Here is a 57,459-nt window from a genome sequence, read left to right as displayed (position 1 = left end):
ACATTCGGCACGTTCGGGCTGTCGTTGGGCGGCTGGGTGGAGATCGACCAGCCCCATTTCTTGGTGGGTTCGAGCTGATTCTGGATGTTGATCAGCTCGGTGCCCTGCGTCTGATTACGATAATAGGCGACAAAAACGTCGACCGGCTGGCCCTGATACGTGTAGGTCGCCTGATGGACCACCCGCGCACCCGGGAAATGGGGGCGAATCGCGTCGTCGGCCGACTCGCCCTGGGGCAGGCTTGCCAGGGATTCAAGCCGCAACGACGGCGTGTCGGACGAATCCGGCGCCTGGAGGACCTGCACGACCATATGCCAGCCGAAGGGAATCGCCGCGGCAAGCAGGGTCGCGCCCATCAGGACCGGCATTGGCGCCTGGACGCCATGGCTCGACGGGGCGTGCTCGGGCACCGGGTCGCGCCAGCGGGCCCCGATGGCGAAGCTCGCGAAGATCGAGACGCCGAAGATCACCCAGCCCAAGGCAATGTGGCTCAGGCCGAGGCCCCACTCGTTGGCGGTCTTGTGGGCCACCATCACGATGACGTAGGCGCGGATCCAGTTGGCGATCAGCGGCATCACGATGGCCCAAAGCATGAACAGGATGCGCTTGCGCCACTGGGTGTAGGTGAGATACGCGAAGACCGCGCCGATGAACACCGAGGTGAGCAGGTAGCGGATACCGCCACAGGCTTCCACCACCGACCACTGGCCGCTCGGAATGACGAAGTTGCGGCCTTCCTGATAGACCGGCACGCCGCTGTGACGCAGGGCCACGACGGTGGCGTCGGCCGTCCAGTTCATCAGCACCGGCAGGATCTCCTGGCCGAAGGGCACCGCAAACAGCAGGAAGAACAGCGGGCCGAGCACGCGGCGGAAGATCTCGTCGCCCGTCACCGCCCAGACTGCGCTGATCATCATCAGCACGATGGCGAACTGCACCACCGCCGCCACAGACACCAGCTCGCCCAGCATGGCGAGGAAGCCGGTCAGGACGAGCGCCGCAAAGCCCTTCCAGGACGGACAGCAGTATTCTCCGCGCAGCACCGGCAGCTTGCTCCACAGCAGGTAGGCCACCACCACCAGCACCACGTAGCCGTGCTCGTGGCTGGGCAGCGTGTCCCAGGCGTCGAGCACCATCCGCACCTGGGTGCGGAAGCTGAAGAGGATCGCGCCCCAGGCGATGAGCACGACGACCAGCCCAAGGAGGCCGCTACCCCGCCGGGTGCCGGAAAGCACCTTGCTGTCGATCAGCTGATCAGGCATGGCAGTCGATTTATGGTCAAGAGAAGTCATCAATGTGTCTCGTCAGCTGGAAGTTGCCTGCAGGCGGCCGACTCCGGCCTGCGCCGGGGACTGTCCGGCGGGCGTCGCGCCTGCAGTGGCCGACTCCTCGGCCAGTCGTTTCTTGATCCACTTTTCGGTCATCACGACCATCGCCATGAAATAGAACGGCATGTCCCAATAGGCCAGGCTCAGGAAGGCGCCGCCCACCGCAAAGCCGATCAGGCTCACCTTGACCATCGAACCGAGCTGGCCGGCCCATTCGAAATCCGGGCGATCCACCGCATACTTCATCAGGCGCCCGGCGGTCCGGTAGGTCAGCCCCCAGAACAGCAGGTAGAGGATCAGCCCGATGTAACCGTGCTGGCCCAGCACCTGGAAGTAGATACTGTGCGCCACCAGGATGAAGTTCGAGTTGGGTGCGTACATCTGGTAGATGATCGGCGTGTTGGTGAGGAAGCCCGCGCCGAGCACGCGGCTGTTGGCGATGTTGATCGCCATCATCCAGGCGTTGAGACGCCCCAGCGCGGATTCATCCTGATCGTAGGTCTTGATGGTCTCCATCCGCGAGGTCCACTCTTCAGGCATGAAGTAGACCATCGCCGGAGAGAGGATCAGGAGCACGAGGCCGATCGAGAGCTTCGACTTGCTGCGCCACCAGAACACCGAGAACATCGCCGCGATCGACAGCAGCGCGCCCCGGGAGTGGCTGCCGATGGCCGCCACCGCGCACAGGAACATGGTGACGTAAATGCCGCGCCGCACCCAGGTCTTGCCGATGGGCCGCAGCACCGGCAGCGTCACGACTTTTTCCACCTGCAGGGACAGGAAATACAGCAGCGGAATGGTGATCACGAGGGCGACGGCGAGCTCATTGTTGCCCTCCACCACGCTCTGCGGCGGCCCCCACACCCGGAACGAACCACCGGTCATCAGGGTGAACAGGCCGCCCTTCGCCCCGAAGTAGGCAATCGACATCGCGGTGACGCCCACGAAGCCGGTAATCTGTTCCCGCGTCTGCATGGTCGAGGCCACCACCAGCACCATCATCAGCACCTTGATGACGTCGAGGTAGATCGAGAGGCTCTCGGGCTGGTGGATCGCGGTGAGCGTGGTGATGCCCATCCACGCCACGAAGATCGCCAGCACGGTCACGGGTGGCGCCGTCGGGGCGCTCACATGCTTGGGATGGGCGGCCATCGCGATGACGATCAGCACGGCCGAGATCATCGCCAGCGGCATGGTGTAGGCAAAACCCCAGCCCAGCCGGTGGGGGTTCATCAGGCCGATCCACACCCACAGCAGCGCGCCGTTGTACGGCGACTTCAGTGCCCTCAGGGCGCCGTACGAGAAGAGTAATAAGACCAGTATGTCACGCACTGCATTTGCCCCAATCGGTCAGCAAGACCGTCAACCACCCAAACCCTGTCAGGCCGCGACGCGGCTGATCACGTAGCGGAACTTGCCGGACTTCTCGGCCGGAATCTCGTCCACCAGCTTGACGTCGATGGCGACCGACTCTCCCAGGCGACGCTTCAGGCCGCTCTCGATGCGCCCCACGTCGCCGGGTTCGAAAGCCGCGCCGGGAATCACGAAGACCGTCGTCAGGGCCTTGGTTTCCTGGACGATCTTGAACGATGCCACCCCGGGAATATCCCGGAGCACATAGATCAGCGACAGGCCGTGCATCACGGTTCCGTCGGCAGCGATCACGAAATCGGTGCTGCGCCCCTGGATCTCGCTCAGAATGGGCAGTCCCCGACCACATGGACAGGCATGATCGCTCAGGACACCGACATCGCCCGTGCGGTAGCGCACGAATGGGTAATCTCTTGTTGCGAGGTGTGTCACGACGATCTCGCCCGACTGCCCCGGGGGCAGCACATTGCCATCGCTGTCGATGATCTCGACGACGATGTCCTCGGCGGTGATGTGCATCGAGCCCGACGGGCAGGCGTGGGCGATGAAGCCCGCGTCGCGGCCGCCGTAGCCGTTGGCGACCGGCGCCTTGAACAGCCGGCTGATGACTTCGCGCTGGTGGTCGTAGAGTCGCTCCGACGTGACGAACACCACCTTGATGCCCAGATCGTCCAGACGGATGCCCTTCTTCTCGGCGTGGGCGGCGATGTGGCTGATGGCCGACGGATAGCCGAAGAGCATCTTCGGGCGCATCTCGCGGATGCGGGCGATGAAACCCTCGACCTTGGCGTCGGACATCTCGAAGGCCGGCAGCAGCTCGGTGCGCATCAGCTTGTCGCGGATCAGGCGCACGCGGTCCTGGGTCCCCAGTTCGATGGGCGAACCCCAGATGACGATCTCCGGATCGCCGATGTCCACGTCCCACCAGCGGGTGGCGCGCCACTTGGCGGCCACATCGTGGGTGACGCGCTCGGTGCCGATGAAGAAGATCAGCGGCTCGCCGCTCGATCCGCCGGTATTGAAGCGCGCCAGGCCCTTGGCGTCGTCGGCGCGCAGGCCGTCGCTGTTCTGCTTGATCACCGCCTTGGTGAGAAAGGGCAGCTTCTGCAGGTCGGCCGGGCCGGTCACCTTGTTCGGATCGAAACCGGTGCGGGCGAAGAGTTCGCGGTAGTACGGCGTGTGGGCGCCGATGTCGGCCAGAAAAGCCTTCAGGCGCTGGGCCTGTTTTTCGAGGATGCGCTCCCGGGGCCACCACTGGACGTCTTCCATTTCCTGGCGGATCGCCACGGTGTCGTGGTGCTTCAGGCGTTCCTGGACGGGAAAGAGGACGTTGGCGACGAAGCGGGTGTACAGGTCAGACATGTGGGCTCCTACGTCCGGCGGGCCGCGCCCGAGGCACGGCAGGCGTCGGCGTACGCGGCAAGCAGTTCATTCTTGACGGCCGACCAGGCGTAGCGCCGGACGTCGTCCTGGCCCGCGGCGCGGATTCGCGCCGCCAGGGCCGCATCGTTGAGGAAGCGCAGCGCGGCATCGGCCATCGCCTGCGGGTCGTCGGCAGGCACCAGCAGCGCGGTGACTTCGTGCTCGACGATGAACGGAATCCCGCCCACGTTGGTGGTGACCACCGGCACACCACTCGCCAGCGCTTCGAGCACCGAGTTGGGCATGTTGTCCACCCGGCTCGGGTTGAAGGTCAGATCGGAATCCCGGTACAGCGCGGCCATCTGGTCGCGGTCGAGGCGGCCGGTAAAGACGACCTTGTCGGCAATCCCGAGGCTGGCGGCCAGGGCCTGCAGCTCGGCGGCCTGGGGGCCGGTGCCGGCCACCGACAGGCGGGCGTCGCGGCGCGCCTTGGCCACCCGCGCGAAGGCCTTCAGCGCGGTGTCGATGCCGTAGATGGGCTCCAGGTTGCGGGCCACCACGATGTGGGCCGCCGGCGTGCGGGTCGCGTCCGCCGGGCGGAAACGCGCCAGATCGATGATGTTGGAGACGATCCGCCCCTCCATCCCGAAGCGGTCGAAGACCTCTTTCAGGAAGCCGGACGGCAGCACCAGCATCGCCGCACGCCGCATGCTCGCGCGTACGGAGTCGGCAGAACGATTGAGGAAAGGTTCGGCCTCGCCACCCCGATAATTGACCACCACCGGCTTGCCGCGCAGGCTGCCGATCCAGATCGCCGGCGCGGCAAACAGATGCCACGACCAGCCGGAGTTGGCCATCACGTGGAGCAGATCCGCCTTGCCGGCGGCGCGCCACAGGTGCAGCAGATACGGCACCAACCGGAACAGCGCGCGGACGCCCTTGAGCTTTTCGGCCCAGGCCGGGCGGTACGGAGCATTCACCTGCACCACCTCGACTTCGGCGCCCTCCCCGCGCAGCAGCTCCCCGAGCTGCCGGGTCTGGTTGGCCATGCCACCGGCAGGCGGCGGCAGCGGACCAACCAGCGCAATCTTCAGATCAGCGAATTTCATGCCGCCGATCTCGGCGCGAGCCGACCGTACACCGCCTTGTAGTTGGCGACGCTGTTCTTCCAGTTGCGCACGTCTTCGACGAAGTGGCGGCCGGCGGTGCGCATGGCAGCCCAGCGGTCGCGGTGGGCCAGCATGTCGTTGAGGGTGGCGACCAACGCGGGCACCTGGCCGGCGGCGAACAGGCGACCGGTCTCCCCGTCGCGGATGAGTTCCTTGTGGCCGCCCACATCCGAGGCCACGAAGATGCGGCCCTGGGCCATCGCCTCCAGCGGCTTGAGCGGCGTGACCAGCTCGGTCAGGCGCATCGAGTGGCGCGGATAGGCCAGCAGGTCGATCAGGTCGTAGTAACGGCTGACTTCGGAATGGGGCACGCGGCCGGTGAACACCACCTTGTCGGCGATGCCGAGGCGCTGGGCCTGGGCCTTGAGGTTGGCGTCCTGGGGGCCACCGCCAACCAGCAGCACGCGCAGATCCGGCTGGCCAGCGTGCATCGCGGCGAAGGCGTCAAGGAGCAGATCGAGGCCTTCGTAGGCGTAGAACGAACCCACGAAGCCCAGCACCGTCTTGCCCTGCAGGCCCAGCTTGGCCTTGAGGGTTTCGTCCGCGGCGCCGGAAAGCTGGAAACCTTCCACGTCCACGGCGTTGGGGATGACCGTCACCTTGGTTTCGGGAACGCCCCGGGCGACGATGTCGCGGCGCAGGCCTTCGCAGATGGTGAACACGTGATCGACGCGCTTGATGGCCCAGGTTTCGAGGGCGCGGGTGGCACGGTAGCGCAGGCTGCCTTCGGAGGTGGTGCCGTGGTCCACCGCGGCGTCTTCCCAGAAGGCGCGGATTTCATAGACGACGGGAATCCCCAGCCGACGGCCGACGCGGATCGCCGGGATGGCGTTGAGCACCGGCGAGTGGGCGTGGATGACATCCGGACGCAGTTCGCGGGCGAGCTGTTCGAGGCGGGCTTCGGTGGCGCGGATCAGGCGCCATTCGTTGATCCCGGCCGGGCCAGCGGGCGGCACCTCGGAACGGTAGAAGCGCAGGCCGTCCACGTCTTCCATGGCCGCGGCGGTCTTGCCCTGCTTGGGCGAGGTGACGTGGAAGGTCTCCCAGCCCAGGGCGCGCTGTTCGCGCAGGATGGCCGCGGTGCGGAAGGTGTAGCCGCTGTGCAGCGGGATCGAGTGATCGAGAACGTGGAGGACGCGCATTTACTGACTCATCACGGCCACGGCGGGTTTCGGGGCCGCGGCTTGGCTGTTACGCAGGAAGGCTTCGAACATCATGGTGGTCCACAGGGGCGCGCTGTAGTCGCGGGCGCCGGACTGGTGGGCATCGACCAGATGCTCGAGATATTCGCGGTTGAAGATGCCGGTTTCGGCGAGCGTGGAACCCAGGATGGCCTCGCGCACGCGCTCCTTGAGCGGGCCGCGGAACCAGCGGGCCAGCGGCACCGCAAAGCCCATCTTGGGGCGATACAGGACGTCGCGGGGCAGCATCGGCTCCATCGCCTTCTTGAAGACGTACTTGCCTTCCTGGCCCTTGATCTTGAGGCCGGACGGCAGCGTGGCCAGCCATTCGACCAGCTTGTGGTCCATCAGCGGCTCGCGCACTTCGAGGGAGTGGGCCATGCTGGCGCGGTCGACCTTGGTGTTGATGTCGCCCACGAGGTAGGTCTTGGTGTCGAGGTACTGGATGAGGGCCAGCGGGTCGTCTGTCTGCGCGGCGTTGCCGTGACGGCGGAAGACCTCAAGCGCGTTGTAGCCGGAGAGCTCCGCGCGGAACTTGCTGGAGAACAGGCTGCGCCGCATGTCGTCGCGCAGGATCGACACGGAGTGGAAATACGCCTGCACCGAATCCCGGGCCAGGGCCTGGAAGGTGGTCTTGGCGCGGAACATCCGCGGCGCCCAGTCGGCCTTGGGATACATCCGGCCGAGCAGCCCGAACACCGGACGGCGGATGCCGGCGGGCATCGAGCCGCGCATCTTTTCTTCCATCAGATGCATGCGGTAGCGGCGATAGCCGCCCATGCTCTCGTCGCCGCCATCGCCCGACAAGGCCACGGTGACGTGCTTGCGGGCGAGCTGACAGACCCGATAGGTCGGGATCGCCGAGCTGTCGGCGTAGGGCTCGTCGTAGAGCGCCGCCAGGGTGTCGATGAGGTCGAAGTCGTCGGACTTGACGGTCTCGACGTAGTGCCGGGTCTGGTAGCGGTCGGCCACCATCTTGGCGAACTCGGATTCGTTGAAGGCCGGATCGTCGAAGGCGATCGAGCAGGTGTTGACCGGATCGGACGACAGGCCGGCCATGGTCGCCACCACGGCGCTGGAATCCACGCCACCGGACAGGAAGGCGCCCAGCGGTACGTCGGAGATCATGCGCAGGCGGACGGATTCGCGCAGGCGTTCGGTGAGCTCGGCGGTGGCATCTTCGAGGGACAACGGGTTGTCCAGCGTGAAGCGCACGTCCCAGTAGAGCTTGGGCGCCGGGATCGGCTGGCCGCGGCGGATGCACAGGCTCTCGCCCGGCTGGAGCTTCTTCGCGCCCTTGAAGATGGTGCGCGGCTCGGCCACGTAGCCAAGGGCGAAATATTCTTCGACCGCGTGGGGGTCGATGCGGCGGTCGAGGCCCGGGTGCTGCATCAGCACCTTGAGTTCGGAACCGAAGACCAGCGTGCCGTCGTCAAGGATCGCGTAGTAGAACGGCTTCACGCCCAGGCGGTCGCGGGCGATGAAGAAGGTCTGCTTGTTGCGATCCCACAGGGCGAAGGCGAACATCCCGCGGAAACGCTGAACGCACTCCTCACCCCAGGATTCCCAGGCGTGGACGATGACTTCGGTGTCGCTGCGGGTGTGGAAACGGTGGCCGAGGGCTTCGAGCTCGGGCACGAGTTCCTGGAAGTTGTAGATCTCGCCGTTGAACACCACGGCCACGGTGCCGTCTTCGTTGAACAGCGGCTGCTGCCCGGTGGAGAGATCGATGATCGACAGGCGGCGATGGCCCAGGGCCACGCCGGGCTCGAAGTGAAGATCACCCTCATCCGGCCCACGATGGAACTGGATGTCGTTCATCCGCTTCATCAGGTCGCGATCGAAGTCACGACTGCCGCGGGTATCAAAAAGGCCAGCAATGCCGCACATGGAATCTGTTTTCTTTCAGTGAAGGGCGTTTCTGGATTGGATGGCAGCCGCGTAACCGGGCTGGGCCGCGCAGAGGCGCGTTTCGTAAAGCGAAAGATAGCTGCCAACCATTGCATCAAGACTGAACTGGGCGCACACCCGCGCCCTGCCCGCCGCGCCAAAGGCCGCAGCGCGGGCCGGATCGGCGAGCAGCGCCGCCATCGCGCCGGCCAGCGCGGCGGGATCGGCGGACGGCACCAGCAGGCCGGTTTCGCCATCAACGACCAGCTCGGCGTTGCCGCCCACCCGGGTTGCAACCACCGGCAGGCCGGAGGCCATCGCCTCGAGCAGGGTGTTGGAGATGCCCTCGGCCAGCGAAGGCAGCACGAAGACGCTCATGCCGCTGTTCATGAGCGGAATGTTGGACTGCTCGCCGGCCATCCAGACATGCTGTTCGAGCTGCTCGGACTTGAGCAGCTCGGCGAGCTCGGCCTGCAGCGGGCCGCCACCCACGATCATCAGCCGCGCACGACGGGCGGCATCCGGATTGCCACGCACCAGCAGCCCAAAGGCGCGGATCAGATTGGCGTGATCCTTGACGGCCTGCAGGCGCCCCACCGCCCCAAAAACCACCAGGCCAGGGTCGTTGAACGGCGAGCCCGGAATCTCGCCACGGGCGGCGACGGGCACGAAGCGATCGGTATCGACGCCGTTGCAGATGCGCCGGACGCGATCGGCGCGCACGCACACCTTGTCAGTGAGGTAGGACTCGATCCGCTTCGACAGCGCCACGTAACCCGACACGAAGGGCGAATAGGCCTTGCGGAGCAACTGGAACTTGCGGCTGACGCCTTCGAGATCCGACGCATCCCAGCCGTGTTCGCCGTGGATGCGCACCGGCACCCCGGCCGCCCACGCCGGCACCACCATCTCGAGGGCAGCGAGGTTGCGGGTATGGACAATGGCCGGGCGATGCTCGCGGAACAGCCGGTACAGCGTGGGGTACAGCTTGATCCCGTGGCCCTCGCCTTTTTCGATGGACATGAAGGTCACGTCGCTGCGCTTGATACGTTCGCAGAAGCTCGGCACGCAGCGGGTGAGCGCGACGATCATGTGCCGGAAGCGCTCGGGCGGCATCCGGTTGATGAGGTTAACGATCCCGTTCTCCAGCCCGCCAACGTCGAAGCTGTAGACCACGTGAATCACCAGGGGACGGGGATCGTTCATGAAATCCAAACAGTCATTGCGCACCATGCGCAACGTCAGAACAATGGGTGGATGCACCCAGCAGCTTCTCGAGCGCCGCCAGGTGGGCCGACCAGCTGTAGGAACGCAGGACCGCCTCCCGGGCAGCCAGGCCCATGGTGCGGCGCAATGTTACATCAGCAAGTAATGTGACAGTACGCGAAACGAATTCCTCGCCACTGTGGGCAATCTCACAGTCATGCCCCGAGCGGGCCTCGAGTCCGGTGGCCGGTGCCGAGGAAATCACGACCGGACGCGCCATGGCCATCGCTTCGAGCACCTTGTTCTGGATGCCACGGGCAATGCGCAGGGGCGCGACGATCACATCAGAATGGGCGAGATACGGGCGCACGTCGGGCACCGTGCCGGTGACGACGACGCCCTCCCCCGCCAGCGCCTGGACAGCGGGCGCGGGGTTCATGCCGACGATCCAGAAGCGGGCGTCAGGCACCTGCGCGCGCACCTTGGGCAGTAGCTCGGTAGCAAACCACACGACCGCATCCACGTTGGGCCAGTAATCCATGGCACCAGTGAAGACGATCACCGGGCCGCCGGCCGGATAGGGGCTGGCGCCACCGTTGGCGGGCGAGAAGTAGTCGGAATCGACCCCGTTCTGCATCGCGCTGACCCGCCCGACGAGTTCGGGCGCGGCCTTGCGGAACAGGTCGGCTTCGGCTTCGGTTACGAACACGCTGGCTTCGGCCTTGGCGGCTGCATCGCGCTCGAAGGCCAGCAGCTGGCGCCCTTCGCGGCGATAAAGCCAGGACATCGGCCAGCGGTGGTCGCCGGCGTATTGGGTCCATTTGGCGGAATCGAGATCGCAGAAGTCGATCACCCGGTGGGACAGGCCCGGCGCGTCGAGGTACTGGGCCATCGGGCCCGAGAACGCGACGGCTTCGTGGATGCCTTCGCGGGCCACCACCTGCTTCACCCAGGCGGCGAGTTCGGCGTTGCGGTAGTACGGCACGCTGAGGGCTTCGCCGGTGACGAGGCCGCGCAGACTGGCGATCTTGGCGGTGCGCGGATCGAGCCGGATGACCCGGCTTTCCTCGCACCACTCGGACAGCTTGTCGATGTACTGAACGTCGTCCGGATGATCGACGAAGGTGCCGAGGAAGATCCGGTGTCGCTTGGCCAGCTGGCGCAGGATGTTGAAGGAACGGACCTTGTCGCCCTTGTTGGGCGGGTAAGGGATGCGATGGACCAGATAGAGCAGCGGAGTGCGGACGTCAGCCACCAGCGGTTACCCCAGATTGCGGACGATGTGCGGCCCGAGGGTGTTGGCCACGCTCAGCGGCAGACGACGCCACATGGCGATGAAGGCACGGTACTTGGGGTTCATCGGGTTGTTCTGGGGAACGGCGTCGCGCTTGTAGAGGCGGTATTCGTACGAGAGGGGCATCGGCTCGAAGCCCCAGTTCTTCTTGAAGCTGTAGGGGCCCGTACCGACCTTGCTGCGACCGTAGTCGAAGATGCGGTAGCCCTTGGCGCAGGCCCGGCGCATCAGCTCCCAGTACTTGAAATCGTTGGCAGCAAAATCACGCGCGGCGAGATCGTCGCCGGCGTAGTAAGGCAGGACTTCGTCGCGGAAGTAGAAGGTCAGAACGGTGGAGAGAGGTTTGCCTTCGGCCGACGAAACAGTCATGACCTCGCAATCCTGCCCGAAAACCTTCAGCAGCACTTCAAAGAAATGTTTCGGCAGCGCGGGCGTGCCGTGGCGCCGCACGTTATCGGAAAACAGTGCGAAGAAACGGTCGGCGTTCGGATCTACCTCGGCGACGAGCCCGTTCTTGATGCCCTTCCTCACCATCGCCCGCTGCTTGCGCGGGATGGCCAGCATGTTGGCCTCCTCGTCGGGGAGGATCTCCTTGCGGAAAGTGAAGTACAGCTCCTGACGCGGCCAGTCGGCGTGACGCTCGCGCAGGTTGCGGTATTCGAGGTGCTGCACGCCGCACTTGCGGGCAAGCTCGTCGGCAGTGGTTTCGAGGGCGGCGATCGCCTCGGCATCAGCACCCGCCACGCCGCCGTAAACGGCAAAAGGCAGCGAGGTCATCGCGTGGCCGAACAGACGGCTCTTGACCTCGACCAGCGGCAGCACGGCGACGATCTGGCCGTCGCGCTCGGCGAGCAGGTAATGGGTGCGGTGACGGAACACCGACTCCATGATGTCGTGCCATTCGATGCGGTGAAAGAACGTGGCGTCGGGGCAGGCGAAAACGAATTCGTTCCAGCGCGCAGAATCCCCCGCCACGAACGGGCGTACTTTGACAACAGATACCATTCCCGGAACCTTAGACTGAGGTTTGAAGTGCGGGGAGGAAGACTTCGTCCATGCGACCCCAGGAGAAATCCTGGAGCAGGCGGGCGAGACGGGCTTCGGTGTGTTCCAGATTCACGTAGTGCCGGAAGCGGGTCTTGGCGCTCGCCTCCTTGACGACGGGCTGCTCCGGATCGATCTCCCACGGATGAAAGTAGAAGATCGCCGGGCGGCGGTCTTCTTCATTGACCTTGCGGATGCCCCAGGCCGACACCGGATAGGGCAACAGCCGGAAATAGCCGCCGCCGCCCACAGGCCAGTTGCGGCCGAGACGACGGACGGTGGTGATCGGGATCTCGACCAGCGCCTTGCCGACGGGATACGGAAAGCGCGGCGCATCTGGCACGCCGTAGTGGTCGTGCTTGACCGGATAGACGCTGGAACTGTAGGTGTAGCCTGCGGCCTCGATCACGCCATGGGCCCAGGGGTTGGACAGGCCGACCGAGAAACTCGGTGCCCGGTAGCCCTTCACCTCGCAATCGGCGATATCTTCCAGCACGGCCTTGGCGAGCTGGATGTCGGCCAGAAAGGCTTCCGGCGTCTGTTCGCTGGCACGCTGGTGACCATAGCCGTGGCTCGCGATCTCGTGGCCTTCCATGGCGATCAGGCGGACCAGCTTGGGGTAGCGCTCGGCAATCCACCCAAGGGTGAAGAACGTGCCCTTGGCCTCGTGCTTGTGCATCAGTTCAAGGATGCGATGGACGTTCCGCTCGACCCGGCACGGCGTGCTGTTCCAGCTTTCCTTCGGAAAATGCGGCGCCAGTGCGGAGACCTGGAAGTAGTCCTCCACGTCGATGGTGAGCGCATTGACGATGGAACCGCCCTCGCGGGACATGGGAGTCGTCATTTCGCCGGCGCTCCACCTTCGGCCCCGGCCTCTTGCTGGGCAGGCGCTGCCTTCAGCAACTGGCTGAGGGTGTTGAGCGTGGTGGACAGGGTGCGCTCGAGTAGCGCCAGGCGCTCGTCGAAGCGGGTCATGTCGAAGGACGGGCCGGCGTTGGCCAGCAGCTTGGCAGCTTCGGGGTCAGCCAGCAGGCGCTGCAGATCAAGGGCCACGGAAGCCGGCTGCACACCAGTCGCCAGCTCGGCGGTGGTGGCCAAGGCCGTGGGGGTGACCTGCTCTTCACGCATCTCGGAGACGATCTGGTTCACCAGCTCGACGCCCACCCGACGCTGCTCGCCCAGGAAGGCCGCCAGCATGATGCGGTCGCACAGGGCGTTGATGCGGCGCGGAATGCCTTGGCTGACGTTGTAGATCTCGCGCATGGCCTCCGCATCGAAGGCCGGATTGCCCTTCCAGCCGACACACGCCAGGCGGTGCTCCACGTAGGCCTGGGTTTCCTGCAGATCGAGGGGCCCCAGGTGATACGAGGCGATGACCCGCTGGCGCAGCTGGACCATCTCGGGGCTCTGCATGATGGCCCGGAATTCCGGCTGGCCGACCAGGAAGCTCTGCAGCAGCGCGTGATCTTCGAGCTGGAAGTTGGAGAGCATCCGCAGCTCCTCGACCGCCTTCTGGGTGAGGTTCTGGGCTTCGTCGACGATCAGCAGCGCGCGCTTGCCGGCGGCGGTGGTGCTGACCAGGAAAGCCTCGATGGCCAGCAGCAGATCGCTCTTGGAAAGGTGCTTGCTCGGGATGCCGAAGGAGGCAGCGACCAGACGCAGGATGTCGTCGGCGTCGATCTGGGTGCTCACCAGATTGGCGGCAACGATCTTCTTGGAGTCGAGCTTCTCGAGCAGGCTGCGCACCAGCAGGGTCTTGCCGGCGCCGACTTCACCGGTGATGACGATGAAGCCCTCGTTCTGGTGCAGTCCGTATTCGAGGTAGGCCATCGCGCGGCGGTGGCCACGGCTGCCGTAGAAAAAGCTGGGATCCGGGTTGAGCTGGAAGGGCTTGCCCCGCAGACCGAAATAGGCTTCGTACATGACGTGCTCAGAATTGGAAGAGAAGCGACCCGTAAAGGGCGTTCTCGGAGTAGGACGCGATGCCGCCCCCCTGGCTGTTACGCACATTCAGCGCACCAGTGGTACGGGGCGTGAGGCGCGTGGAGACACCCGCGGTGATCATCCGATTACGCGCGTCGCTTGCACCGCCCACGCTCGTGGAGTCGGTGTGGCTGCGCATCAGCGTGTAGGTGCCGGTCGCCGTGGTGATCGGCGTCATCTTGTGCTGGAGCGAGACGGTGGCGCCCGTGGTGCGCAGATTTGACGTGGTGGTGATGTCTTCGGTCACCGCGAAATCGCGTTCGGTGATCGTCGTGCGGTTCGAGTTGAACGCGATCACCGACAGGCTGTTGCGTCGACCGATGAACGTGACGCCAAGCTGCAGGCGACGATCGAGGTAGAAACCATTGGCGAGGCCCGACTGCAGCCCGATCAGCGCGCTACTCGCATCCGCGCCGGTGCTGGTCAGGGTCAGCCTGCGGATACAGGCATCCCGCGTCGCCGCCGGCTCAGAGGCGCAGTACAGCTTGGCCAGATCCAGCAGCGTCACGGCGCTGGTCATGTTCTGGCTGGTGGTCGTGATGTCCTTCGAGTAGCTACCCTGAAAAGCCACCTGCGGGCCCCGGTGCTCTGCCGTCAAATTGAAGCCGGTGCCGAAGAAGCGGTCCTCGATCGTGCCGGAGATCTTGGTGAGGGGCGTCGGCGTCCAGTCGGCTCCAAGCCCGTAGATCGTCGTCGTTTTATTGTCGACGGTCGAGTAGTTATTGGTTTCCGTACCGCCGATCAGGCGCAGCGATAGCTGGGGATCCACCGCCCACAACGCGGAGGCTCGGAACGTCCGGTGGTCCACGTCGCGGTTGTTGGTGCGCGAGGTGTGGCTGTCGTTGAGACTCATCGACCAGCCCAGGTTGCCGAACGCCCGCGGATCGGTCGCGCTGACCGACCAGACGTTGGTCTGAAGCCGATTCAGGACGGTCGTGCTGGAATCGGACTGGTTGGCCGTAAAACGGGCCTCGACGGTACCCGTGTTGGCAAAACGCCCCTTGATGTTGGGGCTCATCGAAATGGTCCGGACTTCAGACCAGTTGCTCGCGCCGGTCACGGTATCGCCGCCGATCGGCCGGAAGGCGTAGGTGGGCTGGCGACTCACCGATGCCATCAGATCGAGGAAGCCGTGGTTGTCCCACCAGGTGAGCTTGCCGTTACCGTTGAGCAGCAGCTGGTTGCTGTCGTGCTGCGAGCCATTGCCGTAGAAGGACGAATTGACGCCGACGTCCATCGCACCCTTCACGCGATAACCCGTTGCCTCGAAGCGGAGCATCGGGCGGATCTGGGTGATCCAGTCGCTCTCGGCCGCAGACGACCGGGACAGACGGGCATTGTCGGTGAGTGTCTCGGTGACCATCACCGAAGGAACGACCGCGAACTCACGCACCTGCTGCTGGGCGATGGCGGGCGATGCGACGGCACCGAGGGCTGCGCACAGGAGCGCCAGCCGGCGCACGGAGGTCGCCGGCATTGCGCGGGAAGCGGGAGTCGTCACGCGTTCTCCTTCGGCGCATGACCATAGCCGTAGCCATAGCCGTAACCATAGCCGTAGCCGTAAGAGCCGGCACCGGATTGCAGCGCCTTGTTCAGCAGCATCAGCTTGACCGGGCAGCTCTCGATGGTCGAGAGCGCCTGCTTGACCGCGGCCTGAGTGGTCTTGTTGGATTCGACGACCATCACGATCTGGCCCATGTGGGTGGCCAGCACGCGGGATTCGGTGGTGACCAGCAGCGGGGGCGAATCGAACACGATGATCCGGTCGGAGTAACGCTCGGCCAGCTCTTCGAGGAGGTTGTTCATCACGTCGCTGGCGAGCAGTTCGGTGGCGCGCGGGTGCGGCGTGCCGGCCGGCAGCAGGTTCAGCTTCTCGATGTTGGTCTTGAGCATGACGTCGCTCAGCTGGGTGCCCGGGTTGGTGAGCACGTCCATCAGGCCCTTCTTGGGAGGCAGGCCGAGAATGTTGAGCACCGAAGGACGGGACACGTCGGCGTCGATCAGCAGCACCGTGTGATCCAGTTCCATCGCCATGCTGATGGCCAGGTTGATGGAGCTGAAGCTCTTGCCCTCACCGGGCAGCGAGCTGGTGATCATGATGAGGTTGGCGTTGTCGATCGCCGAGGCGCCCTTGCCCTGCACGTTGCGCAGCAGCGGACGTTTGATGATCCGGAACTCGTCGCCGATCAGCGAACGGGGCGCGTTCGGGGTGACGATCCCGATGGACTGCAGGCGCTCCAGGTCGATCTCGATGTACTTCGAGGTGCTGCCTGCGGCGGCCGACTTCGCCTCGGCACTGGCCTGCACGGCGGGCGCCGGCGGCGCGGCAACCTCGGGCACGGGCTCGGCGATCACCGGCTCGACGCGGCTCGGCTGATCGGCGAAGGCCGAAGCAACGGGAGCGACGGCAACCCGCGCGGCCTGACCGTCATCCACCGGAGCCGGGCTTTCGTTGTCGACCGGAGCGGAGGTTGCCCTCTGCAGCTGCTCAAGTCGCTCGACTGCTTTTTCAATAATGCTCATGTTCGCCTCTCAACCCATCCGCGCCAGCAGCAGCCAGACGGTCATTGCGCCAAACAAACCTACAAGGGCGCCCACGCCACCGAGGAAGAAGACCTTGCTCCGCCGCTGGTTGCGCATGCGGTCGGTGTCGCCAATCATGCTCACCGCGCCCAGCACGGCCAGCCCGGTCACCTCGCGCAGCACCTGGGTGTCGGAGAACACCGGCCGGATCTGGCTGATCAGGAAGGACACGATCCCGCCGATCAGCAGCGCCGCGAGGCCCGCCGCCGGCATCAGCAGCAGGCGGTTGGGCGCGGACGGCTTGCTCGGCACCGTCGGCGGATCGATCAGGCGGAAGTCGGCCACACCGGACGTCGCGCCCATCTCGACCGCCATGGTGGCGGACTCACGACGGGCCACGAGGGCGTCGTAGTTCTTCTTGTTGATGTCGTAGTCGCGGTTGAGCTGGGTGAATTCGGTCTCGAGCTGCGGCAGGGTGCGCGACGCGGCACCCAAGGCCTGGAGGCGCGAGTCGTACTCGGCCACGCGGGCCCGCAGGGACGCGACGTTCGCCTCGGCTTCGGCCAGGGACAGACGCATCTGCTGGAACACCGGATTCACGTTGCTCGACGAACCCACCGAGGCGCCAGCACCGGACGCAGCCGAAGCGGCAGCCTTGCGACGGGCCTGGAGTTCGGCGGACTTCTGGGCTTCGAGCTCTTCGATCACCTTGCGGGCGCCCACGACATCCGGGTGCTTGTCGGTGTACTTGAGCAGCAGGCCGTCGAGGGACTTCTTCATCGACTCGATCCGATCGTCAAGCTCGGGTACCGGCATCGACGCCAGCGAGGCGCTGGACATCTTTTCGGGCAGCGCGACGGACTCTTCGCCGGAGAGCTGGCGCTTGAGGGCGTCGCGGGAGTTTTCGGCTTCACGCAGGGCGAGCTTGGCCTGGTTGAGCTGCTCGCTCACCTCGCTCATCTTGCGGAAGTAGTCCTGACCACCGGCACCGAGGGTGCCCATGTTGCGGACCTTGTATTCCTTGAGGCGGTTCTCGGCCTCGATCAGCTTCTGCTCGTAGGCCTTGATCTGCTCTTCGATGAAGCGCCGGGCGGTATCGGAATCCTTGCGCTTGTCGCCCAGGCCAGACTCCACGAAGATCGACACCATCGACTGCACGACGCGCTTGGCGCGTTCCGGGTCGGTATCGGTGTAGGCCAGGGTGTAGAGGTTGTCGCGGCCCGCTTCGCGGATCTGCAGCGCCTTGGTGACGTTGATCACCAGCGTCTCGCGGTCTTCCTTGGTCTTGGCTGCCAGATCGAGGTCGGCCATGCGGATCAGCTTCTCGACGTTGGGACGGCTGATCAGCGTACGGCTGAGGATGCCGATCTGCTGATCCACGTTGGGCTGGACGGCCAGCCCGGACATCAGCGGCTTGAGGATCGACTGGGTATCCACATAGACGCGGGCAGACGATTCGTAGCGGTCAGGCAGCAGATAGACAATCGCGGCGATGATCGGACCGACAATCCACGCGGCCGCCAAGCCCCACCAGCGATAGAGCCACATGCCGCGGAGCGTCACCGACAACTGTCTTAGTATGTCTTCCATTGGGAAATTCCGAATGCATCCCCCCGGGACATCCCGGGGGGCAAATCAAGAGTGGGGTCAGAACCAGCTCTGGGGAATGATGAGAACGTCGCCCGGCTTCATTTCGATATTGGCCGAAACATCGCCACGCTTGACGAGATCCTTCAGGCGGACGGAGTACTGCTTGTTGCCTTCCGAGGTCCGCAGCAGAGTGGCGCGGTTACCATCGGCGTAATCGGTCAGACCATTGACCGAGATCATGACGTCCAACAGGGACATCTTCTGACGGAACGGCAGGGTCTGGGGCTTGGCCGCCTCACCCACCACCCGAACCTGCTGGGAATACGGACCGACAAAGGTGGTCACGATGACGGTCACGACCGGATCGCGGATGTACTTGCCGAGCGCCTGCTCGATCTCGCGGGCAAGCGTGCTGGCATCACGGCCGGAAGCCGGCAGATCCTCAACCAGGGGCGTGGTGATCTTGCCGTCCGGACGCACCGGGACCGTCATCGACAGCTCGGGGTTGCGCCAGACAACGATATTCACGTTATCGCCCGGCCCGATCTGATAGGCATAATCGGCAGCCTCTGCGGTCACCGGCGCCGGCGGATAAGTGGTGGCGCACCCTGCCAGACCGGCTACGGCGCACGCCAGCAAGCCGTTCTTAAAATAGCGTTTCATAAGGTACTTCCCCTGGATACGGCCAAAGTTCAGCCTTTGAATGATAACGGGCGGATATTACGGCAGCGCGCGATTCCGTCCGGAGAAAAACGTCACGACGCCCCAAAAAGGGGAAACATGACTGCGCCATCAAGATGGCTGAATATTTCTGCGGGAATCCGCCCGGCGCGGATGATACCTACTCCGGGCAGTATTTTCTGTCAGAAAGACCACCGGGCCTCGGTGTAGACCCGGTCGCGATCCGCGTAACGGCCGAAAATGCCGTTGGCGGCGCCACCAAAGGCGTCAACCCCGAAAACCACGCGCGTGCTCTTGTTTGCAGACCAGATCAGCTTGGGGCGGAACATGTAGTCGTTGCGGTTGAGCATCGACACGTAAAGCGCTTCGGCCTGCCAGTTCTTGGCGAGCCGGGTGCCAACCAGGACGCTGGCACCGCCTTCGGTCCGCTCAAAGCCCGTGCGGGCATCGTAATCGAGCATGCGGCGGGCGAAGTATTGTAGATTCACCCGCCCGTCGTTGAAGGCGGGAATATCGACCCCGACCACGTAATCAATTGTGTCCTGATCAACCAGCCCGTTGGGCGCATCCAGCGGATTCTGGGTATTGAACTTGCGGCCGCGGGAGTGCACCGTCTCGCCCTTCAGCACGAAGTCGCCGAAATCCTTGGTCACGGTGGCGCCGACCTGGCTGATGCGCTCATGGCGCGGCTGGAATTCGGCCTGCCCGCCCGAGAGCCCGGTGAAGTAGAAAGTCTGGGCCACATCCATGCTGCGGTAGTAGAAGCCGGAGACATCCCAGCCACCGACCATCCGCGACAGGCGTGCGCCCCAGTTGGTGTTGCCAAGGGAGTTGTCCGGCTTGGCTTCACCCAGCACCTTCGCGTCACGGGGAAGCGGATAGAACTCGGCCCCCGGCTTGCCGATGTTGTCGTAGCTCGGCACCGGAATCCAGATCAGCTCGGCGTGGGTTTCGCCAAAGTAGTATTCGGCGCGGGTCGCCCACTGGGGAATCCGCAGCTGCTCGAAATCGGGCAGGAAGAAGCTGCGAAGATCCCGCGCGGAGACCACGTCGGCAAAGAACAGCCCGACCATCTCACCCCACACGATGTGCTGGCGGCCGAAGCGGAAATCCACGTCGCCGAGCGAGAAGTCGGCATAGGTTTCACGCAGGTGGAACTGGTACTGCTGGTCGCGCCGCACGGCGTCCGGATAGAAGCCGGAATCGATCGCGAAGACCGCGTCGGCATCGGCCCGGCCGGAGATCTTCCACTTGACGCTGTCTCCGCCGGTGGCCGAAACCTCGGCACGGGAGCGCGCCATCGACCAGTGATCCTGGCCGCCATAGGTGCGCGCCAGATCGAACTGGAGGAAGCCGGCCGTCTTGACGCCGCCGCCCTCGCCCGCCACGTCATCAAGCCCCAGGTCGTCGTCGGCTGCTGCAGCGGCGCCGCAGCAGAGCATCATCGATAACGCGACCGCACTGCGGCGAAGCTTTGGTTTCAAGCTGTCCATTTCCTACTTTCCCCTCGTAAAACGTGAATGGCCGGACGTGCGCCAGATGCCCGTCCGGCGGCGCATCAGGCCCGGTACGGAACGAAGCGCCAGGTGCCGTTGAGTTTGAGCCCGAGCTTGGTGGGCTGGCCGTCTTCCATCCGGACCTGCTGGACGGCGCGGCTCATCACCTGCTTGTCGTGGGTCGAAAACACGAATGTTGTCTTGCAATCCTCGTTGATGCGCTGCATCAAATCAAGAATGCTCTTGCCGGTGTTCTTGTCGAGGTTGGCGGTAGGCTCGTCGGCCAGCACTACCTTCGAGTGTGTGACCAGCGCCCGGGCAATCGCCACCCGCTGACGCTGGCCGCCCGACAACTGGTTCGGGCGGTGGTGCGCGTACTTCGCCAGCCCCACCAGCTTGAGGTAATCGTTCACCCGCGCGCGCCGCTCTTCCTTGCTGATTTCCGGCATCTGGAGCAGCGGGTATTCCACGTTTTCCTCGGCGGAGAGCACCGGCAGCAGATTAAAGGTCTGGAAGATGAAGCCGATGGTCCTCGCACGGATGTTGGCGAGTTCATCGGGAGTCTGCCCGGAGACATCCTTTCCCTCGATGAACACCCTGCCCTCGCTTGGCGTATCGATACACCCCATAATATTGAGGAGCGTGGACTTGCCACTCCCTGATGTACCCGCGATGGCCATGAAGTAACCTTCCTTGACATCGAGGGTGACCTTCCTCAGCGCATTGACGTCCTGATCACCGAGACGATAGATCTTGCTGACATTTTCGATCCTGATGATCGTCTTCGGGTCCGTCGTCGACGTCCCATCCGTGCTGTCGTCGCGGCTTGTTTGCATTGCCCCACCGGTCTATGTTGTTTGCTTTCAAAGGATAACACTATGAGCTTCAAATTTAGCCCTTCGAGCTGCCGGTCTCGGTTCCTCGGCGCTGCGCTTGCGACCCTCTCGCTGCTGTCCGGCGCGCCGGTACTGGCCGACGATGCGGCCGTGGATCAGGCCAAATCCATCGTCGCCAAGGCCGACGAAATCCGTTTCCCGCGGGATGGCTTCCAGGTCATCATCGACATCTCGTCGGTGAGCGCAGGTGAGCCGGCCGAGGATCGCAAGTACCGCATCCTCTCCAAGGGCAACGAGAACACCATCGTCCAGACCCTCGAACCCGCCACCGACAAGGGCCAGGCCATGCTGATGCGCGGCCGCGACCTGTGGGTGTTCATGCCCAACGTGTCCCAGCCGGTGCGCCTGTCCCTCGCCCAGCGCCTCACCGGCCAGGTGGCCAACGGTGACCTGGCCCGGGCCAACTTCGCCGGCGACTACGAGCCAAAGATCATCCGCACCGACACCATCGACGGCGAGAAGATGCACGTGCTGGAGCTCACCGCAGTCGACCGCGGCGTGACCTACGCCAAGGTGCTGTACTGGGTCCGCCAGTCCAACAACTGGCCCTACAAGGCCGAGTTCTATTCCCTCTCAGACCGTCTGCTGAAGGTGTGCCGTTACGACAAGTTCAAGGATCTGGGCGGGCGCGTGCGCCCCACCCAGCTGGTCATGGAGGACGCCCTGAAGAAGGGCGAGGTATCAACCCTGCGTTACTCGCAGATGGCGGCCAAGGATCTGCCCGACCGCGTGTTTACCAAGCAGTACATGGACAAGCTCAACCGGGTCGATTGAGCTCAGGCGAGGTTTGAATCTCCTGCTGCGGGCGGCGCTTCCAGCCGCAGCAGGATTGCCGCTGCGGCAGCCTCCAGCGCGGCGGCGCCCCCATCAGTAGGGGGCAACGCAAGACGGCGCAACACGCCGCCAATCCGCACATCCAGCCCTTCCCTGTCGATACCCACCACCGCCACCCCAGGCGGAACCTGACGCTCCAGCCGGGCCACAAGCCCGGCTTCGGCATCCGGATCGAGCGCCGCTGCTGGCGCCTCGGCGGCAAGCCAGCCCATTCGGCCAAAGCCGCCAACGAAACGCGCCTTGTCGGGCTCCAGACGGAAGAACCGGAAATCCCCCAGCTCAAGATACAGCGCGGATTCCGGGCTATAGCGCACGTAGCGCTGGCGGGACGCCTCGTCCAGATCAACCGGCTGCATCCGGCCCAGCAAGGTCAGACGGGCCTGAGCCAGATTGATGCCATCCCCTTCGGTCACCAGCAGGCTGGCCCGCGGGTCGGCCAGCAGGTTGCGCGTATGCTCGGCAAGCCCGCTGATGAGGAACACCGGCCGGCCGGAAGCGTCCGACACGAAAGGCACGGCGCTCACGAAGGGAAAGCCCGGCATCGCCACCGAGTGGGTGCCCAGCGCCCCGCTACGGCTTTGCCGCAGCAGCGCGCGGACTTCGGCGTAGTCGATCTTCACTGCCGCTGACGGCGTGCCTCGAAGAGGCACAGACCGCTCGCCACCGACACGTTGAGGCTTTCCACCGTGCCGTACATCGGAATGCTCACCAGCTCGTCGCAGGTTTCGCGGGTCAGGCGGCGCAGGCCGTCGCCTTCGGCGCCTAGCACCCAGGCGATCGGGCCTTTCTGGTCGACGGTGTAGATCGACTTTTCAGATTCACCCGCCGCGCCCAGCACCCACACGCCAGCTTCCTGCATCTCGCGCAGGGCCCGGGCGAGGTTGGTGACGGTGATGTACGGGACGGTATCCGCCGCCCCGCTCGCCACCTTCACGGCGGTGGCGTTGAGCCCCACAGCCTTGTCCTTGGGCGCGATGACGGCGTGGGCGCCGGCGGCGTCGGCCACCCGCAGGCAGGCGCCGAGATTGTGGGGATCCTGGATGCCATCGAGAACCAGCAGCAACGCGGGCTCGGTGAGACCGTCGAGCACGTCGTCGAGCTTGAGCTCCTTGCGGCGGCCGTCGATGCGGGCCACCACGCCCTGATGGCGGCGGGTGCCGACCATCTTGTCGAGGCGATCGCCTTCGGTCGGGATCAGGCGGGTGCCGAGTTGCTCGGCATGGCGGACGAGATCCCGCGCGCGGGGGTCGCTACGTTTGGAATCGGTGTAGATCTCGAAGATCGCTTCCGGATCATGACGGAGCTTGGCGAGGACGGCGTGAAAACCGTAGATGAGACGGGAACTGGCGGTGTTATCAGACACGTTTTGCTTTCTTCTTTGCGGTGCCCGTTGCTGACTTGCGGGGCTTTGCGGTCTTGGAGGCCGCCTTGGCAGGCTTGGCGCTCGGGCTTGCCTTCGGCTTGGCGGCCTTGGGCTTGGCGGCGGATTTCGTGGCCGCGCGTTCGGCGGGCTGCTCGGCCGGCTGCGGTGCCGCCTTGCGGGCTGCAGGCTTCGACTTGGCAACCGGCACCTCAGTGGGCACCTCAGCCGGCGGAGCGGCAGGTATGACGGCGCGTTCGGCCTCTGTCTTGCCCCTGCGACGCCGCGCGGGCGCCTCTACAGCGGCCGGAGCCGATGCCTTGGCGGCCTGGTCCTTGGTGGTCTTGCCAACCCGCTCGGTGGCACGTGCCGGGCCGGTGATGATCCGGAAGTCGATCTTGCTGGCTTCCATGTTCACCCGCACCAGCTGCACCCGGACCCGGTCCGACAGGCGATAACGCTCGCCGGTCCGCTCGCCCACCAGGCTGTGATGGGCGTCGTCGTAGTGGAAGTAATCGTTGCCGAGATCGGAAATGTGCACCAGGCCTTCGACAAAAACGTCGTCCAGGGCCACGAAAAGGCCGAAAGGTACCACCGCCGAAACGCTGCCGTCGAATTCCTCGCCGATCCGGTCCTGCATGTAATAGCACTTGAGCCAGTTCTCCACGTCCCGGTCGGCCTCGTCGGCGCGCCGCTCGGTCATCGAGCAGTGCATGCCGATGGCTTCCCAGTCGCCTGCGTCCTGCGCCGGCACGTAGCGCTGGCCGTTCAGCACGGCCTTGATCGCCCGGTGGACGAGCAGATCGGGATAACGGCGGATCGGCGACGTGAAGTGGGTGTAGGCGTCGTACGCCAGGCCGAAGTGGCCCACGTTGTCGGGGCTGTAAACCGCCTGACGCAGGGAGCGCAGCATCACGGTCTGCAGCAGCTGCAGATCGGGGCGCCCCTGGATCTGTTCGAGCAGGCGCGCGTAATCACCAGCCTTGGGCTCTTCTCCGCCACCCAGCTGGATGCCGAACTCAGCGAGGAAATCCCGCAACTTGGCGAGTTTCTCGGGCGTCGGGCCTTCATGCACCCGGTAAAGCGCCGGATGCTCGTTGGCCTGGAGGAAATCCGACGCGCAGACGTTGGCGGCCAGCATGCACTCTTCGATCAGCCGGTGGGCGTCGTTCCGGCTCTCCGGCACGATCTGGGCGATCTTGCCGTTATCGTCGAAGATCATCTTCGTTTCCTGCGTCTCGAAGTCGATCGCGCCGCGCTTCGCGCGGGCTTTCAGTAGCACTCGGAAGAGCTTGTCGAGGTTCTGCAGGTGGGGCAGTAGTTCGCCGATCACCTCGAGAGCAGCTGGATCGTTGTCGTACAGCGCGGCGGCCACCTGGTTGTAGGTGAGGCGCGCCTTGGAGAACATCACCGCCGGATAGAAGCGGTATTGCTTGACGACACCCGTCTGGGAGATCGCCATGTCGCACACCATACACAGGCGCTCCACCTGCGGATTGAGCGAGCACAGGCCATTGGAGAGCTTCTCCGGCAGCATCGGGATCACCCGCCGCGGGAAATACACCGAATTGCCCCGATCGTAAGCCTCGCCATCCAGCGGCGAGCCCACGGTGACGTAGTGCGACACGTCGGCGATCGCCACCACCAGACGGAAACCCCGGCCCTGGCGTTCGCAGAACACCGCATCATCGAAATCCCGCGCGGTTTCGCCATCGATGGTGACCAGCGGAAGCTGGGTGAGATCCTCCCTGCCCTTCCAGTCCAGCTTGCGGACCTTCTCGGGGAGCTTCCGCGCCTGGGCCTTGGCGTCAGCCGAAAACTCGTGGGGGAGCTCGTGCTTGCGCAGCGCGATCTCGATTTCCATCCCCGGATCGGCGTAGTTGCCGAGGGTTTCGACGATGCGCCCGACCGGCTGGGCATAGCGGGTCGGCTGCTCGACAAGCTCGACCACCACCACCTGCCCGGCCGCCGGCTTGGACTTGCTCTTGCCCGGCGCTAGCAGAATCTCCTGCGAAATGCGGCGATTTTCGGGAACGACGAGGGTTACGCCGTTTTCCACCAGCACGCGGCCGACGATGCGGGTATTGGCCCGCTCCAGCACCTCAACGAGCTTGCCCTCAGGGCGACCGCGGCGATCCTGCCCCGCGATCCGGACCATCACCCGGTCGCCATGGAGCACCTCGCGCATCTCGTTGGGGCCGAGGAAGATGTCCGGATGCTCGTCGTCGGTCACGACAAAGCCGTAGCCATCCGGATGGCCCTGAACGGTGCCGCGGATCAGATCGGCCTTCGCCGGCAGCAGATAGGCACCGCGCCGGTTGCGCATGACCTGCCCGTCGCGCTCCATGGCGCGCATGCGGCGTTCGAAGAACTCAAGTTCTTCAGGAAGGATGTCGAGGGCCGTCGCGACGTCCGGAAACGGCATCGGCACGCCATGCTCGGCGAGAATCTGGATGATGAACTCGCGGCTCGGCAGCGGGAAATCGTATTTCTGGATTTCGCGCTCGAAGAAGGGGTCGCTGCGACGCAGCTTGCTGAGTTTTTTGATGTTATTGGACTTGTAAGTTGACACGTGTTCTTTCTAATCTATAATGGCGCCTTCGTTGCCCAGATGGCGAAATTGGTAGACGCGCTAGTTTCAGGTACTAGTGCCGCGAGGCGTGGAGGTTCGAGTCCTCTTCTGGGCACCAAGTTTCAGGAAAGCCGATCGATTTGTCGATCGGCTTTTTGTTTTTGTACTTCCGCTCGGCCTGCACCACAAAGCACTGGACGCGCGTGACCCGGGCCACACTCATCGGGGCCCCGCCAAAAGGCAGGTGAAGGTCACGGAGGATTTGCATTCGCATTAGACTTGTCTATAATAGCGGCTTCGCTGCCCAGATGGCGAAATTGGTAGACGCGCTAGTTTCAGGTACTAGTGCCGCGAGGCGTGGAGGTTCGAGTCCTCTTCTGGGCACCAGAATACACCGGAAAGCCGATCGATTTGTCGATCGGCTTTTTGTTTTTGTGCCACGCAACGCCATGACATCGCATCACCTGCGGTGAAACGCGCTTGCCGGGAAGTGGGAATTCTTGCGGGAGGATATTCAGGATCTTGTACCCTACCCTGCCCAGCAGCCCGACCGGGCCGCAAGGCAAGACAGGTTTGACGACGCGCGAGATCAGGCGCCGAAGGGGTGACGCTTGAGGATGGTCTCGTCACGCTCCGGGCCGGTCGAGATCACGTCGATCGACACTTCGCAGATTTCCTCAATGCGGTGCAGGTAGGCGCGGGCCTCCGGCGGCAGCGCATCCCAGGTCTGGGCGCCGAAAGTGGTGCCGCTCCAGCCGGGCATGGTTTCAAGGATCGGCTCGCAACGGGCAACTTCCTCGGAGCCCATCGGCAGCAGATCGATGCGCTTGCCGTCGAGCATGTAACCGACGCACAGCTTGAGTTCTTTCAGGCCATCGAGCACGTCCAGCTTGGTGATGCACAGGCCGGAAACACCGTTGATGATGATCGAGCGCTTGAGGGCTGCCAGATCGAGCCAGCCGCAGCGGCGCTTGCGCCCCGTCACGGTGCCGAACTCGCGGCCGACGGTGGACATCTGATAGCCCGGCGTGCCTTCGGTTTCGAAATCCAGCTCGGTCGGGAACGGACCTCCACCCACGCGGGTGCAGTAGGCCTTGGTGATGCCCAGCACGTAATGCAGACGGCCCGGGCCAACGCCGGAACCCGCCGCTGCCTGACCCGCCACGCAGTTGCTGGAGGTGACGAACGGATAGGTACCGTGGTCGATGTCGAGCAGCGTACCCTGGGCACCTTCGAACAGCAGGTTGCCACCGTTCTTGTTGATGGCATACAGGTCGGCCGACACGTCAGTGACCATCGGCAGGATTTCCTGCGCATCAGCCATGGCTTGGTCGAACTCGGTCTGGAAATCGACCGGCTCGGCGCCCAGATATTGGGTCAGCACGAAGTTGTGATATTCGAGGTTCTCAGCCAGCTTTTCGGCGAAGCGCTTCGGATCGAGCAGATCGTAGACGCGCAGCGCACGGCGGGCCACCTTGTCTTCATAGGTGGGGCCGATGCCCTTGCCGGTGGTGCCGATCTTGCTGCCGGCACTCTTCTTGGCCTCGCGGGCACGATCGACGGCGGAGTGATAGCCGAGGATCAGCGGACAGCCCGGGCTGATCTTCAGGCGATCACGCACCTTGATGCCACCGGCCTCAAGACCGCGGACCTCAGCCAGCAGGTGATGGACATCCAGCACCACACCGTTGCCGATGAAGCACTCGACGCCCTCGCGCACGATGCCGGACGGCACCAGGTTGAGCTTGTACTCGGTCGTGCCGACGACCAGCGTGTGGCCCGCGTTGTGGCCACCCTGGAAACGGACCACGCCCTGCGCCTGATCGGTGAGCCAGTCGACGATCTTGCCCTTGCCTTCGTCGCCCCACTGGGTACCGACAACCACTACGTTCTTTGCCATTTGATTACTCTCCCTGAAGCGGTTCAACCTGCCAGGCACCGCCCCGCAGAACAAGACGCCGGTCACAGCCGGCCTCACGCCACGTGCCTTCATGGCCGGGCAATTCAATCGTCACACTCTCGCCGGCGGCGCGCAGACCCGCGACCGCCTCGGCAAAACCCTGCTCTCCACCATCCCGCGCGAGGATCGACCCCGCCGGAAGCGGATCAGCCACCTGAGTGGCAAGCTCCCGCAGATCAAGGCTGAAACCCGTTGCAGGGCGGCCGCGACCAAAGGCGCGCCCGACGCTGTCGTAACGACCACCCAGCGCCAGTGCCACGGGGGAATTGCCGCCATAGGCCGCAAAAACCACCCCGCTGTGGTAGTGATATCCACGCAAGTCGGCGAGATCGAAACTGATCGGCAAGCCTTGCAGACGGGTCGCAAGCTCTTCGAGGTCGCTCAGCGCCATCTGAATCTCGGGGTCCGCCGGCATGATCTGGCGTGCCTTGGCGAGCACCTCGGCGCCACCATAAAGGGTCGGCAACGCAAACAGCGCCGCGCGCAGTTCACCCGGAATATCGCCGAGCAGATCCTGCAGGCCGGGCAGATCCTTTGCCTGCAGGCAGCCGAAGAGCGCTTCTTCCTGTTGGGGCAGCAGCCCTGCCTTGCCAGCCAACGCCTTGAACAGCCCGACGTGCCCCAGATCGATGCGGGACGTGCCCACACCAGCGATCTGCAGTGTCTCAGCGAGCAGGCGGATCACTTCAGCGTCCGCCTCGATACCCGCGTGGCCATAAAGCTCGGCACCTAGCTGGAGCGGCTCGCGGGTGGCGGTCAGGCACGAGGGCATCGCGTGGGCAACGCTGCCGCAGTAGCACAGACGCGCCACGCCCTTGCGGTTGAGCAGATGCGCATCAATCCGCGCCACCTGCGGCGTGATGTCGGCGCGCACGCCCATCGTTCGGCCGGAAAGCTGGTCGACAAGCTTGAGCGTCTTGAGATTCAGATCCTGTCCAGCGCCCGTGAGCAGCGACTCGAGGTATTCGAGCAGCGGCGGAGCAACGAGCTGGTAGCCGTTCAGGCGGAACGCATCGAGGAGACGACGGCGCAGATCTTCCAGTTTTGCCGCCTCTGCGGGCAGGGCATCCTGGATGTATTCGGGTAGAACCCAACGCAACATGGGTAAAGCGCCTCAGGTAAAGACTAACAAAATGACGAGGCCGAGAAGCATCGAACCAAGGCCGACGAAGCGGATCTGCCCGTCGGCCAGCCGGAGCAGGCGGGTGAAAGTCTCCCGCCAGGTGGCTGGTGCAACGAAGGGGATGATGCCCTCGAGCACCAGCATCAAGGCAAACGCGAGGATCAGGGAACGCCCCATTATTTCCCGTTCTTGCCGCTCTTTGACGACTCCGGCGCAGCCTGCGCGCGACCACCCGCCGACTTGAGATACTTGAAGAAATCAGAGTTCGGCTCGATCACCATCACGTCGGACTTGCTCTTGAAGGTGCTACGGTAGGCTTCGAGGCTACGGTAGAAGGCATAGAACTCGGGGCTCTGGCCAAAAGCCTGGGCATAGATCGTCGACGCCTTGGCATCGCCCTCGCCCTTGATCTTCTGGGCATCCCGATAAGCCTCGGCAAGGATCACCTCGCGCTGCTTGTCGGCATCAGCCTTGATCTTCTCAGCCTCGGCACCGCCCTGGGAACGCAGCTCGTTGGCAACCCGCTTACGCTCGGCTTCCATCCGGCGATAGACGGATTCGGAAACTTCGGCCGGCAGATCAACGCGCTTGAGGCGTACATCGACGATCTGGACGCCGATCTTGCGGGCGTCGAGATCCGCCTTGCTGCGCATCTCGTCCATGATCTTGTCCCGCTCGCCGGACACCACTTCATGCACGGTGCGCTTGCCGAACTCCTCCCGCAGGCCGGCATTGACGGTCTGCTCAAGGCGGGTCTTGGCACGGGTTTCATCACCGCCAACCGAGATGTAGTAAAGCTTGGGATCGACGATCCGCCACTTCACGAACAGGTCGACCAGCACGTTCTTCTTTTCGGAAGTGATGAAACGCTCGGGCTCGGACGTATCCAGCGTGAGGATGCGCTTGTCGAAATACCGCACGTTCTGGATGAGCGGAATCTTCAGGTGCAGGCCAGGCTCACTGATCTGACCCTTCACTTCACCCAGCTGGAAGACCAGCGCGTGCTGACGCTGATCCACCGTGAACAGACTCATCGAGAGGATCGCGAAGACGAACAGGCCGACGCCTGCGAAGAATGGAAGACGGTCACGCATCAGCGATCTCCCCGCTCACGGTTGCGGGTGGATTCCCGGGTACGCGCTTCACCCGAAAGGGCATCCGGCCGAGGCGGAGCGGCGCCCTCGACCACTGCCGGCATCTGGGCCGGACGCGCCGCAGCAGCAGCCGGATCGCCAACCACGGCGGCCGGCGTCTGCGCGGCGGTGGCCTGGATCAGCTTGTCGAGCGGCAGGCTCAGCAAGTTGCTGCTGCTCCTGGTATCCACCAGCACCTTGGACGAATTGGTAAACACCTGCTGCATGGTTTCGAGGTACATCCGCTGACGGGTCACTTCGGGCGCCTTGGCGTATTCGGCGTAGATCTGCTTGAAGCGCGACGCATCGCCCTCGGCCTGGGCCACCACGCGGTTCTTGTGGGCATCGGCCTCTTCCATCAGGCGCGAGGCCGCACCACGGGCGCGGGGAATCACGTCGTTGGCGTAGGCCTGGCCTTCGTTTTTCTGACGCTCACGATCCTGGCCCGCCTTCACGGCATCGTCGAAAGCCGACTGCACCTGCTCCGGCGGCTGGGCGTTCTGCATCGTCACCTTGCTGACCTGGATCCCGGTGGCGTAGCGGTCGAGGATGTCCTGGGTGAGCTTCTGGGCGTTGGCGGCAACCTGCTCGCGACCTTCGTAGAGCACGAAGTCCATCTTGCTCTTGCCGACAATCTCGCGCACCGCGGTTTCGGCCGCCTGGATCACGGAGTCATCCGCATTGCGGTTGTTGAAGAGGTACTGCTGCGGATCCTTCAGGATGTACTGCACCGCGAACTGGATGTTCACGATGTTCTCATCGTCCGTCAGCATCAGGGCTTCCTTGAGCACCTTGTTGCGCTCGGAGCCGCGGTAGCCGATCTCGACGGTACGCACGCCGGTGAGATTCACCAGCTCGTGGGTCTGGATCGGATACGGCATACGCCAGCGCAGGCCCGGCTCGGTCGCCTCAATGAAGCGGCCGAACTGCAGGACGATGCCCCGCTGGCTTGCATCGACGATATAGAAACCGCTCGCCAGCCAGATCACTGCCGCGAACGCCGCGATCAGGCCGATGCCGCCCCCGAACTGACGGAAGTTCATCTCGGGCAGGCGATTGCCGCCGTCACCGCCGGACCCACCGTTGCCCGGGCCACCACTGCGCCCGAACATGCCGGACAGCCGCCGGTTGAAGTCGCGCCAGAGCTCTTCGAGATCGGGCGGACCCTGATTGTCGCCGCCGCCGCGATTGTCGCCGCCGCCGCGATTGCCCCATTTGGGATCGTTGAGAGACATGAGGATGCCTGAGATCACAGTAATAATCCGCTCCGGGAATGGTTGAAGCCCAGCCCCCTCAAAAGGGTTCCGGACTTTCCGATGCGGCAGCCAAGGCTGCCTTGTGTTCCAGCGCCACGTCGGTCAGAACCTGACGCAGCAACTCGAGCCCTTCGCCGGTGCGGGCGCTGAGCAAAACGCGCGTGATCTTACCACAAGCATCCTGCTGGACCTCCGGACTCGCCAGCGTGGCGTCGATCTTGTTCCAGACCTGGATCTGAGGAAGGGTGCCGGCGCCGATCTCTTCCAGCACCGAATTGACCGCGGCGATTTGCCCTTCCCGATCTTCACTGGCCGAATCCACCACATGCAGCAGGAGGTCGGCAGCTGCCGTTTCCTCGAGTGTTGCGTGGAAGGCAGCCACCAGCGAATGCGGCAGATCACGGATGAATCCGACCGTATCGGACAGCACGATGTTCCCGGCCTCACCCAAATAAAGCCGCCGGGACGTGGTATCCAGCGTGGCGAACAGCTGATCGGCGGCATAGGCGCCGGCCTTCGTCAGGGCATTGAACAACGTGGATTTGCCCGCGTTGGTATAACCGACGAGGGAAACCGACAGGACATCCCGGCGCTCCCTAGCGCGTCGGCGGACCGAACGCTGGCGCTCGAGCTTGGCGAGACGGTCCTTGAGCAGCTTGACGCGCTCACCCAGCAGGCGGCGGTCGGTTTCGAGCTGCTTCTCACCCGGACCACGCAGGCCGATACCCCCCTTCTGGCGTTCAAGGTGAGTCCAGCCGCGCACGAGGCGGGTGGACAGATGCTGCAGCTGGGCGAGTTCAACCTGAAGCTTGCCCTCGTGGCTCTTGGCACGCAGGGCGAAGATGTCGAGGATCAGCGCCGAGCGGTCGACAACCCGGCAGTTGAGCTTGCGCTCGAGATTGCGCTGCTGCGCCGCGGTGATGTCGTGGTTGAAGATGACGATGTCGGCCTCGTTCATCCGGGCCACCAGACCGATCTCCTCGGCCTTGCCCTTGCCCACGTAATGGGCCGGATCGGGCGCCTGACGACGTCCCTGGACGACACCGACAACGGTCGCTCCGGCGCTTTCGGCCAGCAGCGACACTTCAGAAAGACGTTCTTCTATCCCGCCCTGACCGAAATCGACCTGAACAAGGAGTGCCCGCGTACCCGAGGCCGGCCGTTCAAGCATGCCGGGCCCCGGATTCGTGTTGGCCGCGAACGGGCCAGATCATCAGCCCGATCAGCTTGCGGCCTCGTTCTGTTCCTGCTGGATATTGACGGGGCGAGCCGGCACCACGGTGGAGATGGCGTGCTTGTAGACCATCTGGGTGACGGTGTTCTTCAGGAGGACAACGTACTGATCGAAGGACTCGACCTGCCCCTGCAGCTTGATGCCATTCACGAGGTAGATCGAAACCGGCACGTGTTCGCGCCGCAGGGCGTTGAGGAATGGGTCTTGAAGGAGTTGCCCCTTGTTGCTCATGGTAGAACCTCTATGGTTGTAGTTTTGAATAATTATAGAGCGACTTGCTGCAGTGCCACATTAGCACCGAGGATCGCTGTTGGTGTGGAAATCGGTTCGTCAATCCCTGTTGGCGTAGGGGTTGTGGGACGACCTGAATTGTATCCTCAGGGGCGTTCCTTGCAGCTTGAACGCCTCCAGGAAGGTGCGTTCAAGGTAACGAGTATATGACGCAGACACGTTGTCGAGCGCACTGCCGTGCACCACGATCACCGGCGGATTCATCCCGCCCTGGTGGGCGTAGCGCATCTTGGGCCGGAAACCGCCGTGGCGCGGCGGTTGCTGCTTGAGCACCGCGTCGAGCAGCAGGCGGGTGAGCTTGGGGGTTGCAAGCTTGGTCATCGCGGCTGCATAGGCACCATCGACAGCCTTCAGCATCGGGACGATCCCCTGCCCCTTCAACGCGGAAACATAAAGGAAACGCGCAAAGCCCAGAAAAGGCAGCTTGCGTTCGATGTCTTCCTTGATGCGCTGACGGCGGTAATCATCCACCGAATCCCACTTGTTGACCGCAACAACCAGTGCCCTGCCCGCCTCGACGACAAAGCCGCCGATGTGGGCGTCCTGGTCGGAGATCTCCTGGCTGGCATCGAGGACAAGCACTACGACATTGGCCTGCTCGACGGCCTGCAGGGTCTTGATGACCGAGAACTTCTCGACGGCCTCGAAGACCTTGCCGCGCTTGCGCAGACCGGCAGTGTCGATCAGCGTGTAGTGCTGGCCGTTGCGCTCGAAAGGCACCTCGATGGCATCGCGGGTCGTGCCGGGCATGTCGAATGCGATCACCCGCTCTTCGCCGATCAGCGTATTCACCAGCGTGGACTTGCCCACATTGGGGCGACCGACAATGGCGACCCGCGGACCGGACGACGAAGCTTCGTCGTCTTCCGGATCTTCCGGGAAGCTCTCGAGGATCAGCTCCATCAGGGACGTGACGTTGTCACCGTGGGCCGACGAGATGCACAGCGGATCACCCAGACCAAGCTGATGGAACTCGGCAGAGACCATCGCGCGGTTCATGCCTTCGGCCTTGTTCACGACCAGGAAGGTCGGCCGGCCGGCACGGCGCAGGCGGACGGCGATCTGCTCGTCGTGGGGCGTCAGGCCGCTGCGGGCATCCACCATGAACAGCAGCGCATCGGCTTCGGCGATGGCCTGCTCGGCCTGCTTGGCCATCTCATGGACGATGCCTTCCTTGGCCACCGGGTCGAAACCGGCGGTATCCACCACGAGGAATTCCCGCTCCGCGGCACGGCCGAGACCGTAGCGACGATCGCGGGTGAGCCCGGGAAAATCGGCCACGAGGGCATCCCGGGTCTTCGTGAGGCGATTGAACAGGGTGGACTTGCCCACATTGGGGCGTCCGACGAGGACTAGGGTGGGTTTCACGCGTGGGCGACTCCGTTATTGAACGCCGACGGCTGCGACGTTGCCGTCACGCGTCTGGATGACGACGCTGCCGCCTGCACGTTGCGGGTCGGCGAGGACGGGACTGGATGCGGGCCGAAGACGCCCCACCAGCCTGCCGTCGTCCTTGCGCAGCAGATGGACATAGCCTTCGGCATCGCCGACGACCACGTAATAATCGTTGATGACCCGGGGACGCCCGGTGCCACGTCCGGCGAGCTGATCCTGCTTCCAGGCGCTGGCGCCGCTACCGATGTCGAGCGCCAGCACGGCGCCCTTGTCGTCGGTCACGAAGACCTGGCTGTCGTCCAGATCCAGCCCCTTCGAGCTGGACAGATCGCGGGTCCACAGGGTGGAACCATTGCTCATGTCGAAGCAGGCGATGCGCCCCTGGTAAGCCACCGCACAAGTGGCGCGGGAGCCCATCACGGGCAGGCTGGTGATGTCGGACATGCGCTCGAGTTCGGTCGCGCCGCGGGGGATCGCCACCGTACCTTCCCACATCAGGCTGCCGTTTGCGGGGCTGACCGCCGCCAGCTTGCCGCCAGGAAAGCCCGCCAGGATCACGTTGCTCTCGAGCAACACGCCGGCAGAGTTACGCAGCGACAGCGGCGGCGTGGCACGCTGATAAACCCAGCGCTGACGCCCATCCGCAGAATCGAGCCCGAACAGGCGGCTGTCGGCACTACGCACAACGACCAGACCGTTCGAGACGGCCGGGGCGGCGAGCACCTCGGCGTTCACCGGAACGCGCCATTTGACCTGCCCGCTGTTGGCGTCGAGGGCGATCACTTCGCCCTTCGGCGTACCGACGACAACCAGGCTGCCGTCACTGCCGACACCGCCGGAAATCGTCACCTTGAGGGGCGTCTTCCAGCGCACGCGGCCGTTGTCGAGGCGCACCACATCGCCATCGCCAGCGGCGAAGACGGCGTCACCGACGATCGCCGGCTGAAGCACGTACACGCCGGTATTGCCGACGCGCACACGCCATGCCTCACTTGTCGCCACCGGACTGGTGATGGGCGTGAGGGCGGGCAGCTTGCCGCTGCTGGAGAACGGGTTGAGCGAACTGCACGCACCCAGCGCCAGCGCAGCGACGACGATCAACGCCCGTTGCGGGGCTTTCATTGGGCACCCCCAACCGCATCGAGCTTGGCCTGGGCGATCTCGCGGAGCGTGACCGATTCGGCCTTGGTGGCGGATTCGAGGCTGGAAACGACGGTCTTGTACGCAGCGCGGGCTTCTTCCTTCTTGCCCTGGGCAACCAGGATGTCGCCCTTCAGATCGGCGAAGCGGGCGGCCAGGCTTTCGTCCGGAGCGGTCTGGAGTTGGGCCAGGGCTTCGTCGTAGGCCTTGTCGTCGAGCATCACGCTCGCCAGACGCAGGCGGGCGAGATCGCGCAGGGCGGGATCGCTGGCCTTTTCTGCGGCCCAGGCCAGCGGCGCGCGAGCGTTCTTCAGATCACCGGCCTCGGCCTGGACCTTGGCCGACAGCAGGGCCGCCAGATCGGCGTAGGCCGTGCCGCTGAACTTTTCGAGCAACGCTCCTGCAACCTCGCGGACCTTCGGCGCGTTGTGCTCGGCCGCCGCAGTCTGAAGCTGATCGTAGAGCGCGGACGCCTCGGCGACCTGCTTGCCCTTGTACCAGTTCCAGCCCTGCCAGCCGACCGAAGCCAGCGCGGCGGCGACCGCGAGGGTCGTCACCAGCTTGCCGTACTGTTCCCACCAGCCCTTGATCTGGGAAATCTGTTCCTGCTCTTCGAGGTCAAATGCAGCCATCGTCTTCTTCCGAATCTAGTAGGCGGTCAGCCAGGGTTTCGGGGAGCGTGTCCATGGGCACGCGAATCTGTTCGCCACCGTCACGCAGGGGCTTGAGGCTCACCTCGCCGGCTGCGGCTTCGTCGTCGCCGATCACCACGGCAAACGGCGCGCCGGAGGCATCGGCGCGTTTCATCTGGGACTTGAAGCTGCCGCCACCGCAGTGCAGGGTGACCGCGAAGCCCGTGCCACGGAGCGCTTCGGCAACCCGGAAGGCAGCCCGCTGGGCTGCCTCGCCGGCGTGGACGAGGTAGACATCCGGCACGAGGCGCTGGGCTTCACCACCACACTCCTGCCACAGGGCGAGCAGACGCTCGACACCCATCGCGAAACCGGCTGCCGGCGCCGGCTTGCCACCGAGCTGAGCCACCAGGCCATCGTAGCGACCGCCGGCACAGATGGTGCCCTGGGCGCCGAGGCGGGTGGTGACCCACTCGAACACCGTGCGGTTGTAGTAATCCAGCCCGCGCACCAGGCGGTGGTTTATGCGATACGGCAGCCCGGCATCCTTGAGGATGGTCTGCACGCCGTCGAAATGCTTGAGGGATTCCTCGCCCAGGAACTCGGCCAGCTTGGGGGCCCCTTCGACGATGGCCTGAAGATCCGGGTTCTTGGTGTCGAGGATGCGCAGCGGGTTGGTGTAGAGCCGGCGCTGGCCATCCTCGTCGAGGCTGTCCTTGTGCTGCTCGAGATAGGCGATCAGCGCGGCCCGGTGGGCGGCGCGTTCTTCGCTGCTGCCAAGGGAGTTGATCTCCAGCTTGACGTCTTCGAGGCCCAGGTCGTCCCACAGGCGCGCACACATCAGGATGTGCTCGGCGTCGATGTCCGGACCGTCGAAACCGAGGGCCTCGACGCCGATCTGATGGAACTGGCGGTAACGCCCCTTCTGGGGCCGCTCGTGACGGAACATCGGGCCGTGGTAGTACAGCCGGCGCGGCTGGCCGAACAGCAGGTTGTGCTGGATCGCGGCGCGCACGCAGGAGGCGGTGCCTTCCGGGCGCAGGGTGAGGTGTTCGCCGTTGAGGGCGTCCTCGAAGGAGTACATCTCCTTCTCGACGATGTCGGTCACTTCACCGATGGCGCGCTTGAACAGCGGCGTCGGCTCGACGATGGGCATGCGGATGGGACGGTAACCGTAGCTGTGCAGCCAGTCGCGGACGATGTCCTCGAAGTGCTCCCAGGTTTCGGCCTCTTCGGGCAGGATGTCGTTCATCCCGCGGACGGCCTGGAGGGTCTTGCTCATGATTCCTTTTGTTCTTCTGTTGACTGCGGCCTGTCAGACAGCCGCGCCCTTGCGGGGATAGGTGCGGGCCACATAGCGTTCGATGATGGCCTTGAATTCGTTGGTGATGTTGTCGCCGCGCAGGGTCTGGGTCTTGACGCCATCTTCGAACACCGGCGCCGCGGGGGATTCACCCGTGCCCGGCAGCGAGATGCCGATGTTGGCGTGCTTGCTCTCGCCCGGGCCATTGACGATGCATCCCATCACCGCGAGGGTCATGTTCTCGACGCCGTCGAACTGATCGCGCCACAGCGGCATGTTGTCGCGCACGTAGTTCTGGACGTCGGACGCCATTTCCTGGAACAGCGTGCTGGTGGTGCGGCCGCAACCCGGGCACGCCGTGACCATCGGCGTGAACGCCCGCAGACCCATGGTCTGGAGAATCTCCTGGGCAACGATGACTTCCTGGGTACGGCTGCCGTTGGGCTCCGGCGTCAGCGAAACGCGGATCGTGTCGCCGATGCCTTCCTGGAGCAGCACCGCCAGCGCCGCGGTCGAGCCGACGATGCCCTTCGAGCCCATACCGGCCTCGGTGAGGCCCAGGTGCAGCGGGTAGTCGCAGCGGGCGGCCAGATCGCGATAGACGGCGATCAGATCCTGCACACTGCTGACCTTGGCCGACAGGATGATCTTGTTGCCCGCGAGGCCGTATTCCTCTGCCTTGGCAGCGGATTCGAGCGCCGAGGTGACCAGCGCCTCGCGCATCACCGCGCCGGCATCGCGGGGCACGGCGCGCTTGGCGTTCTCATCCATGATCCGCGCCATCACGGACTGATCGAGGCTGCCCCAATTGACACCGATGCGCACCGGCTTGTCGTACTTGCAGGCCATCTCGACAATCGACGCGAACTGGGTGTCGCGCTTGACCCCCTGCCCCACGTTGCCCGGATTGATGCGCAGCTTGTCGAGGGCCTCGGCGCAGGCCGGGTTGTCGGCGAGCAGCTTGTGGCCGTTGTAGTGGAAATCGCCCACCAGCGGCACATCGAGGTTCATCGCGAGCAGCTTCTCGCGGATCTTCGGCACGGCCTTGGCGGCTTCGTCGGTATTGACGGTGACACGCACCATTTCGGAGCCGGCGCGGGCCAGCTGGGCCACCTGCATGGTGGTGGCGAAATCGTCGGCGGTATCGGTGTTGGTCATCGACTGGACGACGACCGGCGCGTCGGAGCCGATCAGCACATGGCCGACACGAACCTGACGGGTGATCCGGCGGGTGGCTGCGCGCCCGGAGAGAAGTAGATCCATCTTGCGTCCTGTCACTCGAACTTGAGGCGGGCAATCGTCATCTTGCCGGTGAGACCGAAATCCACCGGCTGGCCGTTGCGCTCGAGCTTGACCGAGCGGGCGTTGCCGATCACGACGGCGACGGGTGGCGAGACTTCGAACTCTTCCCGCGAACCGGCCTTGCCCAGCTTGGTGATGACGGCCTTGCCGTTCTTGTCCTTCACTTCGATCCACGCATCCTGCGCGAAATCGAACACCAGCCGATCCTTGCCGCCGACAGCGGCAGCCGGCGCAGGCGCGGGAGCAGGCTCGTCGACCTTGACCGGAACGGGCAGCGGCACCGCGGTCGGCGTGCCCTGGGCCACGGCCGGATCGGCAGCGGCAGGCGCGACATCGGGCGTCTTGCCTGCGCCACCTTCCTGGGTCGGCGCACCCGCAGCGGGCGGCATGCCTGCAGCCTCGCCGACCGGTGCCGGGGCGCTGGCGATCAGTTCGTCAGCCACCTTCTTGCGCTGGGTGTCGTAATACCAGCCGGCGACAACGATCCCGAACAGGGCCAGCGCAGCCAGCACACCGGGAATCACCGAGCGGCGGAAACGCCCGCGACCAACCTGGGGCATGTCGCCCTGGGCGTTAGAGGCCGGTGAAAGCTCGACAGTCTCGGACGTGACCGATGCCTGCAGGCCAGCGAGCAGCGGCGCCGGATCGATCTTGAGCAGGCGCGCATAGTTGCGCAGGAAGCCCCGCGTGAAGGCGGCGCCGGGAAGCTGGTCGAAACGACCGGACTCCAGCGCTTCGACCTGCCGGGGATTGAGCTTGAGGGAATTCGCCACCTCGGAAACGCTGAGGCCGAGCGCCTCACGCTGGCGTCGCAGGGTTTCGCCAGCGGAAGAATCCGCAGGCGTCCCCGCCGGGGCCTGAGGCAAAACTTGAGGATCGGTCACTGATACTGCCCTTGCAAGAAAGCCTGATATTCGGGAGAGCCGGGAAAACGGCGCCGTAACTGCTGCACGAGGGAGGCCTCGGCCGCCCGGTCGCCGAGCTTGCGTTCGACACGGATCGCCAGCCAGAGGCTTTCGGCCGACGAGTCACCACCCTGATGCAGGGCGGCGAGATAGCGTTTGGCCGCCTCGTTGGCACCACGCCGGTAGGCGATGGCGGCCAGGTGATAGATCGCCGCCTGATTGCCATTGTCGGCCTCGACCGCCCGCAGGAAGAAGTCTTCAGCAGCCGCGTCGTTCTTCAGGCGCAGCTGGCACATGCCGGCGTTGGCGAGCGCGCGGGTCGGCGTCTGGTAATAGGGATTGCGGGCCGCTGCGGTGAGTTGCTCCAGCCCAGCCGGCTCTTTGCCCATCGAGCACAGGAACCAGCCGTAGCTGTTCATGATCTCCGGATCGCCCGGCGCGAGTTGCAGCGCGCGCTCGAAATTGGCGGCAGCGACAGCATTCTCTTCGAGGTACATGTGCACCAGCCCCATCAGCTGATAGGCCGGCGCGTAGCGGGGATCGTAGTGGGCGGCGGACTTGGCTTCATCCAGCGCCACGCCGTAACGACCTGCCTGCAGGTAGGCCAGCCCCAGGTCGACGTGCACCTTGGCCTTGCGCTGGGCATCCGTGACCGTGGGCCTGTCGGAGACGGGCCGTTCGATCGACGCCACCGGCGCACCGAAATTGCTTCCGGCACAACCCGCAAGGCCGACGACGGCAAGCACAACAGCGACGGCGGACGGGATGCGTCTCATCACATTCAGTCTCCGGTGATCGGCACGATTCGGGTCGTGCGACGGGTTTTGTCCTTCACCTGCCCGGCAAGCTGGCCGCAGGCTGCATCAACATCATCCCCGCGGGTCTTGCGGGTGGTGGTGACGATGCCGGCCGCAATGAGGATCTCGGCGAAGCGCTTGATGCGCGGCGCCGACGAACGCTCGAAACCGGAATTCGGGAAGGGGTTGAACGGAATCAGGTTGAACTTGCAGGGCACGTCGCGGGTGAGCGCGATGAGCTCGCGGGCGTGGGCGTCGGAATCATTCACCCCGTCGAGCATGACGTACTCGAAGGTGATGAAATCCCGGGGCGCACGCTCGAGATAACGCTGGCACGCGGCCATGAGTTCACGCAGGGGGTATTTCTGGTTGATCGGCACGAGCTGGTCGCGCAGGGCATCGTTGGATGCGTGCAGCGATACCGCCAGAGCCGTCGGGCAGGCCTCGCGCAGGCGATCCATCGCCGGGACAATACCGGACGTGGAGACCGTCACCCGCCGCCGCGACAGGCCGTAGGCGTTGTCATCGAGCATCAGGTTGAGCGCCGACACCACGTTGTCGAAGTTGGCGAGGGGCTCGCCCATCCCCATCATCACCACGTTGCTGATGACTCGCTCGCCGTCGCCGTTGGCGCCGAGCAGGCGGTTGGCGAGCCACAGCTGGCCGATGATCTCGGCGGCACTGAGGTTCCGGTTGAAACCCTGCTTGCCGGTGGAACAGAACGCGCAATCGAGCGCACAGCCCGCCTGGGACGAGATGCACAGGGTGCCGCGGTTGGTTTCGGGGATGAAGACCGTCTCGACCGCGTTGGCGTTGCCCACGTCGAGCAGCCACTTGCGGGTGCCGTCCGTCGAGATGCTGTCGCGCACCGGAACCGGCGGCGTGATGCAGGCCGTCGCCGCGAGCTTGGCCCGCAGCGACTTGGCCACGTCGGTCATCTGCTCGAAATCGGTCACGCCGAAGCGATGCACCCAGCGGAGCACCTGCTTGGCACGAAAGGGTTTCTCACCTTGCTGGAGGAACCAGTCGGTGAGCGCTGCCGCATCGAAATCGAGAAGATTGACCACGTGTATTTCCATCCAGACCAGCGGGAGGAAGAAATTTCATCCCGCCGGTAGAGATCATCAACGGCTGTAAACGTTCATGCCGGGGAAAAAGAAGGCAACTTCCACAGCAGCGGTTTCCGGCGCGTCGGAGCCGTGAACGGCGTTGGCGTCGATGGACTCGGCGAAGTCGGCACGGATGGTGCCCTTGTCGGCCTTCTTCGGGTCGGTGGCGCCCATCAGCTCGCGGTTCTTGGCGATGGCGTTCTCGCCTTCCAGGCACTGGATCATCACCGGGCCGGAGGTCATGAAGGAAACCAGATCCTTGAAGAAGGGGCGCTCTTTGTGCACGGCGTAGAACTCACCGGCTTCGCGCTCGGACAGGTGCGCCATCTTGGCGGCGATGACCTTCAGGCCGGCGCCTTCGAAACGGGCGTAGATCTGGCCGATCACGTTCTTGGCGACGGCATCGGGCTTGATGATGGAAAGGGTGCGTTCAATAGCCATGAGTCAGGACTCCGTGAGACAAAGGATGGTCGAAAAACCGAAAGCTTGGAATTTTAGCAGGTTGGTGCGTCAGATCGGCGTTTTTCGGCATTGCCACGACGATGGACGGCGCGCGACGCGCCGACAGGGGACGGGCGCCGGATGCGCAACCAAGGGGATATGGGGGCGAAGAGGCAAAAAAAAGGGTGCGCATCGCGCACCCCCAACCCCAACAGAGAGACTTAAGCCACAGGCAGTGATGCCTGGAAGACACTAGTTCTTGCTCGCACTTGCGTCTTCAACTTGGAATCGAGTATGCACGACGCCCCTGGGGGCAGAATTGATTTGGGTCAAAAACCCTTCAGATAGCGTGGAGATTTCCAGCTCAGTCGCCCGCCTTCGGGACGCTCTTCTCCCGGGCCTGCGTCGGCGGATCGTCGTCGTCGCTGACGACGCGGTAGCCCGGCCCTTCCAGGTCGTCGAACTGCCCGCTCCGCACCGACCACCAGAAAATGACGCCGATCAGGAAGACCAGGACGATGGACAGCGGGATGAGCAGATAAAGACTTTCCATGATCCGATCTCAGCGTTGGCGCCCGCGCTGGAGGCGCAGGGCATTGAGGACGACGAACAGCGAACTCGCCGACATGCCGATCCCGGCCATCCAAGGCGTGACGAGCCCGGACATGGCGAGGGGAACGGCGGTGAAATTGTAGGCGAACGACCACCAGAGATTCTGGCGGATGATCTTGAGCGCCCGACGGGAGAGATCCAGCCCTTCCGCCAGGGACGACAGCCGGCCGGACAGCAGCACGATGTCGGCCTGATTGCGGGCGAGGTCGGTGCCGCCGCCCATCGCGATGGAAACCTGGGCCTGGGCCAGCACCGGCGCGTCGTTCACGCCGTCGCCGACCATCGCGACGATCGCGTTCTCGGTCTGCAGCGCACGCAGCGCGGCGTGCTTGCCTTCGGGAGTCATGCCGCCCCGGGCATTGGCGATGCCCAGCTCCCGGGCCAGTGCCTCGACGGTGGCCGGGGTGTCGCCGCTCAGGATCGACAGGTCGATGCCCTTGTCGCGCAGCGAGGCCAGCGCCGCCGGACAATCCTCCCGCAGCCCGTCGGACAGGGCAAAGCCGGCGATCCAGCCCGCGGCCGAACCCAGCGCGATCACGGTGCGGCCGGAGCGCTCGTCGGCCAGCAGCGCTTCCGGCTCGGGCGAGCCCACCAGCTCGGCCACGAAAGAAGGACGGCCGATGCGGTAGGCGACGCCATCCAGCACACCGGCCACGCCCTGCCCCGTCGTTGCCGCCACGTTGCCGAAAGCCGGCACCACCAGGCCGCCGCCGCGCCGGCGCAGGGCCTCGGCGATGGCGTGCTCGGAGCCCTGCTCCAGGCCGGCGGCAAGGCGCAGCGCGTCCATCTCGTCACTCTGCCCCAGCAGGCGGATCTGCTCGACGCGCATCTCGCCGTAGGTGAGCGTGCCGGTCTTGTCGAAAACAAAATGATCGGCCCGGGCCAGGGCTTCGATTGCGTGGCCGCGGGTGACCAGCACCCCCATCCGCGCCAGCGCGTCGGTGGCCACCGTAAGCGCCACCGGCGTGGCCAGCGAGAGCGCGCAGGGGCAGCTCACCACCAGCACCGAGACGAACACCCACAGGGCGCGATCGGGGTCGTGCCACCACCACCAGCCGGCGGTGATCACCGCGAGCACCAGCAGCGCGACGATGAAATAGGCCGCCACCCGGTCGGCCTGCTGGACGACGCGGGGCTTCTCGACAGAAGCACGCTCCATCAGCTGGCGGATTGCTGCGAGGCGGGTGTGCTCGCCGGTACGGGTGACCCGCACGCACAGCGGGCTGCCGATGTTCACGCTGCCGCCGGTCACCTGGGCGCCGGGCTTCTTGGGCACCGGACGGCTCTCGCCGGTGAGGAGCGCCTCGTTGGCCTCGCTCTCGCCCTCGGTCACGATGCCGTCGGCCGGCACGGTCTCGCCCGGTTTCACGCGGATCATGTCGCCGGCCTGCAATTGCGACACCGGCACGCGCTCGCCTTCCGGATCAGGCCAGTGGTTGAGGCGTTCGGCGAAGGCCGGCAGCGCCTTGCCCAGCTCCTCCACGCCGCGCACCGCTTTCTGGCGGGCCAGCATTTCCACGTAGCGGCCGCACAGCAGGAAGAACACGAACATCGTCACCGAATCGAAGTACACCTCGCCCTTGCCGATGAAGGTGGCCCAGCAACTGGCCACGAAGGCCGCGCCGACCCCCAGCGCGACGGGCACGTCCATGCCCAGCCGGCGCAGCTTGATGTCGCGCCAGGCGTGGCTGAAGAAAGGCGCGGCGGAATACAGCACCACCGGCGCGGTGAGGATCAGGCTCGCCCAGCGCATCATCGACTCGATGTCGGCGGTCATGTCGCCGTCGGCGATGTACACCGGGAAGGCGTACATCATCACCTGCATCATCCCGAAGCCGGCGACGAACAGTCGCCACAGGGCCGCGCGGCGCTCGCGCTGGGAAATCTGCTCGGAGCGGGCCGAGTCATAGGGATAGGCCCGGTAGCCGATGGCCTGGATGGCGGCGAGGATGTCGGAGAGCTTGATCTTGCGCTCGTCCCAGCGCACCCGGGCGCGGCGGGTGGCGTAGTTGATGTCCACCGCCGTGACGCCGGGCTGGTGGGCCACGTGCTGCTCGTTGAGCCAGATGCACGCAGAGCAGGTGATGCCTTCGAGGATCAGCGCCGCTTCGCGCTCGTGTTCGCCGATGGGCTTGACGAAGCCCTGCTGGAAATCCGGATGATCGAAGAGGCCGAGATCCTTCAGCTCGTCGGGCATCGCCTCGCGGGCCTGCTCGGGCATCGCGTCGCGGCGCCGGTAGTAGTCGATCAGGCCGCTGCTGACGATGGACTGGGCCACTGCCTGGCAGCCCGTGCAGCACATGTGGTGGGGGGTGCCTTCGATATCGACGGCGAGATCGACATCATCGGGAATCGGCAGACCGCAGTGGTAGCAGTCGTGCTCGCGGGTGGGCACTTGGGACGGCGACGACGGGGAAGAAGGCTGGGACAACGAGGGCCTCGCAGAGCGGAACACACGTGGCCCGGGCAGGCCACGGAAAACACGCCCTTTTATCACAACTGGCCGGCCCGACCAAACCCGGCGCCCTCCCCCGCCAAAAGGAAACGCACCCCGCAGGGTGCATTTCGGTTACGGATCAGCTTGCCCGGCAGTGCATCACATCATGCCCAGCATCCGCGGGAACCACAGGGACAGGCCCGGCCAGTAGGTGACGAGACCCAGAAAGATCAGCATCGACAGCAGCCACGGCCACACCGCGACGGTGAGTTCGGTGATGCCCATCTTGGTGATGCCCGAGGCCACGTACAGGTTGAGGCCCACCGGCGGATGGCACATGCCGACTTCCATGTTCACCACCATGATGATGCCGAAGTGCACCGGGTCGATGCCCAGCTTCATCGCCACGGGGAACAGGATCGGGGCGAAGATCAGCACGATGGACGACGGCTCCATGAAGTTGCCGGCCAAGAGCAGCAGCACGTTCACCGCCAGCAGGAAGGCGATCACCCCCAGCCCGTTGCCGAGCATCCAGTCGGCCAGCGCCTGCGGGATGTTCTCGTTGGTCATGATGAAGGAGAACAGCACCGCGTTGGTGATGATGTAGAGCAGCATCGCCGACATGTTGGCCGAGTTGAGCAGCACCTTCGGCACGTCGGAGAGCGGCATGTCCTTGTAGACGAACACCGCCACGATGAAGGCGTACATGGCGCTCATCGCCGCCGCCTCGGTGGGCGTGAAGATGCCGGTGTAGATCCCGCCCATCACCACCACGATCAGCAGCAGCCCCCACACCGAATCCCGGAAGGCCTTCATCCGCTCGGCGAAGCTCGCCTTGGGCTGACGCGGGTAGTCGAACTTGCGGGCCCGATACCAGGTCACACCGCCCAGGGTTGCCGCCAGGGCCAGGCCCGGCACCACGCCGGCCATGAACAGCGCGCCGACCGAGGTGTTGGTGGCCACCGAGTACATCACCATCACGATGGACGGCGGGATCAGGATGCCCAGCGCCCCGGCCGTGGTGATGATCCCGGCGCCGAAGCGGTTCGGAAAGCCCGCCCGCACCATCGCCGGCAGCAGGATCGAACCGATCGCCACCACCGTCGCCGGCGACGAACCGGACACCGCCGCGAACAGCGCACAGGCCACCACGCCGGCGAGGCCCAGACCCCCATACCAGTGGCCAACCATCGCCGTGGCGAAGTTGATCATCCGTTTGGCCACACCCCCGTGAGTGAGGAAGTTGCCCGCCAGGATGAAGAACGGGATCGCCATGATCTCGAACTTCTCGATGCCGGTAAATAGCTTGAGCGCCACCGATTCGAGCGGCACCTCGGTCATCGTGAACAGGAAGGTGAGCACCGTGAGGCCGAGGGAGATCGAGATGGGCATCCCGGTCAGCATCAGGACGGCCAGGATGCCAAAGATGATTGCGGCGTTCATTGCTGGCCTCCCTTCTTGTCACCGACCTGACGATGCTTGAGATCGTGCATGTGCAGGTTGTCGTCCATGCCGTAGACATCCACATCCACCGGCAGCACTTCGTCTTCCAGACCATCCACATGACCATGATCGTGGTGCGGCAGCTCGCCGGTACGCACGAAGTTCCAGGCCACCTGCAGGAAGCGGAAGCACATCAGGCTGGAACCCAGGGGGATCGCGCTATAGACGATCCAGGTGGGCCACTCCAGATCGGGCGTGGTGGGGCCTTCCGGCACATCGCCAAACTCGGCGCCGGTCAGGCTGAGGAAGGCGTAGTGGGCGCCGTTCTCCCACACGAAGTGGGCGCCAAGCGTAGCCACCACCGCGGTAAACAGTGCGCCGGCCATCAGCCCGAAGAGGATGAACTTGCTCCGGTTGCTGTCGGACAGGCGGTTGATGAGCACATCGACGCCCACGTGGATGCCGGTCCGCACGCCATAGGCGGCGCCGAACTTGGCCATCCACACGAACATGATGATGCACAGCTCCTGGGTCCAGCTCACATTGAGGGACAGGAGCCAGTCCTGAAGGCCGGGAATGCTGAGACCGGCCAGATATCGGTGAACGACCGCGAGAAAGATGATCGCAGTCGCTCCCCCCATGAGGAGCGTGATGATCCACTCCTCGAGGCGATCGAGAATCTTCATGATTTGACCTCGCTGAAGAACGCAGCGGGAAAGGGGAAAGCCCCGGGCAGGAACACGCCCGGCCCGGGGCTACCTGACATTACAGCTTCGCGGGATCGAAGCCGGTTTCCTTGTAGATCGACTGGATCAGATCCTTGCCGATCCGGCCTTCCATCTTCTGATGGACGGGTACCAGCGCCTTCTTGAAGGCGAGCTTCTCTTCCTTGGTCGGCACATAGACCTGGGTCTTGCCGCTCTTCTTGATCGCCTCCAGGGACTTGTCGTTCTCTTCCTGGGCGATCTTGTTGGCGTAGGCGGTAGATTCCTTCATGGCCTGTTCAAGCTGACCGCGGACATCGGCCGGCAGGCCGTCCCAGAACTTCTTGTTGGCGATCACTGCGTAACCCAGATAGCCGTGGTCGGTCACGGTCAGGTGCTTCTGCACCTCGTGCATCTTCTGGGTGTACATGTTGGAGTGGGGATTCTCGGTGCCATCCACGACGCCGGTCTGCAGGGCCTGGTACACCTCGGAGAAGGCCATCACCTGGGGCAGGCCGCCAACGGCACGGATTTCCTCTTCAAGCACCTTGGACGACTGGATGCGCAGCTTCTTGCCCTTCAGGTCGGCCGGGGTGCGGATCGGGGTGTTGGCCGAGAACGACTTGAAGCCGTTGTCCCAGAAAGCCAGACCGACGATGCCCTTGGGCTCGAGCTTCTTCAGGATGCTGGCACCCACCGGGCCCTGGGTGATCCGGTGCAGTTCGGTGTAATCGTCGAAGATGTAGGGCAGGTCGAAGGCCTCGAACTCCTTCACGCCCAGCGGGCCAAACTTGGCGAGCGACGGCGCCAGCATCTGCACGGCGCCCAGCTGCAGGGCTTCGAGTTCTTCCTTGTCCTTGTAAAGTGCGCTGTTGGCGAAGACCTCAACCTTCACCTTGCCCTTGGTGAGCTCCTCGGCGCGCTTCTTGAAGAATTCCGAGGCCTTGCCCTTCGGGGTGTCGGCAGCCACCACGTGGCTGAACTTGATGACGATCGGGGCCTGGGCGGCGGCCATGCCGGAGAAAGTGGCAAGGCCCAGGGCGGCGAGACTGAAAATTGCGGTGCGACGCTTCATGATTGTCTCCAATAAAATTTATTTAATCTCGAACAAGCTGCCGTTATGGCAAACCATGTCGCGAGTTTCGACATGGCGCGCTCCCCCCTCAATTGTGGATAACCGCAGTGTGGAAAATTCGAATGCCCGGAGCCACTCCAAAAGGTCATAACGCAGCCTGCGCCAACACCATGATCGCCAACCCCTTGCCGACCCCGCCTTCCGCCCCGCCCCGCGTGTACTGGAGCCTCCCCTACGCCGCCGTGGTGCTGTTCATCGCCACCATGGCCGCGCTGCTGTGGCTCACCCACCGCCAGGACGCCGAGGAGCAGCGCGCCACGCTCATCAACGACGTGCTGTGGATGGAGCAGAACCTCTCCTTCCAGTTCGAGCGCAACAACGCCCAGCTCACCCAGCTCGGGCCGGAACTGCTCGGCGCAAACAGCCGCGGCGCGGCCACCGAGGCCCGCATCAAGCGCGCCCTCGACCCGGAAAGCGGGATGATCCGCATCCTGTGGCTCGGCCCCGACGGCAAGGTGAAGGACGCCGAGCCGCCCTACACCGACAGCCACCTGGTGGGCGAAGCTGCCGGCAGCTTTCCGTCGGACGCCGCCTTCCGCCTCTCCCGCTCCCTCGGCCGGCCCACCTACAGCGACGCCTACGCGGTGATCGGCAACCAGAGCCACTTTGAGGTCCATGTGCCGATCTTCGAGGGCGGACACCACCTGGGCACGGTCGTCGGCGTGTATTCGGTCAATGAAATCCTGGCCCATCAGGTGCCCTGGTGGTTCTCCGAGCGCTACCGGGTGGCGGTGGTGAACAACCTGGGCACCGAGATTGCAGCCAAGTCGAAGGTCTCGCCGCTCTCGGGCCTCGCCTACGAGATTCCCTTCGAGCCGCCAGGCCACGGGCTCGATCTGCAGATCACCGCCTACAAGTCGGAGGTGCGCTGGATCTCGCTGCTGCTGATGGGCTCGCTGGGCGTGCTCGCCGCGGCCATTGTCTGGAGCCTGTGGCAGCTGCGGCGCCACATGGTCCGCCGGCAGGCCGCCGAGCAGGCCCTGCGCAGCGAGCACGCCTTCCGCAAGGCGATGGAAGATTCCCTCAACACCGGCATGCGCGCCCGCGATCTGCAGGGCCGCATCACCTACGTGAACCCGGCCTTCTGCCGGATGGTCGGATGGAGCGCCGATGAGCTCGTCGGCCTGATGCCGCCAATGCCCTACTGGGCGCCCGAGAGCCTCGAACGCACCTACGAAGTCCATCAGATGATCCTCGGCGGCAACGCCCCGCCCCAGGGCGTCGAGATCCGCCTGATGCGCAGGAGCGGCGAACGCTTCGACGCGCTGCTCATCGAGGCCCCGCTGATCGACGCCGACGGCCGCCAGATCGGCTGGATGGGCTCGATGGTGGATGTCACCGAGCAGAAACGCACCCAGGAACTCGCCCGCCAGCAGCAGGAACGCCTGCAGGCCACCGCCCGGCTGGTCACGATGGGCGAGATGGCCTCGACCCTCGCCCACGAGCTCAACCAGCCCCTGGCCGCCATCTCCAGCTACAACACCGGCTGCCTCAACATGATCGAGCACGGCGCGCTCTCCGAAGGCGAGCTCACCGGCATCCTCCAGAAGATCGGCAAGCAGGCCCAGCGCGCCGGCCAGATCATCCGCCGGGTGCATGCCTTCGTGCGGCGCAGCGAACCCAAGCTCGAACCCGCCGATCTCAACGCCATCATCCGTGAGGCCGTCGGCCTGGTTGAGCCCGACGCCATCCGCCGCGGCGTGGACATCGACGTGGATCTCGACGAACACCTCCCCGACGTGCTGGCCGATCCGGTGATGATCGAGCAGGTAGCCGTCAATCTGATCCGCAACGGCATGGACGCGATGGCCGACACCCCCCGCCCTGCGCGCCACGTCCAGCTCACCACCCGCGAGGCCGACGGCATGCTGATCTTCAGCGTGGCCGACCGGGGCAAGGGCATTCCGCCCGACGTGGCCGAAAAGCTCTTCGCCCCGTTCTTCACCACCAAGGAAGAAGGCATGGGCATGGGCCTCAACATCTGCCGTTCCATCGCCGAGCTGCACCGCGGCCGCCTCACCTTCGAGGCCCATCCGGGCGGTGGTACGATTTTCAACTTCTCGCTCCCGGTGCATACCCAATGAGCAATCCCGCCACCACTCCCCTCACCCACATCGTCGACGACGACGAAGCCATCCGCGACGCCCTCAGCTGGCTGTTCCGCACCCGCAACGTGGCCGCCCGCGCCTGGGCCTCGGCCGAAGACTTCCTGGCCGCCTGGCAGCCCGACTGGCAGGGCTGCATCGTGCTCGACATCCGGATGCGCGAGATGAGCGGCCTCGAATGCTTCGACGCCCTGCTGGAGCGCGGCAACACCCTGCCGGTGATCTTCCTCACCGGCCACGGCGATGTGCCCATGGCGGTGGGCGCCCTCAAGAAAGGCGCCTTCGACTTCCTCGAAAAGCCGGTGGACGACAACGCGCTGGTGGACGTGGTGATCCGCGCGCTGGCCACCAACGCCCGCCATCAGGCCAACCAGGAAACCCAGGCCACCGTCGCCACCCGCCTCGCCCAGCTCACCCCGCGGGAGCACGAAGTGATGCAACTGGTGCTGGCCGGCAAGTTCAACAAAGTGATCGCCGACGAGCTGAACATCTCGATGCGTACCGTCGAAGTGCACCGCTCCCGGGTGTTCGAAAAAATGGGCGTGCGCTCGGCGGTCGAGCTGGCCCAACTGCTCTCGCCGCGGGACTGAGCTCGGCGGGGCAAGACAAAGCTGGGGCGCACCCCCGACGGGGCGACGATGACTTGCGCCCCTGCCTGTTCATGAACAGCTTGTCAGTGAGCCGGCAGGCGGGCTTGCCTTCGAAGAACACGTCGACGGAGTGGGTGATCCAGTCGGTGCCGCCCAGGTGGATGCCCGAGACGATCCCACCCATCGACCTGCCTTCGTCGACCACGCGCTCGGCAAACTGGCTACCAAAGTTGGCGATGCGGTTACCACCATCGGCGAAGACGCTGACGGCGCCCTTGATCATGCAGGCGACAGCATTGGTGTTGCAGGGAAGCGGGAAGGCAATTTTGTCGAAGATGCAGATACCGCCTTCGTGCTGGACGAGTTCGGCAACGGTTTGATTAATGTCCATGAGACTCGACTCAGTCAAACCGTCGAATCCAGGCTAATGCCTCTTCTCTATCGTCCAGCCCCTGCGGCACGCGGAACAGCCCATCGTGGTCGTAGCCCTCGAATCGAATTGATTTCGTATAACGCGCCACCAACCTATAGGCTTCGGGAACGTCGTCACTCCCGGTGTCGCCGATCTGCGGACAGGCCCCAGCCTGGATTACCACCCCGCCCGGGTAGGCGTGCAGCTTGCACACCGGCTCCAGCGCCGCGCGCATCTTGTCGCGTCCGCCCAGTTCCCCAACCAGCGCGTCGCTCAGCACGGTCAGCCAGTTCACGCATTTGATGCGGTTGTGAACTGACTGCGCCTCCATAGAGAAATCCACGCACCCTTGGAAATCAAACCCAGGAAAGCGCTTGAACAGTTGCTGGGCGTATTCGCTTTCCTGTTTGCTCTCGAATATGAAGACAAACCCGGCGCTGCCATGTACTGGCTGGCAGATGGCGCACCAGCGCAAAGTGGCAGCTAGTAGCACGTCAAAATTCGGCACCCCTTGGTTGTTACATATCTGGAAATGGGCGTTGACGCAGGAAAGTTCGTGTTCTTCCGCACGACAGACCATAACATCGGCTCGGTACGGATCAACGCTGTCAATCTTCATGCCAATGTCCACCATGCCCATCAGCGCTGCACCATAGCCATTGTGCGGTGGCAGATCGATGTCGGCTTGGATACGGGCACGCGGGTCGCCAGAGAACTTGACCGCGCGTTTCGTCCCTCGGGCCAGGAAACGATCCACTTTGTCTGGAAACATTTTCCAGTAATCCACCATGAACTCCAGCGCGCGCTGGCGTAGCAAAAGCTGATCGCAAGGTGACATATATAGTTCCGCCCCCAGGCCGAACTTGCAGGCGACAGCATCGGTGTTGTAGGGAAGCGGGAAGGCAATTTTGTCGAAGATGCAGACACCGCCTTCGCGCTGGACGAGTTCGGCAACGGCTTGATTGATGTCCATGGGGTGTCATTCTCCTTGTCGATACAGCGGCACGGGGTCAAGGGATGGGGATGGCGTTGCGGGCTGGAATGACCCGCGTACCTTCCGAGATGATCAGCACGCCCCATAAGGCCCAACCCGTCAGGGCGACGCCGGTGGCGGCCTGGAGCGCGTCGCCGTACTTGTCGATGAAGCTCTTCTTCGGCTCGGGTGCCGTCACCGGCGCCGGATGTTGCGGCGGCTCCTCGTCGTCGTCGCAGTTACAGCGTTGGTCGACCTTGAACTCCTCGAAGTTCTTTTTGCTACCTGTCTGCCGCTTGGCGATGTCGCGGTATTCTTTTGCCGCTTCGTTATCCAGCGAATCCCCCGGAAACTTCACATCGAAGATTTTGCTCAACTTGCCATCCGCGCCGATGCGGCCAATGTCCAGGCGACGGGAGTCGGGCCAAGGATATTGCGAGCTGGGCAGGCCTGGGTTGGACGTGCTGCCGATCATATCCCAGCCACCGCCCCGGTCGAAGGACACCTCGCGCCACATCCGCGCGTCGGGCTTGGGATAGCGGCCGGTGCGGGCATTGGCCGGGCCGTTGTAATACTTGTCGTCGATCTTCCTGCGCATGCACTCTTGAAACGTCTGGCCCCGTTGAAGCGGCTGCGGCCCGCCTTTCTTGTGGGTGTTCCAGCACGCGCAGGCCATTTCGCAAATCTCGTCGAAGAAGTCCTGATCGGCCTGGGGCAGGTCGCGTTGCTTCAAACCCGCCATGTTCACCGTGTTGCGGTGGTTCATGAACAGCTTGTCGGTGAGCCGGCAGGCGGGCTTGCCTTCGAAGAACACGTCGAAGGAGTGGGTGATCCAGTCGGTTTCGGCCAGGTGGGTGCCAGAGACGATCCCGCCCATCGACCCGCCTTCGTCGAACACGCTCTTGGCAAACTGGCTGCCAAAGTTGGCGATGCTGTTGCCGCCATCGGCAAAAACGCTGACGGTGCCTTTGATGAGGTCGCGCGAGTAGGCCTCGTTCTGGTAGGGCAGCGGGATGCCCGTGCTTGGCGTCTTGCACACGTCGGGCAAGGTGTTGTGGCTGACGCCGCCGCTGCCGCGATGGCATAGGGTCAGGCCGTTGATGTTGATGGTGATCGCCATGCGCGAATCTCCGGCAGATTCCGTGTGGGTTGGCTGGCACCGAGGACGGCGGCACCACGCAATGTGTCGTCTGAGCTGGCAAGCACCAGGATATGAGTGCCCTGCGGCCGCCGCCATTGGCCGTAGGCTGCCAGGGCAACGTGCGCCAGGGCGCTGGCGCTGTGCAAGTCGCCGCTGGCGAGCGCCGGCACGCTGCGCTGCCAATCCGGGGTGAACGCGCGGCCCAGACGCAATGCGGCAAAGCCGAACTGGTCGGCGCGGTAGGGCTCGCCGTTGAGATCGGCGATCAGCTGACCGACCGGGGCGGGGCTGTGCGTGCGCGCTTGCTCGATGGCCTGGCGTGCCGCCTGGGTGAGGCCCAGGCCCGTACAAGGCCGGGGTGAAGTATGCGTAACGGGCTCCAGCGCGGTGGCGCAACCCAGCAGCCGCGCCCAGCTCGCCGGGGCGAGCTGGACCGACGCGCCGAGCGCGATGGCGGCGGCGCCTTCGCCGGGCACGCGGCCATAGGCATTGCGGCGCAACTGTCCATGGAGCGGCGTGCTGGCGCCGTGCAGCAGTCCTTGCAGGTCGAGCCAGTGCAGCGCCTCGTGGCCCAGGCCGGCTTCGACGGCGAGCACCACGGCCAGGGCGTCGGGCTGGGCGTGGAGTGCCTGCCGCGCCGCGACCAGCGCGGCGATGCCGGCCGCGTGGCCGCCGCAGACCAGGTGGATGTGCTGCCATGGCCACAGTTCGTGCTGAACGGCTGCGCCCACCTGCTCGACCAAGCCGGGTGGCATACCGGGCCGGGCGGCGTCGGGCAGCACCAGTCAGAGCAGGCGAGGCGCGGTGTGCAGCGCGTGCCACTGGGGTATCAGCGCTTGGGTGAGCTGGGCCAGTGCGTGGCGGGCGAGCACGTGCCAGCGCGAGGCATCGAATGCAGACGCGTCGGGAAAGCAACTGATGCGCGGCGCGCTACCGGCGCAGTCGCGGTAGATCGGGTGGTATTGCAGCAGTGAGAGCTGGCTGCGCACCGCCGCGTCGGCCAGCTCGAGACTGGGCCCGGAGGGGAAGGCGCAGGCGGCACCGAGGATCAAGGGAGCGCCGCTCATGCGCCCGCTCCTGCGTCTTCGTCACCAACCGGCCAGTTCAGCTCGGCGTTCACCGTCCCTGACGGGCGATCCAGCGGACGCTGTTTTTGCAGGATGCGGGTTTTGTCCAGCCGGTTGACCTGGGCATGGCAGGGCACGGCCATGTGGTGCACGATGCTGATGCGCGGATAGTCCGGCTCCAGTATCAGGCTGTGGATCACCGAGCGGCTGGCAACCGAGCTGCCATCGGTGAAGTAGGTCTGGAAAGCCAGCGTGAGCTTTGGCAGCTTGAAGGCCAGCTTGCCGTCGGCCGCATAGCCGGGCGGGGTGAGGTTGACCAGCATGACTTCTTCGCCACCGCGCAGGTGCCCTGCCGCTTGCTGCGCGGCAGGGGCGAGCTGCCAGTGGCGGGGGTCGAGATCCTGCGGTGGCAAGGGGTAGCGTTGCTCGAACCAGGCCGCGTCGTAGGTGCCGGCGTATTGACGCCGTTGGGGCCAATGACCGGGGATGGGGCCGAATCCCAGCGGTGCGGGTCTGTCGCCGGGGTTGCCGATCGGGTGGTCGTGCGCTTCGACGTTCGGCAGCCAGACCCGCCCATCCGCATCGGGTTGAATGCCAAGGCCCAGCGGGTTGCCGCTGTGGTGCTCGGCGTCCGGCGCATCGCCGCCAAAGGCGCGCTCGAACACCAACGGCATGCGCAGAAAAGGGATGGGCTTGCTCGGTGAGTCGAACTGCACGCCGCGTTGCCAGTAGCGATCCCCCGACACCAAGGCCAAACGCCTCATGGGGCCAACGCGAAAGCCGACGAGCAGTTCTTCCACGGGCTGCGCCCCTTGCGCATGGGCATGGCCGCACAGCAACACATCGGTGACGGGTTTCGGAGGGCCGAGGTCGGTGTCGTAACGCAAACTGCGCAGGCCCTCATTGGGTACCGGGCCGCCGTGCACCGGCACCTGCGCGTCGGCGATACGCGTGCGGCCATCGGGCAGGATGTCGTAAGTGGCTTTGACCGCGACGATCCAGACTTCGGCGCCCTCAGCGTCACGAATCCAGCCGCTGTCGGCTGCGAAGGGGGTGCGGTTGTCGAGCGCCCACATGCTTCAGTTCAGTTCAATCTGGCCGCCGACGATACGGTTGAGTCCTTCCGCGTCGCTCAGAATGTAGTCGCCACGCAGCGTGATCTTGCCGTTGGGGTAGAGCGTGATGCTCGACTTGCCGCAACGCAAGGTGATCTGCCGCTTGGCTTCGAGCACCAGCTCGTCGGCCATCGGGGCGGGCGGCTCGCATGTGGGCGCGACCGGGGCGCCGGTTTCGGTCGCCGGGGCGGATAAAAACAGTTCCAGTTCGTGATCCATGGGAGACACTCCTCTTCTCATTTCAGCTCGTGAAGCAGCGAGCGTTGTACGTCGGCGGGCAGTTCCGTGGGAAACAACGGTCCGCGGAGCAGGCGTTGGCGATGCTCGGCGGCCAAAGGACGCCAAGGCAGCAGGCCGCTGCGCAGGACGGTGGAGAGCCAGGATGGCGTAAGGGGCTGTCCGGCAAAGTAGCGCTGATCAGCGGTGAATCGTCCGCGCCGGGCGCGCCACCACGCGGCAAAAGCAGGGGCGTCCGGCCACGGCAATGCGTCGTCATCAGGGTTCGCGGGAAGCTGATCACCGGGCTCGGGAGGACGCCCGGTTCGCGCTGGTTTGGCACCGAGCCAGCCATCACGTCCGGGGTCGGAGCCGGTGATGAGCTCCAGCGCGGCAGCGGCGATCCCGCCATGCTGGCGATCCTCCAAGGCGAAGATCAGTTCGGGAACGGCGTCTACCTGCCCCTGCCAGCCAAGCGCCTGCAGGTAAGGTCGGCGGAACTCCGGCCGTGAGGCTAGACGGACCAACAGCGGCCCGGTCCGGGCCGGCGCATGTAAGACGAGTGTACGCAGTGCGCCCGTCGCAATCGTGTCCTGTTCGCCCACGGCCAGGGTTTGCAAGGCGTCGCAGGCGGGGCCATGGTGCTCGAGTGGTCCGAGTGTCAGCAAGGTCTGCGCCGCCGCCAGACGCACGGCGGGTTGCGCATGGTCGAGATAACGCAGGCCAGCGGGCGCCAGATCGGCTCGACCGAGATCACGGACCAGCTGCAATACGGCACACAGGCTCTCCGCATCGAACGCCTGCGTGCGCAGCCAAGCCAGCGTGCGCTCATCCAAGCCTGGGCAGTCGCGGTGACGCAGGCCGGTCAACCCGATCCGTTTCGCCAGGGGCAGCGAGTCGATGGCGAGTTCCAGCAGCAGAGAGACCGGCGCCCATTGCAGCGCGGCGACCCGCGCCGGCATCAGATCGGGAATCGCTGCGGTCAGCGCGGCGGTGGCGTCCAGCAACTCGCCATCTTGCGTGGCCAAGGCGTAGTAGGTCAGCGCAAACAGCTCCGCACTGCGCATGGGCTCGTTCAGAAGACCGCCCAGGTGCTGCCGTGCAGGCGCGCCCAAGTAGACCAGCGCAGCCAACGCAGCCCGGATGCGGTCGTCGTAGGCCACGAGGTCGGCAAAATCCAGCGCCGGGTTGACCAGACGGTCGGCACGACGACGCCAGCCAAAGGCCAGCAGGTCCACATGGCGATCAGCCAGTTTGACCGCAGTCGTCGCAAGCAAACCGGAGATCACCGCAGCGTCCTCGGCAGCCATGACGGCCCGCAGCCACTTCCGGCGGTGTCGTCGGAACCGAAAGCCAAACCGATACTGGCCGATGTTTCGACGGCACGGTCAATGAATCTGCCTCCCATGCGCGCTCCAAGCTGACGATTCGAAATATCTTTTCAAGTTTGTTGGAAACCGCTGATCAATAGCGTTTCCAACGCATGCGCCTTCACGCCATCCGTTTGTCGATGACTTCGGTAACCGTCTTGTCTGCTTCCACCACCGCTTCTCGGGGGCGTTCGCGTGCCGAGCCCCCTTTTGCGGGCACAGCAGGCGGATCGCCCCCGTAACCACATCGCGGCTCGTCTCGCCGGATCAAGATTGGTCAGCCCTATCAGTGAGAACGCCTGCACGGTAGGCTTCGCGACCTCCTTGTAGGGCGCCGC

Annotated in this window: 51 protein-coding genes, 2 tRNA genes and 2 pseudogenes (2 of these 55 only partly in view); 5 read left to right on the top strand and 50 right to left on the bottom strand. The window is 64.7% G+C overall.

Features of this window, described 5'->3' with window-relative positions:
- The 17 genes from xrtA to GH681_RS08205 all read right to left on the bottom strand — a co-directional run.
- Positions 1–1,262, bottom strand: partial view of an exosortase A gene (gene xrtA, locus GH681_RS08285; RefSeq protein WP_194271179.1) — the 5' portion only. 277 nt of this gene lie to the left of the window's left edge; only the first 1,262 of its 1,539 coding nucleotides appear in the window; the start codon lies at positions 1,260–1,262; its stop codon lies off the left edge, out of view.
- Positions 1,263–1,304: 42 nt separating this feature from the next.
- Positions 1,305–2,660 carry a putative O-glycosylation ligase, exosortase A system-associated gene (locus GH681_RS08280; RefSeq protein WP_194271178.1) on the bottom strand — a complete coding sequence of 452 codons (1,356 nt, stop codon included), beginning with the start codon at positions 2,658–2,660 and terminating at the stop codon, positions 1,305–1,307.
- Between the two features lie 48 nt (positions 2,661–2,708).
- Positions 2,709–4,061 carry a phenylacetate--CoA ligase family protein gene (locus GH681_RS08275; protein WP_153160989.1) on the bottom strand — a complete coding sequence of 451 codons (1,353 nt, stop codon included), beginning with the start codon at positions 4,059–4,061 and terminating at the stop codon, positions 2,709–2,711.
- 8 nt (positions 4,062–4,069) lie between these two features.
- On the bottom strand, positions 4,070–5,170 hold the full coding sequence (locus tag GH681_RS08270; RefSeq protein WP_153160988.1) for a glycosyltransferase family 4 protein: 1,101 nt from the start codon (positions 5,168–5,170) through the stop codon (positions 4,070–4,072).
- Positions 5,167–6,372: a TIGR04063 family PEP-CTERM/XrtA system glycosyltransferase gene (locus tag GH681_RS08265; protein ID WP_153160987.1), complete on the bottom strand. Its 1,206-nt coding sequence runs from the start codon at positions 6,370–6,372 to the stop codon at positions 5,167–5,169. Before GH681_RS08265 ends, GH681_RS08270 begins: the two co-directional genes overlap by 4 nt.
- Complete coding sequence (locus GH681_RS08260; RefSeq protein WP_153160986.1) at positions 6,373–8,301, bottom strand: XrtA/PEP-CTERM system amidotransferase; 1,929 nt, start codon at positions 8,299–8,301, stop codon at positions 6,373–6,375. It lies immediately after the preceding gene.
- A 15-nt stretch (positions 8,302–8,316) separates the two neighbouring features.
- Complete coding sequence (locus tag GH681_RS08255; protein WP_153160985.1) at positions 8,317–9,507, bottom strand: TIGR03088 family PEP-CTERM/XrtA system glycosyltransferase; 1,191 nt, start codon at positions 9,505–9,507, stop codon at positions 8,317–8,319.
- A gap of 13 nt (positions 9,508–9,520) precedes the next feature.
- Positions 9,521–10,762, bottom strand: a complete 1,242-nt coding sequence (locus GH681_RS08250; RefSeq protein WP_153160984.1) for a TIGR03087 family PEP-CTERM/XrtA system glycosyltransferase — start codon at positions 10,760–10,762, stop codon at positions 9,521–9,523.
- Positions 10,763–10,768: 6 nt separating this feature from the next.
- Entirely contained in the window at positions 10,769–11,806 is a 1,038-nt protein-coding gene (locus GH681_RS08245; protein ID WP_153160983.1) for a FemAB family XrtA/PEP-CTERM system-associated protein, read from the bottom strand.
- 10 nt (positions 11,807–11,816) lie between these two features.
- The gene (locus GH681_RS08240) at positions 11,817–12,689 is read right to left on the bottom strand and encodes an XrtA system polysaccharide deacetylase (protein WP_228111830.1); all 873 of its coding nucleotides are present in this window, start codon (positions 12,687–12,689) and stop codon (positions 11,817–11,819) included.
- Entirely contained in the window at positions 12,686–13,768 is a 1,083-nt protein-coding gene (locus GH681_RS08235; protein WP_153160982.1) for an XrtA/PEP-CTERM system-associated ATPase, read from the bottom strand. The genes GH681_RS08240 and GH681_RS08235 overlap by 4 nt, the downstream gene beginning before the upstream one ends.
- Before the next feature lie 7 nt (positions 13,769–13,775).
- On the bottom strand, positions 13,776–15,329 hold the full coding sequence (locus GH681_RS08230) for a TIGR03016 family PEP-CTERM system-associated outer membrane protein (RefSeq protein ID WP_153160981.1): 1,554 nt from the start codon (positions 15,327–15,329) through the stop codon (positions 13,776–13,778).
- Entirely contained in the window at positions 15,326–16,351 is a 1,026-nt protein-coding gene (locus GH681_RS08225; protein WP_153160980.1) for an XrtA-associated tyrosine autokinase, read from the bottom strand. The genes GH681_RS08230 and GH681_RS08225 overlap by 4 nt, the downstream gene beginning before the upstream one ends.
- Before the next feature lie 9 nt (positions 16,352–16,360).
- Positions 16,361–17,941, bottom strand: coding sequence for an XrtA system polysaccharide chain length determinant (locus tag GH681_RS08220; protein WP_153160979.1), 1,581 nt, complete (start codon positions 17,939–17,941; stop codon positions 16,361–16,363).
- Positions 17,942–17,998: 57 nt separating this feature from the next.
- Positions 17,999–18,604 (bottom strand): XrtA/PEP-CTERM system exopolysaccharide export protein, encoded by a 606-nt coding sequence (locus GH681_RS08215; protein ID WP_194271177.1) that lies wholly within the window; start codon positions 18,602–18,604, stop codon positions 17,999–18,001.
- A 200-nt stretch (positions 18,605–18,804) separates the two neighbouring features.
- Positions 18,805–20,115: a DUF1302 family protein gene (locus tag GH681_RS08210; protein ID WP_153160978.1), complete on the bottom strand. Its 1,311-nt coding sequence runs from the start codon at positions 20,113–20,115 to the stop codon at positions 18,805–18,807.
- 65 nt (positions 20,116–20,180) lie between these two features.
- A complete protein-coding gene (locus GH681_RS08205) occupies positions 20,181–20,954 on the bottom strand; it encodes an ABC transporter ATP-binding protein (RefSeq protein ID WP_153160977.1) in 774 nt (257 codons plus the stop codon).
- A gap of 42 nt (positions 20,955–20,996) precedes the next feature.
- Between GH681_RS08205 and GH681_RS08200 the strand changes: the two genes are divergently transcribed.
- Positions 20,997–21,788, top strand: a complete 792-nt coding sequence (locus GH681_RS08200) for an outer membrane lipoprotein-sorting protein (protein ID WP_153160976.1) — start codon at positions 20,997–20,999, stop codon at positions 21,786–21,788.
- Positions 21,789–21,790: 2 nt separating this feature from the next.
- Here GH681_RS08200 and GH681_RS08195 read toward each other — a convergent pair whose 3' ends face one another.
- Genes GH681_RS08195 through rnr form a run of 3 tightly spaced genes read right to left on the bottom strand, consistent with a single transcriptional unit; the run spans position 21,791 to position 25,633 of the window.
- Positions 21,791–22,468 carry a HugZ family protein gene (locus GH681_RS08195; RefSeq protein WP_194271176.1) on the bottom strand — a complete coding sequence of 226 codons (678 nt, stop codon included), beginning with the start codon at positions 22,466–22,468 and terminating at the stop codon, positions 21,791–21,793.
- On the bottom strand, positions 22,465–23,211 hold the full coding sequence (rlmB, locus tag GH681_RS08190; protein ID WP_153160974.1) for a 23S rRNA (guanosine(2251)-2'-O)-methyltransferase RlmB: 747 nt from the start codon (positions 23,209–23,211) through the stop codon (positions 22,465–22,467). Before rlmB ends, GH681_RS08195 begins: the two co-directional genes overlap by 4 nt.
- Positions 23,204–25,633, bottom strand: coding sequence for a ribonuclease R (rnr, locus tag GH681_RS08185; RefSeq protein WP_255425182.1), 2,430 nt, complete (start codon positions 25,631–25,633; stop codon positions 23,204–23,206). Before rnr ends, rlmB begins: the two co-directional genes overlap by 8 nt.
- A 180-nt stretch (positions 25,634–25,813) precedes the next feature.
- On the opposite strand from rnr, the gene GH681_RS08180 reads away from it, so the two are divergent.
- Positions 25,814–25,898 (top strand) — tRNA-Leu (locus GH681_RS08180).
- Between the two features lie 184 nt (positions 25,899–26,082).
- Positions 26,083–26,167, top strand: a tRNA-Leu gene (locus GH681_RS08175).
- Between the two features lie 202 nt (positions 26,168–26,369).
- Here GH681_RS08175 and GH681_RS08170 read toward each other — a convergent pair.
- The 21 genes from GH681_RS08170 to GH681_RS08070 form a co-directional block, all read right to left on the bottom strand.
- Positions 26,370–27,680 carry an adenylosuccinate synthase gene (locus GH681_RS08170; protein ID WP_153160973.1) on the bottom strand — a complete coding sequence of 437 codons (1,311 nt, stop codon included), beginning with the start codon at positions 27,678–27,680 and terminating at the stop codon, positions 26,370–26,372.
- Positions 27,681–27,684: 4 nt separating this feature from the next.
- On the bottom strand, positions 27,685–28,842 hold the full coding sequence (locus GH681_RS08165; protein ID WP_368666702.1) for an ATP phosphoribosyltransferase regulatory subunit: 1,158 nt from the start codon (positions 28,840–28,842) through the stop codon (positions 27,685–27,687).
- 12 nt (positions 28,843–28,854) lie between these two features.
- Positions 28,855–29,040, bottom strand: coding sequence for a DUF2065 domain-containing protein (locus tag GH681_RS08160; RefSeq protein ID WP_153160972.1), 186 nt, complete (start codon positions 29,038–29,040; stop codon positions 28,855–28,857).
- Entirely contained in the window at positions 29,040–29,957 is a 918-nt protein-coding gene (gene hflC, locus GH681_RS08155; protein WP_153160971.1) for a protease modulator HflC, read from the bottom strand. Before hflC ends, GH681_RS08160 begins: the two co-directional genes overlap by 1 nt.
- Positions 29,957–31,231, bottom strand: a complete 1,275-nt coding sequence (gene hflK / locus GH681_RS08150; protein WP_153160970.1) for an FtsH protease activity modulator HflK — start codon at positions 31,229–31,231, stop codon at positions 29,957–29,959. Before hflK ends, hflC begins: the two co-directional genes overlap by 1 nt.
- Positions 31,232–31,289: 58 nt before the next feature.
- The gene (hflX, locus tag GH681_RS08145) at positions 31,290–32,423 is read right to left on the bottom strand and encodes a GTPase HflX (protein ID WP_153160969.1); all 1,134 of its coding nucleotides are present in this window, start codon (positions 32,421–32,423) and stop codon (positions 31,290–31,292) included.
- A gap of 51 nt (positions 32,424–32,474) precedes the next feature.
- Entirely contained in the window at positions 32,475–32,717 is a 243-nt protein-coding gene (gene hfq, locus GH681_RS08140; protein WP_079434940.1) for an RNA chaperone Hfq, read from the bottom strand.
- Positions 32,718–32,816: 99 nt separating this feature from the next.
- Positions 32,817–34,145, bottom strand: coding sequence for a ribosome biogenesis GTPase Der (gene der, locus GH681_RS08135; protein WP_153160968.1), 1,329 nt, complete (start codon positions 34,143–34,145; stop codon positions 32,817–32,819).
- A gap of 15 nt (positions 34,146–34,160) precedes the next feature.
- Positions 34,161–35,294 carry an outer membrane protein assembly factor BamB gene (bamB, locus tag GH681_RS08130; RefSeq protein ID WP_153160967.1) on the bottom strand — a complete coding sequence of 378 codons (1,134 nt, stop codon included), beginning with the start codon at positions 35,292–35,294 and terminating at the stop codon, positions 34,161–34,163.
- Positions 35,291–35,944: a tetratricopeptide repeat protein gene (locus GH681_RS08125; RefSeq protein WP_153160966.1), complete on the bottom strand. Its 654-nt coding sequence runs from the start codon at positions 35,942–35,944 to the stop codon at positions 35,291–35,293. The genes bamB and GH681_RS08125 overlap by 4 nt, the downstream gene beginning before the upstream one ends.
- The gene (gene hisS / locus GH681_RS08120; protein WP_153160965.1) at positions 35,931–37,226 is read right to left on the bottom strand and encodes a histidine--tRNA ligase; all 1,296 of its coding nucleotides are present in this window, start codon (positions 37,224–37,226) and stop codon (positions 35,931–35,933) included. The genes GH681_RS08125 and hisS overlap by 14 nt, the downstream gene beginning before the upstream one ends.
- 33 nt (positions 37,227–37,259) lie before the next feature.
- Positions 37,260–38,510: a flavodoxin-dependent (E)-4-hydroxy-3-methylbut-2-enyl-diphosphate synthase gene (gene ispG, locus GH681_RS08115; RefSeq protein ID WP_153160964.1), complete on the bottom strand. Its 1,251-nt coding sequence runs from the start codon at positions 38,508–38,510 to the stop codon at positions 37,260–37,262.
- Positions 38,511–38,521: 11 nt separating this feature from the next.
- Positions 38,522–39,415 carry a helix-turn-helix domain-containing protein gene (locus tag GH681_RS08110; RefSeq protein WP_153160963.1) on the bottom strand — a complete coding sequence of 298 codons (894 nt, stop codon included), beginning with the start codon at positions 39,413–39,415 and terminating at the stop codon, positions 38,522–38,524.
- A gap of 14 nt (positions 39,416–39,429) precedes the next feature.
- Complete coding sequence (gene pilW, locus GH681_RS08105; protein WP_153161111.1) at positions 39,430–40,230, bottom strand: type IV pilus biogenesis/stability protein PilW; 801 nt, start codon at positions 40,228–40,230, stop codon at positions 39,430–39,432.
- Between the two features lie 5 nt (positions 40,231–40,235).
- On the bottom strand, positions 40,236–41,330 hold the full coding sequence (rlmN, locus tag GH681_RS08100) for a 23S rRNA (adenine(2503)-C(2))-methyltransferase RlmN (RefSeq protein WP_153160962.1): 1,095 nt from the start codon (positions 41,328–41,330) through the stop codon (positions 40,236–40,238).
- A gap of 45 nt (positions 41,331–41,375) precedes the next feature.
- Positions 41,376–41,801 (bottom strand): nucleoside-diphosphate kinase, encoded by a 426-nt coding sequence (ndk, locus tag GH681_RS08095; protein WP_153160961.1) that lies wholly within the window; start codon positions 41,799–41,801, stop codon positions 41,376–41,378.
- Between the two features lie 364 nt (positions 41,802–42,165).
- The gene (gene ccoS, locus GH681_RS08090) at positions 42,166–42,354 is read right to left on the bottom strand and encodes a cbb3-type cytochrome oxidase assembly protein CcoS (protein WP_153160960.1); all 189 of its coding nucleotides are present in this window, start codon (positions 42,352–42,354) and stop codon (positions 42,166–42,168) included.
- A gap of 9 nt (positions 42,355–42,363) precedes the next feature.
- Complete coding sequence (locus tag GH681_RS08085) at positions 42,364–44,844, bottom strand: heavy metal translocating P-type ATPase (RefSeq protein ID WP_153160959.1); 2,481 nt, start codon at positions 44,842–44,844, stop codon at positions 42,364–42,366.
- 165 nt (positions 44,845–45,009) lie between these two features.
- A complete protein-coding gene (locus tag GH681_RS08080) occupies positions 45,010–46,293 on the bottom strand; it encodes a TRAP transporter large permease (protein WP_153160958.1) in 1,284 nt (427 codons plus the stop codon).
- Positions 46,290–46,982 (bottom strand): TRAP transporter small permease, encoded by a 693-nt coding sequence (locus GH681_RS08075; RefSeq protein WP_228111840.1) that lies wholly within the window; start codon positions 46,980–46,982, stop codon positions 46,290–46,292. Before GH681_RS08075 ends, GH681_RS08080 begins: the two co-directional genes overlap by 4 nt.
- A gap of 76 nt (positions 46,983–47,058) precedes the next feature.
- Complete coding sequence (locus GH681_RS08070; protein WP_153160956.1) at positions 47,059–48,072, bottom strand: TRAP transporter substrate-binding protein; 1,014 nt, start codon at positions 48,070–48,072, stop codon at positions 47,059–47,061.
- A gap of 170 nt (positions 48,073–48,242) precedes the next feature.
- Between GH681_RS08070 and GH681_RS08065 the strand changes: the two genes are divergently transcribed.
- Both GH681_RS08065 and GH681_RS08060 read left to right on the top strand, forming a co-directional pair.
- Positions 48,243–50,216 (top strand): sensor histidine kinase, encoded by a 1,974-nt coding sequence (locus GH681_RS08065; RefSeq protein ID WP_153161110.1) that lies wholly within the window; start codon positions 48,243–48,245, stop codon positions 50,214–50,216.
- A complete protein-coding gene (locus GH681_RS08060; protein ID WP_153160955.1) occupies positions 50,213–50,827 on the top strand; it encodes a response regulator transcription factor in 615 nt (204 codons plus the stop codon). The genes GH681_RS08065 and GH681_RS08060 overlap by 4 nt, the downstream gene beginning before the upstream one ends.
- A 76-nt stretch (positions 50,828–50,903) precedes the next feature.
- Here the strand turns inward: GH681_RS08060 and GH681_RS24115 are convergent.
- The 9 genes and pseudogenes from GH681_RS24115 to GH681_RS23615 form a co-directional block, all read right to left on the bottom strand.
- A pseudogene (locus tag GH681_RS24115) lies at positions 50,904–51,218 on the bottom strand (PAAR-like domain-containing protein); the annotation flags it as partial.
- 10 nt (positions 51,219–51,228) lie between these two features.
- On the bottom strand, positions 51,229–52,212 hold the full coding sequence (locus GH681_RS23345; RefSeq protein ID WP_194271175.1) for a type VI immunity family protein: 984 nt from the start codon (positions 52,210–52,212) through the stop codon (positions 51,229–51,231).
- A gap of 37 nt (positions 52,213–52,249) precedes the next feature.
- Positions 52,250–53,332, bottom strand: coding sequence for a DUF4150 domain-containing protein (locus GH681_RS08045; protein ID WP_153160954.1), 1,083 nt, complete (start codon positions 53,330–53,332; stop codon positions 52,250–52,252).
- Positions 53,302–54,135, bottom strand: coding sequence for a hypothetical protein (locus GH681_RS08040; protein ID WP_228111828.1), 834 nt, complete (start codon positions 54,133–54,135; stop codon positions 53,302–53,304). The genes GH681_RS08045 and GH681_RS08040 overlap by 31 nt, the downstream gene beginning before the upstream one ends.
- 3 nt (positions 54,136–54,138) lie before the next feature.
- Complete coding sequence (locus tag GH681_RS23620; protein ID WP_228111827.1) at positions 54,139–54,420, bottom strand: hypothetical protein; 282 nt, start codon at positions 54,418–54,420, stop codon at positions 54,139–54,141.
- Positions 54,417–55,496 carry a DUF2169 domain-containing protein gene (locus GH681_RS08035; protein ID WP_153160953.1) on the bottom strand — a complete coding sequence of 360 codons (1,080 nt, stop codon included), beginning with the start codon at positions 55,494–55,496 and terminating at the stop codon, positions 54,417–54,419. The genes GH681_RS23620 and GH681_RS08035 overlap by 4 nt, the downstream gene beginning before the upstream one ends.
- Before the next feature lie 3 nt (positions 55,497–55,499).
- Positions 55,500–55,754, bottom strand: a complete 255-nt coding sequence (locus GH681_RS08030; protein WP_153160952.1) for a hypothetical protein — start codon at positions 55,752–55,754, stop codon at positions 55,500–55,502.
- A 17-nt stretch (positions 55,755–55,771) separates the two neighbouring features.
- Positions 55,772–57,061, bottom strand: a complete 1,290-nt coding sequence (locus GH681_RS08025) for a hypothetical protein (RefSeq protein ID WP_228111826.1) — start codon at positions 57,059–57,061, stop codon at positions 55,772–55,774.
- A gap of 305 nt (positions 57,062–57,366) precedes the next feature.
- A pseudogene (locus GH681_RS23615) lies at positions 57,367–57,459 on the bottom strand (IS5/IS1182 family transposase) (its annotated part continues 27 nt past the right edge of the window); the annotation flags it as partial.

The organism is Zoogloea sp. 1C4, assembly GCF_009469605.1.
GTDB lineage: Bacteria > Pseudomonadota > Gammaproteobacteria > Burkholderiales > Rhodocyclaceae > Zoogloea > Zoogloea oryzae.
This window is presented reverse-complemented; position numbering and strand designations above follow the sequence as displayed.

Excerpts from the sequence above, each read along its gene's own strand:
- GH681_RS08215 (WP_194271177.1), bottom strand. The coding sequence starts at position 18,604 with ATGAAACGCTATTTTAAGAACGGCTTGCTGGCGTGCGCCGTAGCCGGT.
- GH681_RS08245 (WP_153160983.1), bottom strand. The coding sequence starts at position 11,806 with ATGGTATCTGTTGTCAAAGTACGCCCGTTCGTGGCGGGGGATTCTGCG.
- ispG (WP_153160964.1), bottom strand. The coding sequence starts at position 38,510 with ATGGATCTACTTCTCTCCGGGCGCGCAGCCACCCGCCGGATCACCCGT.
- GH681_RS08260 (WP_153160986.1), bottom strand. The coding sequence starts at position 8,301 with ATGTGCGGCATTGCTGGCCTTTTTGATACCCGCGGCAGTCGTGACTTC.
- GH681_RS08125 (WP_153160966.1), bottom strand. The coding sequence starts at position 35,944 with ATGGCTGCATTTGACCTCGAAGAGCAGGAACAGATTTCCCAGATCAAG.
- GH681_RS08060 (WP_153160955.1), top strand. The coding sequence starts at position 50,213 with ATGAGCAATCCCGCCACCACTCCCCTCACCCACATCGTCGACGACGAC.
- GH681_RS08070 (WP_153160956.1), bottom strand. The coding sequence starts at position 48,072 with ATGAAGCGTCGCACCGCAATTTTCAGTCTCGCCGCCCTGGGCCTTGCC.
- GH681_RS08225 (WP_153160980.1), bottom strand. The coding sequence starts at position 16,351 with ATGAGCATTATTGAAAAAGCAGTCGAGCGACTTGAGCAGCTGCAGAGG.
- GH681_RS08270 (WP_153160988.1), bottom strand. The coding sequence starts at position 5,170 with ATGAAATTCGCTGATCTGAAGATTGCGCTGGTTGGTCCGCTGCCGCCG.
- GH681_RS08160 (WP_153160972.1), bottom strand. The coding sequence starts at position 29,040 with ATGGGGCGTTCCCTGATCCTCGCGTTTGCCTTGATGCTGGTGCTCGAG.
- GH681_RS08205 (WP_153160977.1), bottom strand. The coding sequence starts at position 20,954 with ATGCAAACAAGCCGCGACGACAGCACGGATGGGACGTCGACGACGGAC.
- GH681_RS08200 (WP_153160976.1), top strand. The coding sequence starts at position 20,997 with ATGAGCTTCAAATTTAGCCCTTCGAGCTGCCGGTCTCGGTTCCTCGGC.
- GH681_RS08165 (WP_368666702.1), bottom strand. The coding sequence starts at position 28,842 with ATGTTGCGTTGGGTTCTACCCGAATACATCCAGGATGCCCTGCCCGCA.
- GH681_RS08065 (WP_153161110.1), top strand. The coding sequence starts at position 48,243 with ATGATCGCCAACCCCTTGCCGACCCCGCCTTCCGCCCCGCCCCGCGTG.
- GH681_RS08210 (WP_153160978.1), bottom strand. The coding sequence starts at position 20,115 with ATGGACAGCTTGAAACCAAAGCTTCGCCGCAGTGCGGTCGCGTTATCG.
- GH681_RS08240 (WP_228111830.1), bottom strand. The coding sequence starts at position 12,689 with ATGACGACTCCCATGTCCCGCGAGGGCGGTTCCATCGTCAATGCGCTC.
- hflX (WP_153160969.1), bottom strand. The coding sequence starts at position 32,423 with ATGCTTGAACGGCCGGCCTCGGGTACGCGGGCACTCCTTGTTCAGGTC.
- GH681_RS23345 (WP_194271175.1), bottom strand. The coding sequence starts at position 52,212 with ATGGACATCAATCAAGCCGTTGCCGAACTCGTCCAGCGCGAAGGCGGT.
- GH681_RS08045 (WP_153160954.1), bottom strand. The coding sequence starts at position 53,332 with ATGGCGATCACCATCAACATCAACGGCCTGACCCTATGCCATCGCGGC.
- rlmN (WP_153160962.1), bottom strand. The coding sequence starts at position 41,330 with ATGGAAATACACGTGGTCAATCTTCTCGATTTCGATGCGGCAGCGCTC.
- GH681_RS08170 (WP_153160973.1), bottom strand. The coding sequence starts at position 27,680 with ATGGCAAAGAACGTAGTGGTTGTCGGTACCCAGTGGGGCGACGAAGGC.
- GH681_RS08030 (WP_153160952.1), bottom strand. The coding sequence starts at position 55,754 with ATGGATCACGAACTGGAACTGTTTTTATCCGCCCCGGCGACCGAAACC.
- GH681_RS08265 (WP_153160987.1), bottom strand. The coding sequence starts at position 6,372 with ATGCGCGTCCTCCACGTTCTCGATCACTCGATCCCGCTGCACAGCGGC.
- ccoS (WP_153160960.1), bottom strand. The coding sequence starts at position 42,354 with ATGGAAAGTCTTTATCTGCTCATCCCGCTGTCCATCGTCCTGGTCTTC.
- hisS (WP_153160965.1), bottom strand. The coding sequence starts at position 37,226 with ATGAGCAAGACCCTCCAGGCCGTCCGCGGGATGAACGACATCCTGCCC.
- rnr (WP_255425182.1), bottom strand. The coding sequence starts at position 25,633 with ATGCCGTTTCCGGACGTCGCGACGGCCCTCGACATCCTTCCTGAAGAA.
- ndk (WP_153160961.1), bottom strand. The coding sequence starts at position 41,801 with ATGGCTATTGAACGCACCCTTTCCATCATCAAGCCCGATGCCGTCGCC.
- GH681_RS23620 (WP_228111827.1), bottom strand. The coding sequence starts at position 54,420 with ATGAGCGGCGCTCCCTTGATCCTCGGTGCCGCCTGCGCCTTCCCCTCC.
- bamB (WP_153160967.1), bottom strand. The coding sequence starts at position 35,294 with ATGAAAGCCCCGCAACGGGCGTTGATCGTCGTCGCTGCGCTGGCGCTG.
- GH681_RS08235 (WP_153160982.1), bottom strand. The coding sequence starts at position 13,768 with ATGTACGAAGCCTATTTCGGTCTGCGGGGCAAGCCCTTCCAGCTCAAC.
- GH681_RS08220 (WP_153160979.1), bottom strand. The coding sequence starts at position 17,941 with ATGGAAGACATACTAAGACAGTTGTCGGTGACGCTCCGCGGCATGTGG.
- hflK (WP_153160970.1), bottom strand. The coding sequence starts at position 31,231 with ATGTCTCTCAACGATCCCAAATGGGGCAATCGCGGCGGCGGCGACAAT.
- GH681_RS08275 (WP_153160989.1), bottom strand. The coding sequence starts at position 4,061 with ATGTCTGACCTGTACACCCGCTTCGTCGCCAACGTCCTCTTTCCCGTC.
- hfq (WP_079434940.1), bottom strand. The coding sequence starts at position 32,717 with ATGAGCAACAAGGGGCAACTCCTTCAAGACCCATTCCTCAACGCCCTG.
- pilW (WP_153161111.1), bottom strand. The coding sequence starts at position 40,230 with ATGAGACGCATCCCGTCCGCCGTCGCTGTTGTGCTTGCCGTCGTCGGC.
- GH681_RS08025 (WP_228111826.1), bottom strand. The coding sequence starts at position 57,061 with ATGGCTGCCGAGGACGCTGCGGTGATCTCCGGTTTGCTTGCGACGACT.
- hflC (WP_153160971.1), bottom strand. The coding sequence starts at position 29,957 with ATGCGTGACCGTCTTCCATTCTTCGCAGGCGTCGGCCTGTTCGTCTTC.
- GH681_RS08035 (WP_153160953.1), bottom strand. The coding sequence starts at position 55,496 with ATGTGGGCGCTCGACAACCGCACCCCCTTCGCAGCCGACAGCGGCTGG.
- GH681_RS08255 (WP_153160985.1), bottom strand. The coding sequence starts at position 9,507 with ATGAACGATCCCCGTCCCCTGGTGATTCACGTGGTCTACAGCTTCGAC.
- GH681_RS08080 (WP_153160958.1), bottom strand. The coding sequence starts at position 46,293 with ATGAACGCCGCAATCATCTTTGGCATCCTGGCCGTCCTGATGCTGACC.